Raw genomic sequence first — 56916 nt, 5'->3', positions numbered from 1 at the left:
CTCGCAGCCTGCTGCGGCACCGTGCACGGCGAAGGCGACGAACAGGACCACGACCGTCGTCGGCCGTGCTGCGCCGCCGGTACCGAGCGTCACGAGCGTGATGGCCGCCCAGGCGATCGGGTAGGCGGCTCGTGCGGCGATGATCGTCCGGCCGGCACCGAACCGGGTGCCGAGGCGTGTCGCAGCGGTCGCGCCGACGAGCATCGCGATCCCACTGACGGCGATGACGGCCCCGTACAGCGCTGCGGGGAGCGCGAGCGTGCGGAGGGCGAGGGTCGCGAACACCGTCAGGCCAGCGGCGTTGGCGAGGAACCAGACGTGGGTGGACAGGGCCAGCGGTCTGAGTACTGCGTTGCCGTACGTCCAGCGCAGACCGTCCACGATGTCACTCCGCAGGCTCGTCCTGGCCGGCCGTGCCGGCTGGTGCTCGACGACGCGGACCCGGGCGACGAGGAACGCGTCGACGAAGTAGCTCACCGCGTCGAGCGCGATCGCGACCGGCGCCGTCACGATGCTGACCAGGACCCCGCCGAGCGCTGGGCCCGCCGTCTGCGCCGCCGCATCGCTCTGGTCCACCCGCGCGTTCGCCGCCAGGAGGAGCGGGCGCGGCACGATCCTGGGGAGGAGCGACTGCGTTGCCGCGAACCCCACGACGGACAGGATGCCGAACAGGAACAGCACCGCCGCAGTCGCCCACAGGTTCAGGAGCCCGGTGAACCACAGCACCGGGATCGCACCGAGGCTCACGCCGCGACCGATGCTCGCCCAGATCAGCAGCGGCGTCCGCCGGAAGCGGTCGACGTAGGCGCCGACGACCAGACCGAACACGGCGTACGGGAGGAACTGGGCAGCGTTCACCAGTCCGAGCTCGAACGGACTGGCGTGCAGCACCGTCACCACGAGGACCGGCACGGCGACCGCGCTCACGGCTGACCCGAACGACGAGACGGTCGCGGCCGACCAGTAGGGGAGGAAGCCCGGCACCCGACGCAGCGTGGTCACGTCGTCGCCCATGTCCCAACGCTGGCAGACCGAGACACCGCGAGCAAGGGCGCAGCCGTCAGTGCTCGACCGTGGTCCTAGTGTGGTGCTGTGTCGAAGGTGCTGATCACCGGGATGTCGGGAACCGGGAAGTCGTCCGCGCTGAGCGAGCTCGCGTTGCACGGCTACCGGGTCGTGGACACCGATGATCCCGGGTGGCGCGAGTACCGGACGCTGCCGGATCCACCCGACGAAGCGCACCAGGGCGAGTGGATGTGGGTCGAGGCGAAGATCTCCGGGCTCCTGGACGCGGTGGACGACCGCTCGCTCTTCGTCCAGGGGTGCGTCCGGAACCAGTCCGAGTTCTACGATCGGTTCGATGCGATCGTGCTCCTGAGCGCTCCGCTCGAGGTGATGCTCGATCGGGTCGCGCGCCGTACGACGAACCCCTACGGGAAGACCGCGCTCGAGCGCCGCATGATCGAGGCGGATCTCGTCGAGGTGGAGCCGCTCCTCCGCGCCGGATGCACGCACGAACTCGACGCGGCTCGACCGCTGCACGAGGTGGTGTCCGACCTGATCGCCATCGCGTCGTCCGCGAGCGCGTCCGGCTGACGAACGTCGCCGGTCAGCGCGACGCTGCCTCCACCGTTCCACCCCACCCGTTGAACCCGCCGAACACGACCTTCACCGGGACGGCCTGCGCCCGGTTGGTCACGTACCGGTACACGCCTCCCGGACGGCCGAGCCACAGGGAACCCACCGGCGTCGTGGTCGTCGCCGTCGTCCGGAGCTCGACCACGTACTGCCCGGAGGGGATCTGGAACTGGGCCGTCTGCTCGTCGTCGAGCAGCGTCGAGAACCGGGTCGAGAACGACGCTCCGCTCGTCGCCTCCGTCACCACGACGCTCGCGCCACTGAGCTGCGGCGACGGGGTGCGGGACGCCGTGTTCGCGAAGACGGCCAGGTCGTAGTCGCTGTGCGCGTAGTGCTGCGACAACGTCACCTGCGACGCCAGGAGCGTCCCCCGCTGCTGGTACACCCGCGTCTTCCACACGGCGGGCGACGCCGTGCCGCTGGCGTACGCCTCGATGCGGTACTGACCGGTGCTCAACCCGAGGAACCGGTACCGTCCCGCGCTGTCCGAGGTCGTCCGGAACACCTGCGAGGTGTCCTCGTTCCACGCGTACATCAGCCGTCCCGCAGCGGGACCCGAGGGGCCGACCACCCCACCCTGCACGGTGGCGCCACGGACGAGCGGCACGGTCACCGCGACCGTCGTGCCACCACGGACCGCGATGTCCGAACGGAGTCCGGGTGCGTAGGTGTCCGTTCCGTGCGGCGGGAGTTGCCGTGTGGTCACCGTCACGGTGTCCGGGGCGGGGATGCCGGCGAACGTCGCGGTGCCGTCGTCGTCGGTGGTGGCGGTCCCGACGACGGCGTCGGTGCCGATCGCCGCGAGTTCGACGTCCGCCAGCCGGATCGGGGTGCCGTCCGGCGTCGCGAGCTGCACGGCGATCGTCCCCGACCCGGCCGCGTGCGCCGGCGGCGCCACACCGATCAGCGCGGCCGTTGCCAGCGCCACGATGAGTGTCGTCCCGATGATCTGTCGCATCGCGTTCCCCGATCGCCCGCCAGCCACGTGTTGCGTGGGACTGTACGCGCACGGGAGGCGCGGTGCGGGTCCGACCCGCACCGCGCCCGACGCGACGGCGGCGTCGAGACCCGCACCGCGCCTCCTGGACCGGATCGCGTCACACGGCGCGACCCGGCGGCCGGATCAGGCGCGTCGCCGACGCGCCGCCGTCCAGATGCCGAGTCCCGCGACGAGGACGAGCGCGCTCCCGACGGCGAGCGGCAGCAGCTCCGCGCCGGTGTAGGCGAGCGCGCCGACGTCCGAGCCGGTGTCGCGCCCGTCCGCCGCGTCCGGGGAGCGGTCGGCACCGGGCTGCGCGGCGTCCGTGGACCCCACGACGACACCCGGTGTCGCGCTGCTGTCACCCGGTCGGCCCGAGCCGGACGACTGTCCGCCGTCGGCTTCGCCGGTCACGTCGCCCGGCACGGTGGCGACGGTCACCGGCACGGACACCGACGAGGCCGCCGACGACACCCGCTGCGGCTCACCCGCGGGGAGGGCGCTCGCCGTGGCCTCGTTGGTGATCGCGGGCGTCGCCGCGTCCTCGGTCGTGGCGGTGTAGCGGACCGAGCACGAGGTGGTCTCGGCCGGCCGCAGGTCGGTCGCCGCGCACCGGACGGGTCCGAGCAGGCCCGTGCCCGAGAAGCGGCCCTCGTCGATCGTGAGGCCGGACAGTGCCGCGTCGCCGGTGTTCTCGACGTCGAACGAGTAGACGAGGGTCTGCCCGGCGCCGGTCACCGACGCACGATCGGCGTGCTTCGTCATCGCGAGCGACGGGCGCTGCGCCGCGGAGGTCACCGTGGTGGAGTTCGACGCGGGTGCCGTGTCCAGGTCGGCTCCGGAGACGAGCGCGGTCGCGGTGAGGTCGGCGTCGCGGTCGGACGGGGTCGTCGCGCGCACCACGATCGGCTGGGCCGATGCGCCGGCGGCGAGCACGGCGTCGGCGGTGCCGTTCGGCGTGGTCAGCGCCGCGAACGTCGGCACGGTGCCGCTGGGGGCGAGGGTCGAACCCGCAGGTGCGACCGTGCAGGTGACCGTGGTCCCGGCGACGGTGCACCCGTCGGGCGCGACGATGTCCGTGACGCCGGCCGGGAGTTCGGCCGTCAGCACGTACCCGTGCGAGACGTTCGCGCCGTCGTTGCGCACCGAGAACGTCCACTCGGCGGTCCCCGCCGCGGGCAGGAGCGCCGGGGCGGACGCCTCGGCGACGAGGTCGGTCGTCGGCAGCAGGACCTGCACGGCGACGCCCTGGAAGGTCGACAGCGCGTTGGTCGGACCGCCGTAGTTCACCATCGCCCGGAACGCGTTGTCGAGGTGCAGGGACTGGACGACCCCGTGCACCTGCAGGTACATCGCGCCGCCGATCGGCGGGTCGCAGGCGGACGCGGCGGACTGTGCGGGCCGGGTGATGGTGTCGCCCTCGAGCGTCCAGCCGTTCGGCGAGGTCAGCAGGCTGAGCCGAGCGGCGTCGGTCGGTGCGCCGTCGATCCCGGAGACGGCGACGTCGTACCAGTCGAACGTGCACCGGCCGGCGGTGGAGCTGTTCGCCCCGCCCGACGCCGAGAGTCGGAGCACCGGGTCGACGACCGGGGCCGGGAACGTGATGTCGCTGCCGTACGTCGCACACGTGACCGGCGTGCGGTCCGGAGCGCCGGAGAGGCAGTTCGCAGCCGCACCCACGGCAGCGGCGGTGGGCCGGAGCTGCAGCGAGCCGACCGTCGTCGCGAGCGACCCTGCTCCGGCGACCGACACGGCCTGTGCGGGGTCCTGGTTGACGGCGACGACGTCGCCGAGGCCGGCGAGGTCCCCGGGCAGGGTGGTCGTCGCGCGTTGGCCGTCGACGGTCCAGGTGTCGGCCCGGAGGTGGTCGACCGGGTCGGCGATCGCCGCGGGGGCGATGACGAGGGTGCTCACGACGATGCCGCCGCCGGCGGCGATGGTCGCGGCTCGGCGGAGGCGGGCGCGTGTCCGCGCGGGCGGGTTGGTGTCGGTCAAGGCGGCTCCTGGGGCTGATCCGTGCCAGTCGGGATCGACTGACCGGCAAGATCTTTCCAGTGACCAACTGATATGGCAAGTGTTTGCATACATACGGATGGCAGACGGGAGGCGCGGTGCGGGTCCGACCCGCACCGCGCCTCCTGGACCGCCGGCGTCGCTCAGCCGAGCGCGGCCGTGTCCGGCGACCCCGTCGCGAGCGCGCTGCGCACCGACCCCCACGACGCGAGCCGCTCGCGGATGGCTTCGTCCTGCTCGACCTCGAGCGCCGTGGCGTGGGCCTGCTCGAGGACCTCGTCGATGACGATGCGCCGCCCGGTGCGGGCGGACGCGATCGCCGCGTCCACCATCGTGAGGCTCATCACGTTGCCGTGCACCTCGCCGTCGGGGCGCTCGCCGGAGCGGACCGCACGGACGAAGGACGCGAGGGCACCGGCGATCTCGTTGCCGACGCTCGGGGCCGCGTCCGGTGCACCCGGCGTGCCGTCGAGGTCGCTCCACGGGTCGTGGTCGCCGTCCCACAGCGCCGTGCCCGCGGGTCCGGAGGCGCGCCAGTCGCCGTTCCACGAGGTCTCGGCACCCGGTGCGCACCACGAGCCGTCGTACACGTAGCGGACGTCGTCCTCGAACGTGAAGACCGCGGCGGCCGCGGCGTCGCCCCGGTACCAGGACCACGACGGGTTCCACGACTCGCAGTACACCGACACCGGGTCCCGCTCGAGCACGTAGCGCGCGGAGTCGAACGCGTGGATCGCCATGTCGAGCAGGAGGACGTCGTCCATCTCCTCGCGGAAGCCGCCGAAGTGCGGGGCCTTGGCGAAGCGCGTGCTCAGCCCGCCGACGCCCCCGAGCCCACGGACGTGCTGCCGGAAGGCGACGAGGTGGTCGTTGTACCGCCGGGACTGCGACACCATGAACAGCTTGCCGGTGGCCTCGGCGGCGGCCGCGAGCGACAGTGCCTCGGCGACCGTCTGCGCCGCGGGCTTCTCGCCCAGGACGGGGAGTCCGGCGCGGAGGGCCTCGAGCGTGACGGGGTGGTGCGCGACCGGGACGGTGATGTCGAGGACGGCCTCGGCACCGGTCTCGGTGGCGAGGGCGGTGAGGTCGGTGCCGACGGGGATCGTCGGGTCGCCGGCGACCGCGGCTCCGGCCCGGGCGGCGTCGAGGTCGAGGTCGACGATGCCGACCAGCTCGACGTCCGGGTCGGCCGCGACGGTGGCGAGCCAGGCGCGGCCCATGCCGCCGGCGCCGACCTGCACGACGCGGAGGGTCATACCTGTGCCCCTTCGTGCTCCTCGACCGGTGCGTCGTCGAACGGGCCGCGGTAGTGCTGGCCGTCGAAGTACTCGCCGAGGTCGTACCGGCGCAGCGTCGGGATCTCCCGCTCACGCTCCGGCCGCGCCCACTCGGTGGCGTTCGCGATCACGCGTCGGACGTCCTTGTGGTGGTACACGGGGAAGTCCTGGTCGCCGGGGGAGAAGTAGAAGATCTTCCCGAGGCCCCGGCGGTAGGTCATGCCGCTCCGGAACACCTCGCCGCCGGTGAAGCCCGAGATGAACACGAGCTCGTCGGGGGTCGGGACGTCGAAGTACTCGCCGTACATCTCCTGCTCGGGGATGACGATCGGGTTCGGGACGCCGCGCGTGATGGGGTGCTGCGGGTTCACGGTCCAGACGAGCTCCTGGTCGTGCTCGCTGCGCCACCGGAGCGTGCAGGTCGTGCCCATCAGCTTCCCGAAGATCTTCGACCAGTGGCCGGAGTGCAGCACGACGAGGCCCATGCCGGACAGGACGTGCTTGTGCACGCGGTCGACGACGGCGTCGTCCACGTCCTGGTGCGCGGCGTGGCCCCACCAGGTGAGGACGTCGGTCTGGGCGAGGACCTCGTCGGTGAGGCCGTGCTCGGGCTCCTGCATCGTGGCGGTGCGGACGACGGCGTCCGGGAGGTTCTCGCGGATGCCGTCGGCGATGGCGCCGTGCATGCCGTCGGGGTACCGCTCGGCGACGTGCTGCTCGACCTGCTCGTGGACGTTCTCGCCCCAGACGGTGATGCGCAGCGGGGTGGTGGTCATGGTGTGCCTTTCTGGCTGGGGTTCGTGGTCGTCGCCGGCCGCCCGGCGTGGGCTGCCGTCACTTGACGGCGCCGCCGAGTGCGCCGGCGGAGATGTACCGCTGGGCGACGATGAGCAGCACGGCCGCCGGCAGCGACGCGAGGACCGACGTCGCCATGACGGGCCCCCAGTCGGTGACGTTCGAACCGATGTAGTTGTAGATGCCGAGCGTGATCGGCCGGACCGCGGTCGTCGACGTCAGGGTGAGCGCGATGAGGAAGTCACCCCAGGCGCCGAGGAACGTGAACAGCGCCGCCGTGACGATGGCGTTCCGGCTGATGGGCAGGACGATCGAGATGAACGCCCGGAAGTCGTTCGCCCCGTCGACGAGCGCGGCCTCGACCAGGCTCGGCGGGATCGACTCCATGAACGCACGCATGAGCAGCACGGCGAACGGCACCTGGACGGCGCTGTCGGCCAGGATCAGCCCGATGTAGCTGTTCAGCAGCCCGACGTTGTTGAACAGCGTGTAGAGCGCGTTCGCGATGACGATCGCCGGGATCATCTGCGTGATGAGCAGCACGAGCAGGAACACCCGGGTGCCGCGCATCTTGAACCGAGCCAGCCCGTAGGCGGCCGGGGTCGCGATCGCCAGGGTGAGCACGACGGTGCCGAGGCCGATGATCATGCTCGACAGGAAGTTCTGCCCCTGCTGGGCGAACGCCGTCTCGTACCCGCGGAAGGTGGGGGAGAACGGGAACCAGGTCGCGGTGGCGGCCCCGGACGTGGCCTGCAGGCTCGTGTTCACCATCCAGTAGACGGGGAACACCATGATCGCGAGGAACACGCAGCCGAGGATCGTGAGCGGGATGCCCTTGACGCCGCGCTTCGGTCCGGGGACCCGTGCGCTGCGCTTCGTGGTGATCGCCCTGGTGGCGGTGACGGTCTGGTTCGCGAGTCCGACGCTCATTCGTCGACCGCCTTCCTGGAGATCGCGATGTAGACCATCGCGAAGACGAACGAGACGACGATGAGCACGTTGCTCACGGCGGCTCCGATGCCGAACTGGAAGTTGATGAAGGACTGGTGGTAGGCGTTCGTGGCCAGGGTCTGCGTGGAGTTCGCCGGGCCGCCACCGGTGAGGCCGAGGATGATGTCCACGACCTTCAGCGTGTAGACGACCCCGAGCACGATCACGACGCTCACCACGCTCCGGATGCTCGGCCAGGTGATGTACCAGAACGCCTTGAAGCCGGTGGCGCCGTCGAGCGCGCCGGCCTCGTACAGCTCCGGCGGCACGGACTGCAGCCCGCTGTAGAGGATCGTCGTGTTGAAGGGGATGCCGAGCCAGACGTTCACACCGATGACGGCGATGAGGGCGAGGCTCGGGCTGACCAGCCACGGCACCGGGGCGATGCCGACCACGCCGAGGAGCTGGTTGAGCGCGCCGCTGTCCTGGTCGAGGAGCCACTTCCAGACCGCGCTGGACGCGATCAGCGGGAGCAGCCACGGCAGGAGGAGCAGCCCGCGCAGGAACCCCGACAGCGGGAAGTGCCGCCGGAAGAACAGTGCGAGGGCGAGGCCGATCACGAACTGCAGGATGATCGAGCCGGCGGTGAACAGCGCGGTGTTCACGACGCTCGTCGCGAAGACCGAGCTCTGGAACACCTGGATGTAGTTGCCGAGCCCGACCCACGGGGCCTCGCCCGTGAAGAAGGTCTTGGTCGTGTAGTCCTGGAAGGACATGATGATGTTCTTCACGACCGGGTAGCCGAAGAACACGGCCACGAAGAGTGCGGCCGGGATGACGAAGAGCCATCGGGTGATCCCGATCCGCATGCGTGCGCGGCGCTGGCCGGGTCGTGGTGGTGGGACGGACGCCTGGGTCCGTGGTCGGGTCTGTGTCGTGGCGCTCATGCCGGAACCGCTCCTTCCGAGGGTGGGGAGGGAGCCGGCCGGGTGGCCGGCTCCCTCGTGCACTACTGGCTCTGGGACTGCGCCTGCTTGAGCGCTGCCTCGGGGTCGGCCTTGCCCGTCAGGGCGAGCTGGACGGCGGTGTAGATCTTCGTCGCGGCCTTGGGCCAGTCCGGTCCGAGCTCACCGGTGCGGGCCCGGGCGGTCTTCACGGTCGTGACGAACGAGGCCACCTGCGGGTGGTCGGACGCCCATGCGGCGCCGGCCTCGAGGTTCGTCGGCACGTTGCCGCTCACCTCGGCGAGGGCCTTCTGCGTCTTCTCCGAGTGGAGGCAGCCGACGAACTTGGCGGCGAGCTGCATCTTGTCCTTGTCGCCGGTCTGCGGGACGGTGAACGCCTCGCCGCCGAGCGGTGCGACGGTCTCCGAACCGGTGCGGGTCGGGATCGGCACGCTGTCGAACTCGAGGCCCTTCTTCGCGTTCAGGGCCGGCAGCTGCCACGGGCCGTTGATCATCATCGCGGCCTTGCCGGCGAGGAACTGGCTGTTCACGTCGGCCTGGGCCCAGTTGATCGAGCTCTTCGACATCGAGCCGTCGTTCTGCAGGTCCTCGACGAGCTGCAGGGCCTGCGCGGCCTCGGGCGTCGCGATGTCCTTCTCGTCACCGCCGTTCGACCAGAAGAACGGCAGGAACTGCCAGGTGCCCTCGTAGGTGTTGATGTTGCTCATCGCGAAGCCGTACGTGGACCCGGAGGTGAGCTTCTTCGCGGCGGCCTTCAGCTCGTCCCAGGTCTTGGGCGGCTGCACACCGGCGTCCGCCAGCAGCTTCTTGTTGTAGTAGAGCGCGATGGAGTTCGTGTTCGACTGCAGGCCGTAGAGCTTGCCCTTGTAGGTGCTCGCCGCCTTCACGCCGGGGACGTCGCCCTCGGCGCTGAGGCCGTAGTCGCTGAGGTCGGAGAGTGCCCCGGAGGCCGCGATCTGCTGCACGTCGGGGTTGTCGAGCATGAGCACGTCGGGCAGGGTCCGCGAGGATGCCTGCTGCAGCACCTTCGAGATCAGACCGGCACCGGCGACGTGGTTGATCGTGACCGTCGCGTCGACCTCCTTCGCGCACTGCTTGTACACGGGGTTGTAGGTCGCGTCGTAGTAGTCCTCGATCGTCAGGGCCTTGCTGCCACCGGACGAGGCCGATCCGGAACCGGAGCACCCGGTGAGGACCAGGGGGATCGTGGCGAGCACGGCGACCGCGCCGACGAGGGCGCGGGTCCGGCGCGACGGGGAGGGGAATCTTTGCTTCATTGCAGAGCTCTTCTCTTGACGGATGCAGGGGGCAGGCGCGCAACCACGAATCCGCTGACGTCATCGTCGCTGTGTTCCTTGGGGCGAGAAGCTAACAGAAAAGCGCTTCACCTGTAAAGCGCTTTTTTCGCATCCCGGACGGTAGGCTGAGCGGCATGGCCACGATGCAGCAGGTCGCCGATCGGGCGGGTGTGTCGATCGCCACCGTGTCCTTCGTCGTGAACGGCACGAAGTACGTCACCCCCGCGACGACCGCCCGCGTGCAGGCGGCGATGCGCGAGCTGAAGTTCCGCGGCAACGTCGTCGCACGGGCGCTCGCGAGCCGCCGCACCCGGATCATCGCGCTGCTGTTCCCGACCACCGGCAACCGCTTCAGCCCGACCACCTCGCAGTTCTTCATGAGCGCTGCCGAGCGGGCGTCCGAGCGCGGGTACCACCTCGTGCTCTGGCCGGTCGACCCCGCCGGCGACGACCTCGACGACCTCGTCTCCGGGGGGCTCGTCGACGGTGTGATCCTCATGGAGGTGCGGATGGACGACCCCCGCGTCGCCGTCCTCACCGCGCTCGACGTCCCGTTCACGCTCATCGGCCGCACCCGGGACAGCAGTGGTCTGCCGTTCGTCGACATCGACTTCGAGACCACGATCGAGTCGAGCATCGACCACCTGGAGTCGCTCGGGCACCGGCGGTTCGCGCTCGTGCTCGAGGACCTCGAGGGCACGCCGATGGCCGGCTACGCGCCGCACCTCCGCGCCGAGGCCACCTTCCGGCAGGTGACGGCCGCGCGGGGACTCGGCGGCACCGTGGTCACCGCGGGTCCGGGGAGCGACGGCGGACGTGCCGCGGCGAGCGAGATGCTCGCGCTCGACCCCGGCGTGACCGCCGTGCTCGTGATGAAGGACGACTCCTCCGCCGGGCTGCTCGTCGGCCTGTACGCGGCCGGGCGCCGGGTACCGGAGGACGTCTCGGTGCTCAGCATCGCCTCGTCCGAGGCCAACGCCGACCAGCACTACCCGCGGCTGTCGACGATGGTGGCTCCGGGGCGCGAGCTCGGGACCCGTGCGGCGGACGCGCTCATCGACCAGCTCGACGGGAAGTCCGACGAGCTGCCGCACTTCCTGCTGCCGTGTACCCTCCGCACGGCCGAGTCGACGGCGCCCGCGCCCGCCTGACCGGCGCGGCCCGCCGCCCGGCGGGTGGGGTTTCGCGCTGGGCGACAGTTCACGCGCGGCGGAACCCGTGAACAGTCGCCCAGCGCGAAGGGTCGCGTCGCCGCGCGGACGCGACCACCCGACGGACGGGAGGCGCGGGTCGGCCCCGCACCGCGCCTCCCGTCCGCCGCACCCACCGGGCACCCAGGGTGCGTTGGTTGTGTGGACGTACAGGTTCGCACCAGGGGACGTCGAGGAGGACGGGATGGCGATCGACCGCAGGATGTTCCTGCTCGGGGGAGCGGGGGTGCTGCTGCTCGCCGGCTGCTCCACCCGACCCGAGCGCACCACGGTCCAGGAGTGGCCGACCGACCCTCCCGAAGGTGACGTCACGATCAGCTGGTGGGCGGGGCAGGTGGCCTCGAAGGACGGCGGCGACCTGCGGCGCCGGCTCATCGCCGAGTTCCAGAAGGAGCACCCGAACATCCGGGTGCGCATCGTGAGCGCCCCGAGCGACACCGACACGAACCGCACCAGCCTGACGACCCAGATCGCCGCGGGCAGCAGCACCCCGGACGTCTACCTCGGGGACGTCGCGTGGCCGGGGCAGTTCGCGAAGAACAAGCTCGCGACCCCGGTGAACGAGCTCGTCGGCGCGGACTTCTTCGACCAGTTCCCCGAGGGGCTCCGGCAGGCCGCGAGCGTCGACGGCACGTACTACATGTTCCCGCTCTACATCGACGAGTCGTTCTTCCTGTACCGGAAGGACCTCCTCGCCAAGCACTCCCTGCAGGTCCCGGGGTCGTGGGAGGAAGTCCGCGAGACGGCGGCGAAGCTCGTCGACACCGGCGACGTCAGCTACGGGTTCGCGTTCCAGGGCGACGTGTACGAGGGACTCACCTGCAACGTCACCGAGTTCGTCGCGGACGCCGGCGGCTCGCTGCTCAACGACGACCTGACGAGACCCGAGACCACGAGCTCGGAGACGAAGCGCGCGTTCGAGTTCATGCGGTCCCTGATCGCCGACGGCGCCAGCCCACGCGCCACCCTGACGTACCAGGAGCAGGACACGAACGACGCGTTCTCGGGCGGCCGAGCGGCGTTCCTCCGCAACTGGTCGTACGCGTGGGGCATCGCGAACGGGCCGGACAGCCAGGTCGCCGGCAAGGTCGGACTCGCCGCGCGGCCGACCTTCGACGGGCAGGACGAGCACCACTCGACCATCGGCGGGTGGGGCAACTACATCAACCCGCACACGCAGCAGCCCGCCGCGGCGCTGACGTTCGCGAGCTGGATGTCGAGCGAGACGGCGCAGCAGTTCCTCACCCGCGAGGGCGGGGTCCTGCCGGCCCGCAGCGAGTCGCTCACGAGTCAGGACGCGAAGCGCCAGCAGCGCCCGACGTACGACACCGCCGCGGGCATCACGCTCGTGCCCCGTCCGACGTCGACGGCCTACTACCCGAAGGTCTCGCAGGGCGTCTACCAGAACGGCAACAGCATCCTCGGCGGCCAGGCGTCCGTCGACGGCGGCACGAGCACGATGGCGTCGGCCATCGCGCTGGCCCTGAAGGGTGAGGCACTGTGAGCGCCGGCACCGCGACGCGGTCGTCGACCCGTCCAGGAGGCGCGGGTCGCCTCGACCCGCCGCCCCGCCTCAGCGGGCGGTCGCGTCTCGACCGCATCCGTGCGCGGGGCGCGTGGGGCTTCGCGGCCCCGGCGCTCCTCGTCGTCGCAGCGGTGACGATCTTCCCGGTGGTCTACTCGATCGTCCTGAGCTTCGCGGACGTCGAGGTCGGCTACGAGGGGTTCACGATCCGGTCGTTCGGCCTCGGCAACTACGCGGCCCTGCTGCAGAGCGCGGACTGGTACCGGGCGCTCGGGTTCACCGTGCTGTACACGGTCGTGACGGTGTTCGTCGAGCTCGTGCTCGGCATGCTCGTGGCCCTCGTGCTCGAGCGGCTCGGGGCGACCCGGGGCTGGATGCTGGCGCTGATGCTCATCCCGTGGTCGCTCGTCACGATCGTGAACGCGCAGCTCTGGAAGTACATCTACGACTCGACGTACGGCGTCGCGACCTGGTTCTTCGGGCTCTTCGGCGAGGCCCCGGTGATCCTCGGCGAACCGGTGCCCGCGATCACCGGGCTGATGGTCGCGGACATCTGGAAGACGACGCCGTTCGTGGCGATCATCCTGCTCGCGGGGCTCGTGCAGATCTCCGAGGACCACTACGAGGCGGCCGAGCTCGACGGCGCGAGCACCTGGCAGACGTTCTGGCGGGTGGTGCTCCCGCAGCTCACCCCGACCCTGACGATCGCGGTGCTGTTCCGCATCCTGCAGGCGTTCGGCGTGTTCGACCTGCCCTTCGTGCTGACGAACGGCGGTCCGGGCACCGCCACCCAGTCGCTCGCGATCATGGGTTACAAGGTGCTCTTCCAGGACATCAACATCGGCCCCGGTGCGGCGATCGCGACGTCCACGGCGATCATCGTCGCGGCGGGGTGTCTGCTGTTCCTCCGGGCGTTCCGGAACCAGGCGAAGGGAGGGGATGCCTGATGCCCCGTCAACGCGTCCGCAAGGGCTGGCGGAAGTGGGTCAACACCGTCAACGTCAGTGGTGTCGTCATCGCGGTGCTCACGGCGCTGCCGCTGTACTGGCTCGTGTCGACGTCGCTCAAGCCGGCGTCCGAGATCGGGCAGTCGCCGCCGACCGCCTTCCCGCAGTCGTTCACCCTCGACAACTTCGTGGTGGCGTTCCGCGACAACGCGCTCGGCCAGTACATGGTGAACAGCGTCATCGTGTCGGTGTCGACGACGGTGATCGTGCTCGCGCTGTCGTTCCTCGCCGGGTACGCGCTCGCCGGGCGGTGGATCCGCGGGCGGACGGCGATCATGACCTCGTTGCTCATGCTCTCGGTGTTCCCGGCGATCGCCGTGCTGACCCCGCTGTACCTGCTCGAGCGGAACCTCGGGCTGCTCAACTCCTACCCGGGGCTGATCGTGCCGTACGTGGCGTTCAACCTGCCCTTCGCGATCTGGATCATGCGGAACTACCTCGTCGGGATCCCCTCGACGATCGAGGAGGCCTCCGAGATCGACGGTGCCGGAGCCTGGCGCACGGTGCTCTCCGTGATCCTGCCGATGGCGAAGCCGGGGCTCTTCACGGTCGGGGTGTTCACGTTCACGGCATCGTGGAGCGAGTTCCTGATGGCGCTGACGTTCAACAGCGAGAACTCGTTCCGGACGATCCCGGTCGGGATCGCCCTGTTCGGGACGCAGTTCACCGTGCCGTTCGCCCAGATCTTCGCGGCGAGCGTGGCGGCGACGGTGCCGATCGTCATCCTCGTGCTGGTGTTCCGCCGGTCGATCGTGTCCGGCCTGACGTCGGGCGCGGTGAAGGGCTGAACCGGGCCCGGAACGGGACGGGAGGCGCGTGGCGGACCCGCCACGCGCCTCCGGTCCGATCGCGACCCGTCGTCAGCGGCGACGCGGGTCGCGGGCGGTGTCCGTGAAGAAGTCCTCGTAGAGGCCGGCACCGTCCTGCAGCTCGCCGTACTTCCACCGCTTGCGCATCCGACGGAACGTCTCGATGCGCACCGGGTCGACGCCCTGCTGGGATTCGTACTTGCCCATGGTTCCTCCCCGCTCGTGGTCGTACCCCCGATCGGGGGCATCCGATCGTGACGGTACGGGTGCGTGGCCCGTCCGTCCGGCAAGATAGGTAGGGAAGTTACCTAACTGCGCTTGGTGGACAAACGTTCGAGGTGCGTCCGCCCGCGCCCGTACTCTGCCGTCAAGGGGACGGGGCGCCGAACTCGAGCGCCTCGATGACCCGGTCGATGATCCGGACGTACTTCGCCCGCTCCCGTTCCGTGAAGGAGGACAACAGCTCGTGCAGATGCTCGTTCGTGCTGTCCATCGCCGTCGCGTAGGCACGCTCGGTCTCGGGGGTCAGCTCGATGTAGCGACTCCGGCCGTCGTCCGGATTCGGCACGCGGCACAGGTGCCCGGCACGCTCCAGTCGGTCGACGGTGCCGGTGACGGCCGGGCCGCTCAGGCCGAGGTGCGACGCGAGGTCCTTGACCCGCACCTTGCGTTCGGCGGCCTCGGCGCGAGCGACGAACTGCAGCACGGTCAGGTCCGAGCCGGAGACGTCCAGCCGCTCACGGAGTCGTCCCCGCAGCGCTCCCATCGCGGCTTCGAGCCGGGTGATGGCGGCCGTCAGGTCGATCTCACTCACGCGGTCGCCCCTTCGGTGCGCATCGGTTCCGCGCAACGATACGCCGCGCTCACCGGGACAGCGTATCCAGATAACGAGGGGGACCGCGGGATCTGGACATCCGAGCCGTGGGGGTGCGCATGGCCGACCCACTGACCGACGACTTCGCCGAGGGACAGACCACGACGCCGGCGACGGTCCGGTTCGAGGTGTCCGGCGGCCATCCGGACGACGCCGTGCGGGACCTCGGTGCGGTCTACGGCGGCACGCAGTGGGCCGCGCGGCTGACCGACGCGCCGTTCGACTACCGGTACACGGCGATCGGCGACGCCGAGGTGACCATCCGCCGGTCGCAGCTGCGCGGCGCCCTCTCCGGGGTGGTGCCGGCCGGTGGCGACTACGTCGTGACCTGGATCAGCTCCGGCACCGCCGAGATCGAACGACTGGGTGAGCGGTACGCCCTGCCGCTCGACGCGCCGGCACTCTTCCCGCCGGACCACGACTACGCCTTCCGCACCGCGGACTACGACCAGCGGGTCGTGCACCTCGACCGAGCGTTCGTCCGCCGGGTCGCCGTGACGCGCACCGACGTCGGCGACCACGCGCTGCGCTTCGACGACCGGCACGTGCCGGGGTCCGAGACGGCGCGGCGCTGGCAGGGTGCGTTGACGGCGCTCGCCCGGTCGCTGCGCGTCGGCGGCACGGACTCCGTCGCCTGGCAGACCGCCAAGGTCACCGCCGCCGAGGTCTTCCTCGACATGTTCCCGCCGAAGCTCGACGACCTGCCCGGGGTGCTCGGGCAACCGCGCAACGCCCGTCTCCGTGCGGCGGTCGAGTACGTCCACGACCACGCCGCGGAGCCCGTCACGATCGGCGACCTGTCGGCGGCGTCGGGGTTGAGCGTGCGCTCGGTGCAGGAGTCGTTCCGTCGGGTGTTCGACGTGTCCCCGCTGACGTACCTGCGGCAGGTGCGCCTCGACCGGGTGCGCGCTGAGCTGCTCGACGCCGATCCGCTCGCCGGGGCGGTCGGGGACGTCGCTCGTCGGTGGGGGTTCGCGCACCTCGGGCGGTTCTCGGCGGCGTACGCGGAGCGGTTCGGGGAGTACCCGAAGCAGACACTGCGGCGCTGACGGTCGCGGTGCGGCGCTGACAGTGCGGTCCGCCGCGCGGTGCGGCGCTGACGGTGCGGTCCGCCGCGCCGTGTCAGCGGTCCGCGGGCGCCGGTCCGGTGCTCCGGCGTACGCGCAGGGTCGTCGGCAGCCGGACGTGGTCCGACGTCGGCTCGCCGCGCAGCATCGTGAGGAGCATCTCGACCGCCCGCGAGCCGAGCTCGACCAAGGGCTGCGCGACGGTGGTCAGCGGCGGCGTGGTGGTCGCGGCCTGGGGCACGTCGTCGAACCCGACCACCGACAGGTCCCCGGGCACGTGGAGTCCGAGCTCGGCTGCGGCGCGGAGCACACCCACCGCCGACGAGTCGTTCGCCGCGAACACCGCGGTCGGACGGTCCGGTCCGGCGAGCAGGTCGCGGGCGACCTCGGCCGAACGGTCCGCCTGGTAGCCGCCGTCGCGGACCAGTGACTCGTCCACCGACAGGCCCGCTGCCGCCAGTGCGCGTCGGTAGCCGGCCTCGCGCAGCTGTGCCGACGCCAGGTCCGGACGACCCCGGAGGTGTGCGATCCGGGTGTGCCCGAGCGCGACGAGGTGCTCGACGGCCTGGACGGCCCCGGCCTCGTTGTCGGAGTCGACCGTGGCGTGCCCCTCGGGGCCGGTGTGCGGGTCGATCGCCACGACCGGGATCGACGAACTCGAGAGCGCCGTGCTCGGGGTCACCACGATCGCGCCGTCGATGAGCGTGCCGGACAACCGCGAGAGCGACCGGCGTTCCCACCCCTTCTGCTCGGCACCGGTCACGAGCCCGGCGTACGCGAGCAGTTCGTACCCGGTGCCGGTGGTGGCGCCGGACACCCCGCGCAGGAGCTCGGTCGAGAACGGCTCGAACTCGGTGACGAGGATGCCGATGACGTTCGTCCGCGAGCTGCGGAGGCTGCGTGCGACGAGCGAGGTCTCGTAGCCGAGCTGCTCGACGACCTCCTGCACGCGCAGGATCGTCGCGGGGGCGACGCCGTCGCGTTGGTTGATCACCTTCGACACCGTGGGGATCGACACTCCGGCGGCGCGTGCGACGTCCGCGATGGTGACCCGGCCGGCTCCGGGACGCATGCCGAGAGCCGTGTCCATGTGCACACCGTACCGCTGAGCTGACGCCCGAATTGGTAAAGAAAACGTTATCGATATCGATTGACACGCCTCGATGGCAGCTGGCACGCTCTCCGCAGCGGCAGTCGATGTCGCTGATTGTCAACGACGACACTTCAGGAGATCCACGATGACGAGGAAGATCCGTGCCACGGCAGCCATCGCGCTGATCGGGGCGACAGCACTGGTGGCCGCAGGCTGCTCGGCCGGCAGCGACGCCGCCGGGGGCGACAGCGGCGACGGGAAGGTCTCGATGACCTTCTGGAACAACTCGACGACCGGGCCGGGCAAGGCCTTCTGGCAGGACACGGTCAAGGCCTTCGAGGCGAAGAACCCGAACGTCACCATCAAGATCCAGGCGATCCAGAACGAGGACCTGGACGGCAAGCTCCAGACCGCCCTCAACTCGAACTCCGCCCCGGACGTGTTCTCGCAGCGCGGCGGCGGCAAGATGGCCGCGATGGTCAACGCCGGCCAGCTGCTGGACATCTCCGACTCGATCGGCTCCGGTGCCAAGAGCGGGATCAGCGACGGATCGTTCAAGGCCTTCGAACTGAACGGCAAGACCTGGGCGATGCCGACGAACGTCGACCCCGAGGGCATCTGGTACAGCCAGGACCTCTTCAAGGAGGCCGGTATCGAGGGCACGCCGACCACGATGGACGAGCTGAACGCCGACATCCAGAAGCTCAAGGACAAGGGCATCCAGCCGGTCGCCGTCGGGGCGAAGGACGCCTGGCCGGCGGCGCACTGGTACTACAACTTCGCACTGCGGGCCTGCTCGTCGAACGTGCTCAACAAGACCGCGCAGGACCTGAAGTTCGACAACAAGTGCTGGAAGCAGGCCGGTGAGGACACCAAGGCCTTCTTCGACACGAAGCCCTTCAACGACGGCTTCCTGACCACCTCGGCCCAGCAGGGCGCCGGCAGCTCCGCCGGTCTCGTCGCGAACCACAAGGCCGCGATGGAGCTCATGGGCGCCTGGGACCCGGGCGTGATCTCCTCGCTCACCCCGGACGGCAAGCCGCTGCAGGACCTCGGCTTCTTCCCGTTCCCGGAGGTCTCCGGCGGCAAGGGTGCGCCCGGCTCGATGATGGGTGCCGTGGGCGGGCTCTCCTGCTCGGCGAAGGCCCCGAAGAAGGCCTGCACCGACTTCCTCAACTTCGTCACCACGAAGAGCGTGCAGGAGAACTACTACAAGGCGTTCAACTCGATCCCCGCGAACAAGGACGCGCAGTCGGTCGTGACCGAGCCGTACCTGACCACGGTGCTCAAGGCGTACAACGACGCCCCGTTCGTCTCGAACTACCTCGACACGCTCTACGGCCAGAACGTCGGCAACGCGCTCAACACCAGCGTCGTCAACCTGCTCGCCGGCAAGGGGTCCGTCTCGGACATCGTGTCGACCGTCAACCAGGCCGCGGCGAAGGGCTGAGACACATGACCACCTCCGTCGCACCGCGCTCGAACGAAGCGCCGGCCGGGACGGGGCGTCGCACGGGCGGGGCCGACGGTTCGCCGTCGGCCCCGGCCCGCCGGGTCCGCAAGGGCACCGACGTCCGCACCCGGGTCGAGATCGCCGTCCTCGCCGGTCCGGCGGTGATCATGTTCGTCGGGTTCGTCATCCTGCCCGTCGCACTCGCCGCCTACTACGGCTTCTACAAGTGGCAGGGCTACGGCGCCCCGGTCGACTTCGTCGGCTTGCAGAACTACACGGTGATCTTCACCGACCCCGACTTCCGGGCGGTGCTCTGGCACAACCTGTTCATCGTGATCGGCTCGCTCGTCGTGCAGGGCCCGATCGCGATCGTCCTCGCGCTGCTGCTCAACCAGCGCATCCGCGGCCGCGGGCTCATCCGCGTCCTCATCTTCCTGCCGTACGTCATCTCCGAGGTCATCGTCGGCACCGGGTGGAGCCTCATGCTCCAGTCGAGCGGTGCGCTGAACGACCTGCTGCAGAGCATCGGCCTGGGCGGCCTGCGGAACGACTGGCTGTCGAACCCCGACATCGCGCTCTGGACCCTGCTCGGGATCATCTCGTGGAAGTACATCGGCTTCGCGGTGATCCTCTTCCTCGCCGGCCTGCAGAGCATCCCCGAGGAACTGTTCGAGGCCGCGCAGCTCGACGGCGCGAGCTACTGGCAGATCCAGCGACGCATCACGCTGCCGCTCCTCGGACCGACGCTCCGCATCTGGGCGTTCCTGTCGATCATCGGGTCGCTCCAGCTGTTCGACCTCGTCTACATCATCTGGGGGCAGTACATCGCCTCGACCGCCGGGACCTCGACGATGGCGACCTACATGGTCGGCAACGGCCGCCTGTCCGGCAACTACGGGTACGGCAACGCCGTCGCCGTGGTGATCTTCCTCATCTCGCTGGTCGTCGCCCTCGTCTACCAGCGGTTCGTCCTGCGCCGCGACACCGCCGGCGCCCTGACCGAGAAGAGCGACCGATGACCGCCACCGCCTCCATCGTCGCGCCGAAGCGCCGCCAGCGTGACACCGGACCCGTCCGGCGTGAGCGCAACCTCGGCACGTACTTCATCGCGCTGCTGTTCATCGCCGTGTGCATCGGGCCGGTCGCGTACATCGTGCTCGGCGGGTTCCGCACGAACTCGCAGATCACCGCGAGCCCGGCAGGGCTGCCGAACCCGTGGCAGATCGGCAACTACGTCACCGTCCTGACGAGCGGCGTGTTCTGGCAGCAGCTCGGCAACTCCGTGATCGCGGGCGTCGCCACCACGGTCGGCGTGGTCGTGCTCGGGCTGATGGTGAGCTTCGTGCTCGCCCGGTACCGGTTCCGGGGGAGCGGCGCGCTCTACTCGCTGTTCGCGGCCGGTCTGATGTTCCCGATCACGGTCGCCATCACGCCGCTCTACATCCTCGTGAAGGACCTCGGCCTGACGAACAATCTGGCGGGCGTGATCCTCCCGCAGATCGCGTTCGCCATGCCGACGACGGTCATCATCCTGGTGCCGTTCCTCCGGGCGATCCCGGACGAGCTCGAGGAGGCGGCCGCCATCGACGGCGCGAGCAAGCTCGGGTTCTTCTTCCGGATGGTCGTCCCGCTGTCGCTCCCCGGTGTCGTGACGGTCGGCATCCTCGCGTTCATCGGCAGCTGGAACAGCTACCTCCTGCCGCTGTTCATCCTCAACGACGCGTCGACCTACACGCTGCCGCTCGGGGTCCAGGCGTTCGCGTCCCAGTACTCGGTCGACACCGCCCGGGTGCTCGCGTTCACCTCGCTCTCGATGATCCCGGCGCTCGTGTTCTTCGCGATCTTCCAGAAGCGCATCGTCGGCGGCCTGACCGGGGCGGTGAAGGGGTGACGGCGACGGACGCGACACGGACCGTCGGACGCGAGCCGCGCCTCCAGTCCGACCCGCGCCGCGTCGAGGACGCGACCGGCGCCGACCGCGCGACCGCCATGCTCGCCGCCATGACGCTCGAGGAGAAGACCGCGCAGCTCGTCGGCTACTGGCTCGACCAGAACGGCGTGGTCGCCCCGATGCAGGGGGAGATGGCGGCGCACGACGACGCCGACGGCCGCACCCTGGCCGACGTCACGCGCCACGGCCTCGGCCAGTTCACCCGCGTCTACGGCACCCGCCCCGTCGAGCCGGAGGAGCGCGCGGCGTGGCTGTGGTCGGAGCAGCGACGACTCAAGCGCGAGACGCGACTCGGGATCCCGGCACTCGTGCACGAGGAGTGCCTCACCGGGCTCGCCGCCTGGAAGGCCGCCACGTTCCCGACGCCGCTCGCGTGGGGCGCCGCCTTCGACCCGGAGCTCGTCGAGCAGGTCGGCGAGGCGATCGGCGACTCGATGCGGCAGCTCGGCGTGCACCAGGGCCTCGCCCCGGTGCTCGACGTCGTCCGCGACCCACGGTGGGGGCGGGTGGACGAGTGCATCGGCGAGGACCCGTACCTCGTCGGGACGATCGGTACCGCCTACGTCCGGGGCCTGCAGCGCGCCGGGGTGGACGCGACGCTCAAGCACTTCCTCGGGTACTCCGCGTCGCAGGCGGGGCGGAACCACGCTCCCGTCCACGCCGGGCCGCGCGAGGTCGCGGACGTCTTCCTGCCGCCGTTCGAGATGGCACTGCGCGACGGCGGCGCCCGGAGCGTCATGAACTCGTACGCCGAGGTCGACGGCGTGCCGGTCGCGGCGAACGGTGACCTGCTGACCGACCTGCTCCGTGGCCGGCTCGGGTTCGACGGCACGGTGGTCGCCGACTACTTCTCGGTCGCGTTCCTCGAGGTCATGCACGGCGTCGCCGCCGACCGTGGCGAAGCGGCCGCACTCGCCCTCACCGCGGGCATCGACGTCGAGCTGCCCACCGGGGACGCCTACCTCGGGCCGCTCGTCGACCGTGTCCGCTCCGGTGACGTCGACGAGTCGCTCGTCGACCGTGCGGTGCTCCGCGTGCTCCGGCAGAAGGAGCGGCTCGGGCTGCTCGACCCGGACGCGTTCGAGGACGAGCCGCCGACCGGGATCGACCTCGACACCCCTCGGCACCGGGCGCTCGCGAAGGAGCTCGCGGCGCGGTCGCTCGTGCTGCTGTCGAACGGACCCGAGGCGCCGGTCCTGCCGCTGGCCCCGGGCGCGTCGGTGGCGCTGATCGGTCCGAACGCCGATCGCGCCGAGGCCCTGCAGGGGTGCTACTCCTTCGCCAACCACGTGCTCGCCGCGCACCCGGACCTGCCGCTCGGCTTCGCCATCCCGACCGTGCGCGAGGCGCTGACGGAGTCGCTCGGGGCCGACACCGTCCGGTTCGCCGCGGGCTGCGCCGTGACCGGCGACGACCGCTCCGGGTTCGACGACGCGGTCGCGGTCGCGGAGCGCTCCGACGTCGCGGTGGTCGTCGTCGGCGACCAGGCCGGACTGTTCGGCCGCGGGACCGTCGGCGAGGGGAACGACACCGAGTCCCTCGACCTGCCGGGCGTCCAGCGCGAGCTCGTCGAGGCGGTGGTCGCCACCGGCACGCCGACCGTCGTCGTGCTCCTGACCGGACGGCCGTACGCCATCGGGTGGGCGCTCGACGGCGACGCTCCCCGTCCGGCCGCGGTGGTGCAGGCGTTCTTCCCCGGCGAGGGCGGCGGTCTCGCGATCGCGGACCTCCTCACCGGCGCCGCCGCACCGTCCGGTCGCCTGCCGGTCTCGCTCCCGCGGGCCGCCGGCGCGCAGCCGTACACGTACCTGCACCCGCGCCTCGGCGGGCCGTCCGACGTGACCGCAACCGACTCGACGCCCGTCCGGCCGTTCGGGTTCGGGCTCTCGTACACCTCCTTCGCGTACGAGGAGCTCGTCGTCGACCCGACCGTGTCCAGCGCGGGGGCCTTCGACGCGTGGGTGACCGTCCGGAACACCGGGGAGCGTGCGGGCGAGGACGTGGTGCAGCTGTACGGGCACGACGTGCAGGCGAGCGTCACCCGGCCGGTCGCCCAGCTGCTCGGGTACGCCCGGGTCGCGCTCGGCCCGGGGGAGTCCGTGCGCCTGCGGTTCAGCGTGCCCGTCCAGCGCTTCGCGTTCACCGACCGTGCCCTGCGGAAGGTGGTCGAGCCCGGGGACGTGGAGGTGTGGGTCGCGTCCCACGCCGCGGCGTCCGGACCGACCGGTGGGGTGCGCGCCGACGGGATCGTCGCGGTGGGCGGCGGGACCGGCCCCGCGCCCGTCCCCGGGTCCGCCACGGCGCGCGCGGTCGTCCGCGTCACCGGGCCGGTGCGCGAGGTCGAGCCGTCCGACCGGCGCACGGTCACCTGGGAGCGGGTCTGACCGGACCGACGACGGCACGGACGGGAGGCGCGGTGCGGGCTCGCACCGCGCCTCCCGTCCGTCCCTTGGCCGGGATCCGGGTCAGAGCATCCCGGTGAGCACCCCGCCGTCGGCGCGGACCGCCGCACCGTTCGTGGCGGACGCCCGCGGGCTGGCGAGGTAGGCGACGAGGTCCGCGATCTCGTCGGGCCGGATGAACCGTTCGAGCAGGGTCGTGCGGTTCTGCCCGATCACCGCGGCCTGCACGGCCTCGACCGGAGCGTCCTGCGCGGCCGCGATCGTCTCGATCGTGGCAGCGACCCCGTCGGACCAGGTCGGGCCGCCGAGGACCGTGTTCACGGTGACGCCCGTCCCACGGGTCCGCTTCGCCAGGCCGTTGCCGAGCGCGATCACCGCGGCCTTCGTGACGCCGTAGTGCACCATGTCGACGGGCACGTTCACGCCGGACTCGCTGCTGACGAACACGATCCGGCCCCAGCCGCGCTCGACCATCGGGTCGAGCAGTGCCCGGGACAGTCGGACGCCGCTCATCAGGTTGACGTCGAGGTACCGCTGCCACTCGGCATCGTCGACCGATCCGAAGTCGGCCAGGCCGAACAGTCCGACGTTGTTCACGAGCACGTCGACCTCCGGGAGCTGCTCGAGCAGCGCGTCCACCTGCGCCGGGTCGGCGAAGTCCGCCGGGATCCCGGACACCTCGGCGCCGGGGAGCGCCGCTCGCAACCGGGCGACGGCGGCGTCGACCCCCGTGCGTTCCCGTCCGTTCAGCACGACGCGGGCTCCCTCCGCCGCGAGGGCTGCTGCGACGGCGTACCCGATGCCCTGCGTCGAGCCGCTGACGAACGCCGTCCGGCCCCTGATGTCGAGATCCACGTCGTGCTCCTGTCGTGTCGGTTCACTTGCTTGGGCAAGTCAATGTACGCAGGTTCACTTGCCTGAGCAAGTCACGGTGGTACGCTCTCCCCATGCCGGACGACGTCGCCACCACCGGGCTCAGTGCTGAGGAGCTCGAGGTCTGGGTCGCCCTCGCGACCGTGCTCGAACGACTGCCGACCGCGCTCGACGCGCAGCTGCAGCGTGACGCCGGCCTGACGCACTTCGAGCACGGCGTCCTGTTCGCCCTCGACAGCGAACCCGACCGGACGCTGCGGATGAGCGTGCTCGCCGCCGCCGCGAGCTGCACCCTGTCGCGGCTGTCCCGCGCGGTGACACGGCTGGAGCAGAAGGGGTGGGTCCGGCGCGTGGTCGACCCGACCGACGGGCGGTTCACCCTCGCCGTGCTCACCGACAGTGGGCACGAGCAGGTCGTGGCGTCCACGCCGGCGCACCAGGCGCTCGTCCGGCGTGTGGTCTTCGACGCGCTCACGCCGGCCCAGGTGCGGCAGCTCGGCGTGGTCAGTCGACGCATCGCCGAGGCCGTCGGCGGGACACCGGTGTGGTCCCCGCCGACGCGGTGAGTCAGGGGCGCGGCGGAGCCGTGTAGGACCCGTTCCGCACGTCCTCGACGAGTGACCGCTCGGACGGGTGCCAATCGTAGGTGGCCCGTGCCTTCGTCGCGAGGAGGTGCGTGGACGTCGTCAGCGTCCGGACCGCCGGGCCCATCTGCGCCTCGGCGACCTCGAGCGGGACCGAGACGCTCGGGGTGCCGGTGAGCTCGCCGATCGCCTCCGCGAGTTCCCGGAAGGTGAACGGCACCGAACCGACCGCGTTGACGACGCCGGCGACCGGGTGCTCGATCGCCCGGACGTACAGGTCGGCGAGGTCGTCGACGTGCACGGGGTACCAGGCGTTCGTGCCGTCGCCGATGTACGTCGCGGCGCCGTTCGCGACGGCGGCGTCGATGAGGCCGGTGACGAGCCCGGTCCCGCCGCGGCCGAAGACGAGTCCGGCGCGGACGGCGATCCCGGTGATGCCCGGCGCGCCGAGCACGATGCGTTCGGCCTGCGCCTTGACCGGCTGGGCGCTGACCTCGGGGAGGACCGCGTCCTCGGTGACGTCCGTCGGGTCGAAGCCGTAGACGAGTCCGGTGGAGGTGTAGACGACGGGCTTCGGGGAGGTCCCGGTGGTCCCGGGCGTTCCGTTCGTTCCGTTCGTTCCGGGCGTTCCGGGCGTTCCGTTCGTTCCGGCGGCTTCTGCTGCTCCGGCGGTGACGGCGCGGACGGCCGCGAGCTCGTCCTCGGTCGACTGCGCGGTCGGTGCGTAGTCCGAGGCGGCGTACACCACCGCGTCGGCCGCCGCGGCGGCTGTGCGGAGCACCTCGGTGTCGGTGATCGAGCCGGCGACGGGTACTGCGCCGGCCGCGCGCAGGCGGGCGGCGCTCTGCTCGGAACGGGCGAGCGCGGTGACGGAGTGGCCGGCGGAACGGAGGTGTTCGACGAGGACCGAGCCGAAGTAGCCGGTGCCGCCGATGACGAAGATCTGCATGGACGGCACGCTAGACTCTGACATCAGTGTCAAGGTCAAGCGAGGAGCAGCGACGATGCAGATCGGCGATCTGAGCCGGGCCAGCGGGGCGAGTGCCCGGTCGCTGCGCTACTACGAGCAGCTCGGGTTCATCCGGCCGGAGCGCCGGGCCAACGGCTACCGCGAGTACGACGAGTCCGACGTCGAGACCGTCGGCACGATCAAGATGCTCCTCGACCTCGGGCTGCCGACGGCGCTCATCGAACAGGTCCTGCCGTGCACCCGCGGCCGGAAGGTCGAGGACCAGTGCCCGGGCATCATCGACCAGGTCGTCGCGATCCGGGACGACATGCACGCGCGGGCGCAGCGGCTCCTCGCGACCAGGGACGCCCTGTCGGAGTCGCTCTCGCGCGTCGGACGCTGAACCGCTCCGCAGGCGGATTCCGTAGGCGTGCAGCGACCGTCCCTAGGGTGACGCCATGCATGACGAACCTGACGGGGGACAGCACCCGATCGTGCCGACCGCGCGCGGTGCCGTCCGCCACGGTCGCCAGCGGCGCGCAGCCCGCACCCTCTTCCCGGCGATCGGCGGCGTCCTCGCGATGGCACTCGTGCTCACGGGCGGGTACGCGGCCTGGTCGTACGCGCAGCTCGACAGCGCCGTGACGAAGGTGCACGTCGCGCTCCCGCACCCCTCGGCGTCCGCCGACGTCGACGGGTCGGCCGAGAACATCCTGCTCGTGGGGGACGACCACCGTCCGGCCGATGCCACCCCGCAGGAGCTCGCCGAGCTCGGCACGCAGCTCGACGACGGGGCGACGAACACCGACACCATGATCGTGCTGCACATCCCCGCGGGCGGGGGCAGCGCGACGATGATCTCGTTCCCGCGCGACTCGTGGGTGCCGATCCCCGGCCACGGCACGTTCAAGCTGAACAGCGCGTTCTCGGACGGTGCTGCGAACGGCGGCGGCGACGCCGGTGGCATGCGCCTGCTCATCCAGACCATCGAGAACATCAGCGGCCTGCAGATCGACCACTTCGTGCGCGTCTCGCTGCTCGGCTTCTACCAGCTCGTGAAGGCGCTCGGGCCGATCCAGGTCTGCTTGAACGAACCCGCCCACGACCCGAACTCGAACGTCGACCTCCCCGCAGGGAACTCGACGCTGAACGCCTCGCAGGCGCTCTCGTTCGTCCGGCAGCGCGACGGGCTCCCGCGCGGTGACCTCGACCGCGAGGTCCGCCAGCAGTACTTCCTCTCGCAGGAGGCCCGCAAGGTCCTCTCCGCCGGCACCCTCCTCAACCCGGTGAAGGTGTCGGACCTGCTGCACGGTGTCGGGGACGCCGTGCAGATCGACGACGGCCTGAGCATCCCGAGCCTCGTCAACACGTTCCGCAGCATCGACCTGTCGAGCATCCGGTCGACGACCATCCCCACCGCGGGGACCCCGACCATCGACGGCTACTCGACGGTGGCGGTGGACTTCGGCGCGGTGCCGGCGTTCATCCAGGGCATCGTGGGCGCGCCCGCGGCGTACACGGCGGCGAAGGCGGCGTCCCCGTCGAGCGTGCACGTGTCCGTGCAGAACGGCGGCTCCACGCCGGGCGGCGCGACGGCCGCCTCGGCAGCGCTCACGGCGAAGGGGTTCGTGGTCGGGGCGCCGAGCGACACCACCACCACGGCGGCCACGGTCGTCGAGTACCCGAAGGGCGCCGAGGCCGCGGCGAAGGCCGTCGTCGCGGCGGTCCCCGGAGCCACGGCGGTCCGCTCGACCACGGTGTCGGGGGTGACGCTCGTGCTCGGGACCGACGGGCACACGGTCGGGGCCGCGGGGGCTGCCGGTTCGGGCTCGGGTTCGGCCGGCTCCGGCTCGGGCTCTACCGGCTCCGGCTCGGGTTCGGGTTCGGCCGGGTCCGTTTCCGGCGCGGGCGCTCGCTCCGGGTCGTCCGCGTCCGGCGCCTCCGGTTCGTCCGGCGCCTCCGGGTCGTCCGGTGCCGGGTCGTCCGCACCCGCGGCCACCCCGTCGTCCACCCCGGTCGGCAACGCGTACGGCAAGCAGGGCACCTGCATCAACTGATCGCACCCCCGGCCACCGCGCCGTGTCAGCATGGAGCGTGCTGACCGTCGGGATCCTCGTCGTCGCGGGCGTGGTGGCCGGGGTGATCGGCACCGCCGGCGGGATCACCTCGCTCGTGGCCTACCCGGCGCTGCTCGCCGTCGGGGTTCCACCGCTCGCCGCGAACGTCACGAACTCCGTCGCGCTCATCGGCAGCGGTGCGAGCTCCGCGTTCCGGGCTCGTCACGAGGTGCGCGCCGAACCCGCGGTCCTGCGTCGCTGGATGCCGACGACCGTCGCCGCCTCGCTCGCGGGCGCGGTGCTCCTGGTCGTCACACCGGCGCACCTCTTCGACCGCATCGTCCCGTTCCTCGTGCGCGCCGGGGGACTGCTCCTGCTGCTGCAGCCGCTCATCGACCGTCGTCGTGCACGGGCCGCCGGTGACGCCGCGGGTGGGCGCGGCGCCGCCGCCTCGGCCGGGATCGTCGGGGTCGGCGTCTACAACGGGTACTTCGGCGCCGGGTCCGGTGTGCTCATGATCGCCGTGCTGCTGCTCACCGGGGAGTCGTCCCTGCACCGTGCGAACGCCGTGAAGAACGTGCTGCTCCTCGCCGCGGACCTGTTGCCGGCGGTCGTGTTCGCGGTGTCCGGGCACGTCGTGTGGTCCGCCGCCGTGGCCCTCGGCGCGGGGGCGGTGGTCGGCGGGCTCGTCGGACCGACCGTCGCCCGGCGAGTGCCGCACGGGGTCCTCCGGGTCGCGATCGCGTGCTGTTCGGTCGCGCTCGCCGTGTACCTGTTCGTCACTGTGGCGTCGTCCTGATCCGCGGGGACGGTGGTCCCTGACGCCCCGGGACGACCGTCCGGATCGGTACGGTGGTCGGCATGGCACGATTCACGCCCCCAGCCGCCGACGCCGTCCGCGCACGCCTCCTGCTCGCCGCGCGCGACGAGTTCGCCACGGCGGGGCTCGTCGGCGGCAAGGTCGAGCGGATCGCTGCCGCCGCGTCGAGCAACAAGGCGCAGGTCTTCCACTACTTCGGCAGCAAGGAGGGGTTGTTCGACGCGCTCGTCGAGCAGACCGTCGCCGAGACCTTCGACCTCGTCCCGCTCGACACCGACGACCTGCCCGGGTTCGCCGGCCGGTTGCACGACTCGTGGACCGAGCGGCCCTGGGCCCAGCGGCTGGCGACCTGGCACCGGCTCGAGCGCGCGTCGGCCGCTCCGCTCGAGGCGATCGTCGAACGCCGGACCACGATGGTCGCCGAGGTCGAGCGGGCGCAGCGGGCCGGCGTCCTGCCGCGCAGCTACCGACCCGCCGTGCTGCTCGGCCTCGTGCTGCACCTCGCGGCGTTCTGGAGCGAGGCCTCCGCGGAGTCCGAGGCCCTGACGCGCGCGGTGGTGCCGGCGCGGCGACGGCAGATCGTCGTCGACGCGGTCACGTCACTCGTCGGTAGCTGACGGTCAGGACCCCGCGCCGAACGGCAGGCCGAGGCCGAGGCCGAACGGCACGCCCAACCCGAGGAAGCCGGACGCGGCGACGGCGGCCGGCAGCACGACCGTGACGAGCGTCAGCGTCGCGCCGATGAGCACCGCCGCGAAGGCGAGGCCGTCGCCGCGCTCGCCGGTGCGGCGGACCTCACGGCGGGCGATGAACCCGACGACGACCCCGCCGATCGGCGCGACGAAGGCGAGCGCGATGGCCACGACCGCGATGAGGCTCAGCGGAGCGACCGCGGTCGGAGCACCCGCGGTCGGCGCGGCGTCGGGTCGGGTGGCGGGCACGTGGGCTCCGGGAGCGATGTCGGTCACGGCGACCGAGCCTAGGAGCGCGACGCCCGACGGGGGAGTACCCAGTCCTGGTGGCGTGGAGGCACTCCGGTGTGCCACGCTCGGTCCGTGGACGACGGACTCCTCTACGACCTCTGCAGCCGAGCGCGGCGCGTGCACATGCGAGCCGGCGGGTCGGGGCCGGCGCTCCGCGGGCTGACGGACTTCATCTCCGCCGCAGCCGACCCCCGGGGCACCTACTCCGACGCAGCCCTCGTGGCGCTCGTCGAAGCGGCGCCGGACCCGGTCGGGTTCCGGTGGGGGCTGGAGCGGCTCGAAGCGGTGAGTGCCATCCGGACCGTCCCGCCGTCGGACTACTCCGCCGACGAGGTGGCCGAGTACGAGGACGCCCAGGCCGCCCTGCTGCGCCGGATCGGCCGCGACAGCGGGGAGCCCGCGCCGGGCCCCGTCCAGGTCGTGAAGAACGTCCTGGAGCAGTTCGTCCGCCGCTGGTACTGACCCGCGCGTCGCCCGGCCGCTCAGCCCCGCTCGCGCAGGAACGCCACCTGCCGCTCCCAGTGCGCGAACCCGCCGCCCTCGTGCCCGTTGTACGGGTACACCTCGATCGCCTTGTCCACCGAGCCGAGCGCGTTGTAGGCCGCGAAGGTCGTCCGCGGCGGGACCACGTCGTCCATGAGCGCGACGGAGAACAGCGCCGGCGCGGTGATCCCCGCCGCGAAGTGCACCCCGTCGAAGTACGCGGCCGTGTCCCACACGGTGTCGATCGCGTCGCGGTGCACCGACAGGTACCGCGCGAGCTCGAGGTACGGACCACCCACGGCGACGGCGGTGCCGTTCTCCCAGTCGCTGAGGAACGCGACGTCCGGCAGGAGCGCCGTGATCGGTCCGACGTGCGCCTCGACCAGCGCGGCCGCGGCGATGGTGATCCCGCCGCCCTGGCTCCCGCCGGTCAGCGCGATGCGGTCCGGGTCGACGCCCGGCAGCGAGCGGACGGCGTCGACGAGTCGGACGGCGTCGGTGTACACGCGCCGGTAGTAGTGGTCGGCGGGGGACCCGATGCCGCTCGTCATCCAGCCGCCGATGTGCGGGCCGGAGCCGTGCGGGTCCGGGGTGTCGCCGCCGGATCCCCACCCGCTGCCCTGGCCGCGGGTGTCCATCACGACGTGCACGTACCCGGCGAGGGCCCACGAGACCCGCTCGCCCGGCAGCCCGCGACCGCCGTTGTAGCCGAGGAACTCGACGACGACCGGCAGCGGCCCGGCGGCGTCGACCGGTCGTGAGACCCAGGCCCGGACGGGGTCGCCGGCGAAGCCCGGGAAGGTGAGGTCCTCGATGACGAGTCCGGTCACCGGGGTGTCGGCGGCGGCGAGGACGGGGTCGGTGCCCGACCCGGCGGCCCGTGCGTCGGCGACGGTGTCGGCCCAGAAGGCGTCGAAGTCGTCCGGCCGGCGGACGTCGGGTCGGTAGGCGCGCAGGGCGTCGAGGGGCAGGTCGGTGTACGGCATGTGGTCTCCTCCGGGGACGATGATGCCCCCGACGCCGTGGTGGACGGCGTCGGGGGCGGGAGTGTCCGCGAACGGACGAACGGACGAACGGACGAACGGACGAACGGACGGACGGGCAGCCGCTCAGCGCGCGGCAGCCCGGTACTGCTCGAGCACCTCGGGGTGCGGGTCGCCGGCCACGACCGTGGTCGCCGTCTCCCACGCCGGCAGGCTCCCGGTGAGCACCCACGCCGCCTGCTTCGCCGCGCCGGCCGCCACGTACTCGCCCGGCTCCGGCACGAGGACGTCCCGGCCGAACACCTGCGCAGCGACGACCCGCACGGCCTCGTTGCGCGCGGCACCGCCGATGAGCAACAGCCGCTCGACGGTGACACCGGTGCCCTCGACCGCCGCGAGGCCGTCCGCGAGCGCGCACAGCATCCCCTCGACCGCGGCCCGGGCGAGGTGCGCCCGGTCCGTCGTCCCCGGCGTCATGCCGAGCAGCGAAGCCGTCGCGTCCGGTCGGTTCGGCGTGCGCTCGCCGACGAAGTACGGCACGAGCACGAGCCCGTCGGCACCCGCCGGCGCCTGCAGCGCCAGCTCGCCGAGCGCGTCGTGGTCCACGCCGAGCAGGCCGCCGATCACCTCGAGCACGCGCGCCGCGTTGAGCGTCGTGACGATCGGGAGGCGCGACCCGCTCCCGTCGGCGAAGCCCGCCACGGTCCCGCTCGGGTCGCGCACCTCGGCGTCGGTGACCCCGAAGACCGTGCCGCTCGTGCCGAGGGACACCGCGACGTCACCCGGGCCGAGTCCGAGGCCGAGCGCTGCCCCGGCGTTGTCGCCGAGTCCGGCGCCGACGAGGAGCCCCGAGGGTGCCACGGCGCCGTTCGGCAGCTGGACGTCCGCGGTGAGCGTGCCCATCGCCTCGTCGGGCAGGACGACCCGCGGCACGACGACGGAGTCCGCGGAACCCGTGGCACCGGCGACGCGCATCGGTCGTCCGAGCGCCGACTCGAACAGCTCCGCGTCGTACTCGCGCCGCACCGGGTCCCAGTAGGCCGTGCCACTGGCGTCGGAGCCGTCGGTGGCGAGGGCGTCGAGGTCGGGACCGAGCGGACTCTCGTCGGCCGGACCGTACCCGCGCAGCCGCCACGACAACCAGTCGTGGGGGAGGGCGACGGCCGCGACCCGGCCGGCGTTCTCGGGCTCCGCGTCGCGGAGCCACCGCAGCTTGGTACCGGTGAACGACGCCACCGGCACCAGACCCGTGCGGGCGACCCATGCCTCCTGGCCCAGCTCCGCGACCATCTGTGCGGCCGCGTCGGCACTGCGGACGTCGTTCCACAGCAGCGCGTCGCGGACCACGCGGCCGTCCGCGTCCACCGCGACCATGCCGTGCTGCTGCCCGGCGATCGCAACGGCACCGACGTCGGCGAGCCCGCCGGCGTCCGCGACGGCGGTGCCGAGCGCGTCCCACCAGTGGCGGGGGTCGACGGACGTGCCGTCCGGGTGGGACGCGCGTCCCTCCCGGACGACGGCGCCGGTCGCGGCGTCACGGATCGTGACCTTGCAGGACTGGGTCGACGAGTCGACCCCTGCGACCAGGTCAGCCACGAGCGCCCATGAGGTGCTCGATGGCGAGCTGCTGCAGCTTCACGAAGCCGAAGCCCTTGCCGCCGAAGTACGCGTCGGCGTCGAAGTCCTCGTACGCGGAGCGGTCGGCGAGGAACGCGTCGTACGACTCGCCGTCGTTGAGCGTCGGCGTCGACAGCTCGCCGACCTTCGAGGCCTCGAGCGCTGCCTGCACCTCGGGGTCGGCGCGGAACGCCTGCGCGCGCTCCTTGAGCAGGAGGTACATGCGCATGTTCGCGGCCGCGGAGTCCCAGACGCCCGTGATGTCCTCGGTGCGGCTCGGCTTGTAGTCGAAGTGGCGGGGGCCGTCGTACGCCGGGCCGCCCTGGGGCGCACCGTGCTCGAGCAGGTCGACGAGCGAGAACGCGTTCTGCAGGTCGCCGTGCCCGAAGACGAGGTCCTGGTCGTACTTGATGCCGCGCTGACCGTTGAGGTCGATGTGGAAGAGCTTGCCCTGGTACAGCGCCTGGGCGATGCCGGCCGTGAAGTTCAGCCCGGCCATCTGCTCGTGGCCGACCTCGGGGTTGATGCCGAAGAGTTCCGGGCGCTCGAGCGTCTCGGTGAACGCGATCGCGTGGCCGAGGGTCGGCAGCAGGATGTCGCCGCGGGGCTCGTTCGGCTTCGGCTCGATGGCGAACCGGATGCCGTAGCCCTTGTCGGTGACGTACTGGGCGAGGAGGTTCACGGCCTCGCGGTAGCGCTCGAGCGCGGCCTGCACGTCCTTCGCGCTGTCGTACTCGGCACCCTCGCGGCCGCCCCACATCACGAACGTCGACGCGCCGAGCTCGGCGGCGAGGTCGATGTTGCGCAGGACCTTGCGGAGCGCGAACCGGCGCACCTGGCGGTCGTTCGAGGTGAAGCCGCCGTCCTTGAACACCGGGGCGGAGAAGAGGTTCGTCGTGACCATCGGCACGACGATGCCGGTGGCGTCGAGAGCACCCTTCAGGCGGTCGATCTGCGTCTGGCGCTCGGCGTCGGTCGAGCCGAACGCGAAGAGGTCGTCGTCGTGGAAGGTCAGGCCGTAGGCGCCGAGCTCGTCGAGCTTCTCGACGGCCTCGACCACGTCGAGGGCGGGGCGGGTCGGGCCGCCGAAGGGGTCGGATCCGTTGTAGCCGATGGTCCAGAGACCGAAGGAGAACTTGTCTGCACGGGTGGGCGTCGTTGCCATGGTGGTCACCGTTCGTCGTCGAAACAAAATGTTGCCGCGCCCAACATAAGCGGTAGTGTTGACTCTGGCAAGGACGTGATCGCAAGGGAGCGAGCGGATGGCACAGGACCGACTTCGAGTGGCCATGGTGGGCCACGGCTTCATGGGAGCCGCGCACTCACAGGGGTGGCGCACCGCACCGAGGTTCTTCGACCTCGGGGTCGAACCGGAGATGGCCGTCATCGTCGGCCGTGACCCGGAACGGACCGAGGCGGCGCGGCAGCAGTACGGCTGGCAGGCCGCGTCCACCGACTGGCGCGCCGTGGTCACCGACCCGGACATCGACGTCGTCGACATCTGCTCGCCCGGCTCGTCCCACGTCGAGGTCGCGATCGCGGCGCTCGAGGCCGGCAAGCACGTCCTGTGCGAGAAGCCCCTCGCCAACACCGTCGCCGAGGCCGAGGCGATGACCGCGGCAGCCGCCGCCGCACGGGCGGACGGCGTCCGCGCGATGGTCGGCTTCAGCTACCGCCGGGTGCCCGCCATCGCGTTCGCGAAGCGGCTGGTGGAGGACGGGAGGCTCGGCACCGTCCGACAGGTCCGCGCGCTCTACCTGCAGGACTGGCTCGCCGACGAGGACGGCCCGATGACGTGGCGGCTCGACAAGGCGCTCGCCGGCTCCGGCTCGCTCGGTGACATCGGCGCGCACGCGATCGACCTCGTCGAGCACGTCACGGGCGCACAGCTGTCGACCGTGTCCGGCACCCTCGAGACCTTCGTGACCGAACGTCCGCTGATGGCCGAGGGCGTCGGGCTGTCCGGCACCGCCTCGACCGAACGCGGGCAGGTCACCGTCGACGACGCCGCCTTCTTCCTCGGACGGCTCGCCGGTGGCGCTGCCGACGGGGCGATCGGCACGTTCGAGGCGACGCGCTACGCGACCGGCCGGAAGAACGGCCTCACGCTCGAGATCAGCGGGTCGGCGGGTGCGATCCAGTTCGACCTCGAGTCGATGAACGAGCTGCGCTTCTACGACGCCACGGCACCCGCGGGGGAGCAGGGCTTCCAACGGATCCTGGTCACCGAGCCCGAGCACCCGTACATGGCCGCCTGGTGGCCGACCGGGCACCTCATCGGGTACGAGCACACCTTCAGCCACGAGGTGAAGGACTTCGTCGAGGCGATCGTCGCGGGCACCGACCCGTCGCCGTCGTTCGAGGACGGGCTGCACGTGCAGCGGGTCCTCGACGCGGTCGAGCGGAGCGCCGCCGACGGCAGCGCCTGGACGGTGATCTGAGTGGCTCCGACGAAGCACGCCCTCGTCGTCCGCGGCGGGTGGGACGGGCACATGCCGGTCGAGACCACCGACGCGTTCGTGCCGTTCCTGCGGGACAACGGGTTCGACGTGCAGGTGTCGGACTCGACCGCGGTGTACGCCGACGAGTCGGTCATGGCGGACGTCGACCTGATCGTGCAGGTCGTCACGATGTCCACCATCGCCGACGACGAGTTCGCCGGGCTGCAGCGGGCCGTCCTCGGCGGCGCCGGCCTCGCGGGCTGGCACGGCGGGATCGCGGACGCGTTCCGCAACACCGCCGACTACCTCCACATGATCGGCGGCCAGTTCGCGCACCACGCGGGCAAGCACCCGTCGGAGCGCACCGGCGAGCAGTCCGACAACTACATCCCGTACACGGTGCACATCACCGACCTCGGGCACGAGCACCCGATCACGCAGGGCATCGAGGACTTCGACCTCGTGACCGAGCAGTACTGGGTGCTCTCCGACGAGTACAACGACGTGCTGGCGACGACCACGCAGGAGGCGCGGGACTTCGACGCCTGGAACCGTCCGGTGACCGCGCCGGCGATCTGGACCCGGCAGTGGGGCGAGGGACGCGTGTTCGTCTCGGCACCCGGGCACCGGCTCGAGGTCGTCGAGTCGCAGCCGCTCCGCACGATCATCGAGAGGGGACTCCTGTGGGCAGCCCGGTGAACGGTCCGGCACTGCGGGTCGGTGTCGTCGGTGTCGGCAACATCAGCCAGCAGTACTTCGAGCACTTCCCGGCGCTGCCCGGCCTGGCGCTCACCGCCGTGGCCGACCTCGACGTCGACCGCGCCCGGTCGGTGGGCGACGCCCAGGGCGTCCGGGGCACGAGCGTCGACGAGCTCCTCGCCGCGGACGACGTCGACGTCGTGCTCAACCTGACGATCCCGGCCGCGCACGCCGAGGTCGCCACCCGGGCCCTCGACGCCGGCAAGCACGTCTACGGCGAGAAGCCGCTCGCACTCGCGACGGCCGAGGCCGCACCGGTGCTCGAACTGGCCGCACGCTCGGGCCTGCGGGTCGGCAGCGCGCCGGACACGGTGCTCGGGACGGGGATCCAGACCGCGCGCGCAGCACTCGACGACGGGCTGATCGGCGACCCGGTCGGTGCCGCGGTGTCGTGGAGCGCTCCGGGGCACGAACTCTGGCACCCGGCGCCGGCGTTCTACTACCAGCCCGGCGGCGGCCCGCTGCTCGACATGGGGCCGTACTACCTGACGAGCCTCGTGCAGTTCTTCGGCCCCGTCGCCCGGGTCAGCGGCAGCGCCACCCGGTCGACCCGTGAGCGGACCATCGCGACCGGGCCGTTCGCCGGCGCACCGATCCCCGTCGACGTCGACACCCACGTCGTCGCCGTGCTCGAACACGCCAGCGGAGTCGTCTCCACGGTCACCGTCTCGTTCGAGGTGTGGGCGACCCGGGCGCCGCTGTTCGAGGTGCACGGCACCGCGGGCAGTCTCGCCGTCCCGGACCCGAACCGCTTCTCGGACCCGGTGTCGATCGCGACGGCCGACGACCGCGAGTGGCGCGAGCTGCCCGTGTCGGCCGGGTACGCCGACGCCGGCCGCGGGTACGGACTCGCGGACATGGCGCACGCGATCGCGACCGACCGGCCGCACCGGGCGTCGGGGGACCTCGCGTTCCACGTGCTCGAGGTCATGGAGGCCGTCCAGACCGCCTCGCGGGAGCACACCGTCGTCACGGTGGCGTCCCGCGTCGACCGGCCGGAGACGGTCCCCGCCGGCGCGACCCCGGGATCATGGTGACCAGCACACGCAGCGAGGAAGGACGACGACGATGACGACGACGGACGGAACCGACGAGGCGGGGACGACCCGCGCCTCCAGGCCGGTCACCCTCTTCACCGGCCAGTGGGCCGACCTGCCCTTCGAGGAGGTCGCACGTCTCGCCGGCGAGTGGGGGTACGACGGCCTCGAGATCGCCTGCTGGGGCGACCACCTCGACGTCCGCCGCGCCGCGACGGACCCCGCGTACGTCGCGGACCGCACGGCGATCCTGGAGCGCAACGGCCTGCAGGTCTGGACGATCGCGAACCACCTCACCGGCCAGGCCGTGTGCGACGACCCGATCGACCAGCGGCACGAGGACATCCTCGCGCCGCACGTGTGGGGCGACGGCGACCCCGAGGGCGTCCGGCAGCGTGCCGCCGAGGAACTGCAGTGGACCGCGCGTGCCGCCGCGGCGCTCGGGGTCGACACCGTCACCGGGTTCTCCGGATCCTCGATCTGGAAGACCGTCGCCGGCTTCCCGCCCGTGCCCGCGTCCATGATCGACGCCGGGTACCAGGACTTCCACGATCGGTGGTCGCCGATCCTCGACGTGTTCGAGGAGGTCGGCGTCCGCTTCGCGCTCGAAGTGCACCCCTCCGAGATCGCCTACGACTACTGGACGGCGAAGCGGACGCTCGAGGTGTTCGCCGACCGCCCCGCGTTCGGGTTCAACTTCGACCCGTCGCACTTCGTCTGGCAGGACCTCGACCCCGCCGCGTTCCTGCTCGACTTCGCCGACCGCGTGTACCACGTGCACTGCAAGGAGTCGGTGAAGCAGCTCGACGGGCGCAACGGACGACTGTCGTCGCACCTGCCGTGGGGCGACCCCCGGCGCGGGTGGGACTTCGTCACCGCCGGGCACGGGGACGTGCCGTGGGAGCGGGTGTTCCGCGTGCTGAACCACATCGGGTACGCCGGGCCGACGAGCGTCGAGTGGGAGGACGCCGGCATGGACCGGCTCGTCGGCGGGCCGGAGGCACTGGCGTTCGTCCGGAAGCTGGGCACGATCGCGCCGCCCGAGGCCGCGTTCGACGCGGCGTTCTCGCGGTCGCGGTAGCGCGCCGCCACCACCCGCCCACCGACCACGACGAGGGACCGATGACGAGCACGACCGCCGCGACGCCTGCGCCCGCGCCCGCGCCGGGCAACGCGGCGCGCGTCCTCCGGCTCGTCCACGAGGAGGGGCCGATCACCCGCGCCGAGATCACCCGGCGCACCGGCCTGAACCGCTCGACGACCCTCGCGCTCGTCGGCGAACTCGTCGACCGCGGCCTCCTGCACGAGGACCTCCCCGCCGCCGGGGCACCGGGGACCGGCGTCGGGCGGCCGAGTCCGGTCGTCCGGGCCGCGCCGGACGTCGTGGCCGCCGCCGTCACGGTCGAGGTCGACGCCGTCTCGGTCGCCCTCGTCGGGCTCGACGGCACGGTGCGGAGCCGCCTCGTCGAACCGCAGCACCGTCCGCCCACGCCCGCGGAGGCCGTCGAGACCGTCGCCGGGCTGCTCGACCGGATCCGTCCGGGGTCGGCCGGCACCGCGACGCTCCGGCTCGTCGGGATCGGGGTCGCCGTGCCCGGGACGGTCCGGGTGGAGGACGGGACCGTCCAGTACGCACCGCACCTCGGCTGGCACGACGCGCCCTTCGCCGAGCCCCTCGCCGAACGGACCGGACTGCCGGTGCGGGCCGCGAACGACGCCAACCTCGGCGCCTGGGCGGAACGGCTCGCCGGCAGCGGCCGGGGCGTCGACGACCTCGTGTACCTCAACGGCGGCGCGAGCGGCATCGGCGGCGGGGTCATCACGGCCGGCCGTCCGCTGAGCGGTGCCGACGGGTACGCGGGCGAGCTCGGACACACCTTCGTCGCGGCGAACGGCATCCGGTGCCACTGCGGTGCCGTCGGCTGCCTCGAGACCGAGGCCTCCCGTGACGCCCTGGCGACCGCGGCCGGGACCGCTCCGGACGACCTGGTCGCCCTCGCCGCGGCGCTCGCCGAGGGCCGACCCGAGGTCGAACGGGTCGTGGACCGCCAGGTGACCGCCCTCGCCACGGCCCTCCGCAACGCGATCCACACCGTGAACCCGTCGGTCGTCGTGCTCGGCGGCTTCCTCGGCGTGCTGCTCGACCACGTCGGCGACCGGATCCTCGACGACGTCCGAGCGCAGTCGATGACCGGGACCGCCGACCGGCTCCGCATCGTGCCGGCCGCGCTCGGGTCCGACGTGCTCGAGCACGGGGCCGCCGAGATCGCGTTCGGCGCACTGCTGCGCGACCCGGACCGGATCACCGACGCGGTGTCGGCCACAGCCACAGCCACACCCACCCCCACGACCACCCATCCGTCCGGCCGCGACGACGCGGCCGAGGAAGCGAGAACCGCATGACCTCCACCCAGCGCGTCAGCGTGCTGCTCGGCACCCAGGACCTCACCGTCGAGGACCGCCCCGTCCCCGCGGTCGACCCCGGCGACGTCCTCGTCCGGGTCGCCGCGGTCGGCGTGTGCGGCTCCGACGTGCACTACTACCGGCACGGCCGGATCGGGGACTTCGTCGTCGAGGAGCCCCTCGTGCTCGGCCACGAGCTCTCCGGCACGATCACCGCGGTCGGCGAGGGCGTCGACCCGTCCCGCGTCGGGGAGCGCGTGGCGATCGAGCCGCAGCGACCGTGCCACCGCTGCCCCCAGTGCCTCGCCGGGCGGTACAACCTCTGCCCGCACATGCGCTTCTACGCGACGCCGCCGGTGGACGGGGCGTTCGCCGAGTTCGTCACGATCGAGTCCGAGTTCGCGCACACGCTGCCCGACTCGGTGTCGTTCGAGGCCGGAGCCCTGCTCGAACCCCTCTCCGTCGGCATCGCCGCGGTCCGCAAGGCCGGGATCGTCCCCGGGTCGAGCGTGCTCATCGCCGGGGCCGGTCCGATCGGCATCATCTGCGCGCAGGCCGCGAGGGCGTTCGGCGCCTCGCGGATCGTCATCAGCGACCTCGTCCCGGAGCGCCGCGAGCGTGCGCTCTCCTTCGGCGCGACCGAGACCGTCGACCCCACCGTGGTCTCCGTGGCGTCCGACCTGCCGCCGTTCGACGCCTTCATCGACGCCAGTGGTGCACCGCGGGCCGTCTCCGACGGCATCAAGGCCGTCGGACCGGCCGGGGCCGCCGTCCTCGTCGGGCTCGGCAACTCCGAGATGACGCTGCCGGTCGAGCACATCCAGAACCTCGAGGTCACCGTCACCGGGATCTTCCGGTACACCGGCACGTGGCCGGTCGCGATCGAGCTGGTCGCGTCGGGACAGGTGGACCTGGACTCGCTGGTCACGGGTCGCTTCGGCCTCGGCGACGTCCGCGAGGCCCTCGAGAGCGACACCGACCCCGAGTCGCTCAAGTCGGTCGTCTACCCGGGTGGCGTGCCGTCCGCGACGTGACCGGACGACGGACGGGAGGGACGGGGCGGGCCCGCACCGTCCCTCCCGTCCGTCCTGGAGTCGCCACCAGGGCACGCGACCCGCGTCGGGACGCCCCCACTGGGGCCACCGCCGCGACACCCGGACGCGCTACGGTTCGCGCATGACGGCTTCACCCGCGGCTGCCGTGCCGCAGCGCACCGACCGCCGCGCCCTCGTGTCCTGGGCCCTGTGGGACTGGGGATCCGCGGCGTTCAACGCGGTCGTGACGACCTTCGTCTTCAGCACGTACCTGGCGAGCCGCGCGTTCGTCGACCCGGCGCTCGTCGCCGACACGTCCGCCGCCGGGAAGGCGCTCGTCGAGCGGGAGCTCGCGCACAACGCGGCCGTCGTGTCGACGGCACTGACGATCGCCGGCATCGTGGTCGCGCTCGTCGCCCCGGCGGTCGGACGCCTGGCGGACACGTCCGGGCACCGGCGCCGGTCGGTGCTCATCGCCACGATCGGCATCGCGCTCTCGATCGGCGGCATGGTGTTCGTCGCGCCGAGCCAGCCGTACCTGCTGCTCGGTGCGGCCCTGCTCGGCATCGGGACCGTCGCCTACGAGATCGCGAGCGTCGGCTACAACGCGATGCTCGGACAGGTCGCGTCGGGGGAGCAGACCGGACGCGTCTCGGCGATCGGCTGGGCGGCCGGGTACTTCGGCGGCATCGTGCTGCTCGTCGTCCTGCTCGTGCTCTGCATCCAGGACTTCGGCGGGGGCGACGTCGCGGGGCTCCTGCAGCTCCCCGCGACCGTGGCTTCGGGGCAGTGGGACGTCCGCGTCGCGATCGGCATCGCCGCCGTGTGGCTCGCGGTGAGCTCGATCCCGCTGTTCGTCACCGTCCCCGAGGCCGCGCCGGACCGTTCGCGCGCCGGCACCCTGCTCGGGGCGTACCGGGACCTCGGGCGGGACATCGCGCGGCTCTGGCGCGAGCGCCGGAACGTCCTCGCGTTCCTGCTGGCGAGCGCGGTGTTCCGCGACGGCGTCGGCGCCGTGTTCACCTTCGGCGGGATCGTCGCCGCACAGGTGTTCGGCTTCAGCCCGTCGCAGGTGATCCTCTTCGCCATCGCGGCCAACATCGTCGCGGGCATCGCCACGTTCCTGTCCGGCAGGCTCGACGACCGGTTCGGTTCACGCGCGATCATCACGGTGTCGCTCGTCGGGCTCGCGGTGTGCGGGATCGGCGTGTTCGCGGTGGGGAACGTCACCGCGGGCTTCTGGGTCCTCGGCCTGACGCTGGCGCTGTTCGTCGGGCCGGTCCAGTCGTCCTCGCGGGCGTACCTGGCGCGGTTGGCGACGCCCGGCCGCGAGGGCGAGCTCTTCGGCCTGTACGCCACGACCGGGCGCGCGGCGTCGTTCCTCGCGCCGGCGCTCTTCGGGGTGGCGGTGACGGTCGGCGGATCGACGCGGTACGGGATCCTCGGGGTCGTCGTGGTGCTGGTGGCGGGGCTGGTGCTCATGGCGTTCGTGCGGCGGGAGCCGGTGGACGGGCGCTGAGTCCGAGCGTGTCGGAGACCGTGGTGCTATCGTCTCCGACGTCCACGGGGGAACGACGGGGGGAACACATGGGGGCCGCAGAACTGCGGATCGAGTCGGAGACGCTCGCGGCGGTCGCGACCGCGCTGACCGACGCCCGGACCGCACTCGGTGCGGACACCGCCCGGTTCACGGGCCTCGACACCGGTTGCCTCGGCGTGACCGAGGTGGTCAGCCGCACCGCCGGCCTGTCGCTCGCCCACCAGGGCATGATCGACGCCGTCGACGCGGCCCTCGAGCAAGCCGCGACCTTCCCGCACGACCTCGGTGCGCAGGTCGACGCGCAGGAAGCCGCCCTCGCGAAGCAGGCGGACGGCAAGTGAGCGGCGAGGAGCCGGACGTCGGCGACCCCGCCGGCATCACCGCCCTGGGGAAGCACTGGCACGACCGGGCCGACGCCGTGCAGGACGCCCTGGCGAAGATCGCCTCGGCGTCCGACGTCACCGCATCGCCGACGTGGAAGGGCGACGCGCAGACCCGCTTCGCGGCGCTGCTCGACGAGATGCGGCCGAGCGCGTCCGGCCTCGTGGCGCTCTTCGACGCCGCCGGGGACGCCTTCGACCAGTACGCGAAGGACGTCCAGCGCATCAAGGACGACGCGGACGCGATCCGCCTGCAGCGCGGGACCGTCGCGGCCGAGCTCGCCGGACAGCAGCTCACGCTGCCGACCCTCCGCTCCGCCGCGAAGGCCGACGATGCGACCGAGGCGGACGCCACGAGCCTCGCGAACGCGGAGCGGGCGATCGCCGACGCCGGCGACCGGTCCGCGGCGCTCGACGCCCAGTGGGAGCAGCTCGTGCAGGACCGCACGACGGCCGACCAGGCGCTGCTCCGGGTGATCACCGGCCCCGAGACGCTCGGACGCCTCGGCAGCATCGAGGGACGTGGTGTCGGCGCGTCCGACGAGGACCTCGCGTCGATGCTCGCGGGCCTGTCGCCGACCGAGCTCGGCGCGCTCCTGATGCTCGATCGCAACCTCGCCGACCGCATCGCCGACATGTCGCCCGATGAGGTCGCCGCGCTCTGGAAGACCCTGGGCGGTGGGAAGGACACGACCGGCGCCGAGCACACCCCCGCCCAGGACGCGCTCATCGCATCGCTGCCCGCGGTCGTCGGCAACCTCGCGGGGCTGCCTGCCTGGGCGCGGGACCGGGCGAACCGGATGACGCTCGTGTCGGCCGTGGCCCAGGCCGAGCAGGACCTCGCGGACGCGAAGGACCGGCGCGTGGGGCTCGGGTGGCCGGCGTCGCAGGCGGCGGACCAGTCGATCGAGGCGGCGCAGGCGAACCTCGACGCGTACCGGAACATCGAGAAGACCCTGGCGTCGACGGCGAAGCCCGGTCGCGCGTTGCTCACCCTCGCCACCGACCACCAGCCGCCGCTCGCTGCGGTGGCGGTCGGTGACGTGGACACCGCGGAGAACGTGACGTACATGGTGCCCGGGATGGGCACGACGACCAAGGACACGACCGGGTGGACCACCGCGGCCCAGAACCTCTGGACGGCGCAGGAGGGCAAGAACGCGACCGGCGCCGAGCACGCGGTCGTCGCGTGGATGAACTACGAGGCGCCGCCGGTACCGAGCGGCCTCACCACGATGGGCGTCCTGCACGGCGACGCGGCCCGGGCCGGGGCGGACCGGCTCAGTGCCGACCTCCTCGGCTTCGGGGCGGCGCGTCCCGATTCGCCGACACTCAACGTGGTCGGGCACTCCTACGGGACCACGGTGGCATCGGACGCGCTCCACGATCACGGTGTGCACGTCGATTCCTTCGTCAGCGTCGCCTCGGCAGGCATCGAGCAGGACGTCGGAGGTGCGTCTGGTATCGCGGCCGACCACGTCTACGCCGGCCAGGGGAGCCCCGGTATCCCGTTCACGGACGACCCGCGAGACCAGTGGGCCTGGGTCGGCCGAGCAGGCAGCGGTCGCCAGGACCCGATGGACGCCTCGTTCGGCGCGACGACCTTCGGGACGAACGGTGGGGACCCCGGCGAGGGTGCCGGCGTGACCACACACGACCCGATCGGCTACGGCGGCAGCCAGGGGTACTTCAACCTCGGGACCGAGTCGCTCGACAACGTCGCGCAGGCTACGTTCGTGGGAGGCAAGGACCTCACTCCCGCGGACGACGCCGGGGTGAGCGCCCTGCAGCAGGACTACTTCGACAACCTGATGGGACCGACACTGTGATCGGACGCCCGCGAGGCACGGCAGCCGGGCCCGCACTCGCCCTGACCCTCGCCCTGACACTGGCGCTCGCCGCGTGTTCGGGTCCGCCGACAGGAGGCACCTCCGTGGAGACCACACCGAGCACACCGACCGTCCAGCACCAGCGTGATCTCGCCGCCGCCTACGTCGACGCGACCATGCGGACGTCGGGCGTCACGTGGGACGACTCGCAGGCGAACGAGTACGCCCAGGAGTGCCTCCTCGGTGACGGCACGTCCGGAGCGCTCTACAACCTCGCCCGCATCGGCGCGGGAGTTCCCGACCCCGAGGCTGCGGTGCGGACCGTCGGCCGGTCGTGGGCTGCGGACGGGTTGACCGTCAAGTACTCGGAGTCGTCGCTCAACGACGGCAGCCGGCAGTTCGTCGTCAAGGGGGCGGGTGGTGCCGTCGAGCGCATCCAGTTCGGGGCGGCGACCGTTCGAAGCTCGCTCGCCGCGGTCTCCCGCTGCGGGACGGGTGACGCAGCGGACCTCGGCTGAGGTGCGGGCGTCCGTGCGCGCCCCTGCGGTCGTCGTGGCATCGGAGCTCGGGTGAGCGTGTGGGGGCGGCGTTCGACGCCGATCTCCTCCAGGCGACCGACGGTGATCGGGACGGTGCTGCTCGCCGCGATCCTGCTCGCGGGCTGCGCGGCGGGCACCCCGACCAAGGAGGACACCGTGCAGGCTGCACCGACCGCAGAGCACCAGCGCCGACAGGCGGCAGACTCCGTCGAGGAGACGATGCGCCGTTCGGGGGTCGACTGGGACGCGGACCAGTCCGACGAGTACGCGCAGGACTGCGTGCTCGCGGACGGCTCGGCGGGCGCGCTCTACAACATCGTCCGGACCGGTGCGGGCGTCGACGACCCGGAGGCCGTGACGAAGGCGGTGGGCACGGCCTGGGTGGCGGACGGACTGAAGGTGGAGTACTCGACGGACGAGATGACGTCGGGTGCGAAGCGGTACCTGGTGAACGGCGGCGGCGGCGCCGTCGAGCGCATCCAGTTCGGCGCGGCGACCACGCGCAGTTCGCTCGCCGCGGTCTCACACTGCGGCACGGGTGACGCGGCGGACCTCGGCTGACGCCTCCGTCGGGCGGTGCCAGGAGGCGCGGTGTGGGCCCGCCTGCAGGCTGCGATTCCGCGCACGGTTGCGCCCCTGGCGCGGTTCCGCCGGACTCCGCAGCGAGCGTGCGCCAGGATGGAGCCATGACCGACCAGCGCATCGCCGTCGTCGTCCTCGCCGCCGGGCAGGGCACGCGCATGAAGTCGTCCACCCCGAAGGTCCTGCACCGCCTCGCCGGGCTGCCGCTCATCGCGCACGTGCTCCGGACGGCGTCGTCCCTCGAGCCCGAGCACGTCGCCGTCGTCGTGCGGCACGAACGGGAGCTCGTCGCGGCCGAGGTCACCGAGCGTGCCCCCGACGCCATCGTGGTCGACCAGGACGACGTCCCCGGCACCGGCCGTGCGGTCGAGGTCGCGGTGCAGGCGCTTCCGGCGGACTTCGACGGCGCCGTCGTCGTGCTGTCCGGCGACGTGCCGCTGCTCGACGCGGCGTCGCTCCGAGCACTCGTGGACGCTCACGTCGGCGGCGGCAACGGCGCCACCTTCGTGAGCGCGATCGCACCGGACCCGACGGGCCTCGGCCGCATCGTCCGCGACGCCGACGGGGCGTTCGTCGGGGTCGTCGAGCACAAGGACGCGACCGCCGAGCAGCTCACGATCACCGAGGCCAACGCGGGCATCTACGCCTTCGACGTCACGCACCTCCGTGCGGTCCTGCCGTCGCTCACCACGGCGAACGCGCAGGGCGAGAAGTACATCACCGACGCGCCGGCGCTCATCGGGGCGCGGGGCGCGCGGATCGACGTCGTCACGCTGACCGACCCGTGGCTGGTCGCCGGCATCAACGACCGGGCGCAGCTGTCCGACGCCGCGCGGGTGCTGAACGCGCGCATCGTCCGTCGGCACCAGCTCGCCGGCGTCACGGTGCAGGACCCGGCGACGACGTGGATCGACCTCGACGTCTCGATCGAACCCGACGCCGAGGTCCTCCCGGGCACCCAGCTCATCGGCGCCACCGCGATCGCCTCGGGCGCGGTCGTCGGGCCGGATACCACCCTGCGGGACACCGAGGTCGGCGTCGGCGCCGTGGTGAACCGCGTCGACGCGACCCTCGCGGTGATCGGTGACGGCGCCTCCGTCGGACCGTTCGCCTACCTGCGACCGGGCACGATCCTCGGCGACGGGGGCAAGATCGGCACCTTCGTCGAGACGAAGAACGCGACGATCGGCCGGGGCAGCAAGGTGCCGCACCTGTCGTACATCGGCGACGCCGAGGTGGGCGAGGACTCGAACATCGGCGCGAACACGATCACGGCGAACTACGACGGGGTGCACAAGCACCGGACCGAGGTCGGCTCGAACGTCCGTACAGGGTCGCACAACGTGTTCGTCGCCCCGGTTAGGATTGGTGACGGAGCGTACACCGGCGCGGGTACGACCGTCCGCAAGGACGTCCCTGCCGGGTCGCTGGCGATCAGCTACGCCCCACAGCGCAACACCGACGGATGGGTCGAGGAACACCGACCCGGTTCGCCGGCTGCCGAGGCCGCTCGGCGCGCGAACGGCGAACAGATCTGACGGCTCTCGGGCCGATCAACACGGCCCCGCGGGGTCAGGGAGTGAGCACCGCACTTGTCCGGAATCAAAACGACCGGCCAGAAACGACTCGTCCTCGTCTCAGGGCGAGCACACCCGGCGCTCTCGGCCGAGATCGCCGAGGAACTCGGCGTGGACCTCGTCCCGACCGATGCACGGACCTTCGCGAACGGGGAGCTCTACGCCCGCTTCGACGAGTCGGTCCGCGGCTGTGACGCGTTCGTCATCCAGTCCCACACCGCGCCGATCAACGAGTGGCTCATGGAGCAGCTCATCATGGTCGACGCCCTGAAGCGCGCGTCGGCGAAGCGCATCACCGTCGTCGCGCCGTTCTACCCGTACGCGCGGCAGGACAAGAAGGGCCGTGGTCGCGAGCCGATCTCGGCGCGACTCGTCGCCGACCTCTTCAAGGCCGCTGGTGCGCACCGCATCATGAGCGTCGACCTGCACGCCGCACAGATCCAGGGCTTCTTCGACGGCCCGGTCGACCACCTGTTCGCCATGCCGGTCCTGCTCGAGCGCTTCCAGCAGACCCTCGACCCGTCGACGCTGACGGTCGTCTCGCCGGACATGGGCCGCGTGCGCGTCGCCGACATCTGGTCGGAGAAGCTCGGCGCGCCGCTCGCGATCATCCACAAGCGCCGCGACCCGCTCGTGCCGAACCAGGTGTCCGTGCACGAGATCGTCGGTGACGTCTCGGGTCGCGTGTGCCTGCTCGTCGACGACCTGATCGACACCGGTCGCACCATCGCCAAGGCGGCAGAGGCGCTCAAGGCCGCCGGTGCCACCGGCGTGGTCGTCGCGGCGACGCATGCGGTGTTCTCCGACCCCGCGACGGAGCTGCTCCAGAGCGAGTTCATCGACCGGGTCGTCGTCACCGACACCCTGCCGCTGCCGGAGGACAAGCGCTGGGACCGCCTCGAGGTCCTGCCGATCGCACCGCTCATCGCCCGCGCCATCCACGAGGTCTTCGACGACGGGTCGGTCACCTCGATGTTCGACGGCGCCGCTTGACCGCACCCGTGCGCGACGCGCTCGCGGCCCGGCTCCGGGCCGCGGGCAGCGTCTTCGCCGAGGACGAGGCGGACCTCCTGCTCGAGGCCGGCGACGGTGACGCGGCTCGCCTGCGGGCGCTCGTGCAGCGGCGGCTCGGCGGCGAACCGCTCGAGTACGTGCTCGGCTGGGCGGCGTTCGACGGGCACCGCCTCCGCGTGACGCCGGGCGTCTTCGTGCCCCGGGCCCGCACCACCGTCGTCGTGGAGCAGGCCGCACGCCGGTTGCACCGCTACGACCGTGTCGTGGACCTCTGCTGCGGTGCCGGGGCGATCTCGGTCGCGCTCCTCGGTCGTGTCGGTGCCCTCGACCTCGTCGCGGCGGACATCGACCCGGCGGCGGTCGACGTCGCTGCGGAGAACATCGGCGACCGCGGGATCGTCGTCGCCGGGGACCTCTTCGCGCCCCTGCCCGACCGGTTCCGCGGGCTCGTCGACGTCATCGCCGTGAACGCGCCCTACGTGCCGACGGGGTCCATCCCGATGATGCCGTCGGAGGCCCGTGACCACGAGCACCGGGTGGCCCTCGACGGCGGGGCGGACGGGCTCGACCTGCACCGGCGGATCGCGTCGGGTGCGGGGGAGTGGCTCCGACCCGGGGGTGCGGTCGTCATCGAGGTGTCGGCTGCGCAGGCACCGACGTCGGCGGCCGTCTTCGAGGCTGCGGGCCTCGCGGTGGCCGTCGAGTCCGACGACGAGGTCGACGGGACCTGTGTCGTGGCGACGCGTCCCGCCTGAGACGATCCGCGTCGTCGAGGTGATCCGCGTCGTCGAGGTGACCCGCGTCGTCGAGGTGACCCGCGTCGTCGAGGCGCGCCGCGCCTCCTGTCCGTGACGGCGGACGGTCCGCACCGTCTCAGGCCGCGCGGACCTCGACCGTGTGCCATCCCGACGCGCCGTTCGGAGCCGGGGGCCGCTCGACGCTCGTCTGCACTTCACCGTCGGCGCTCACTGCGCGGACCTGGATGCGGTGCGACCCCTTCGTCGGCGTCCACCGGTAGACCCACTGCCGCCACGTGTCGGCCGAGACGGAGTCCGCGAGGGTCGCCTCTTCCCACGCGCCGTCCCCGACCCGGACCTGCACACCCTTCACCCCGGTGTGCGGCTGCCACGCGACCCCGGCGATCGCCACCGTCGAACCGGCGTCGACCGTCGCGCCCGCGCGCGGGGTGTCGATGCGCGACTCCAGCTTGACCGGACCGCGTTCCGACCAGCCGCGCGGCGTCCAGTAGCCCTGGGCGTCGGCAAACCGCGTGACCTCGAGCTCGGTGACCCACTTCGTCGCGGACACGTAGCCGAAGAGCCCGGGGACCACCATGCGCACCGGGAACCCGTGCTCCGGCGGCAGCGGCTCGCCGTTCATCCCCACGGCGAGCAGTGCGGCCGTGCCGTCGTCCTGCAGGACGTCGAGGGGCGTGCCCGCCGTGAACCCGTCGATGCTGCGCGACAGCACCATGTCGGCACTCGCGTGGGGCACGGCGCGCTCGAGCAGCTTCCGGATCGGGTAGCCGAGCCAGAGCGCGGTGCCGATGAGGTCCCCGCCCACCTCGTTCGAGACGCAGCTCAGCGTCGCGTGGTGTTCCTCGAGTGGGAGGGCGAGCAGGTCGTCCCACGTGAGCTCGACCTCGTGGTCGACGGCTCCGTGGATGCGGAGCTTCCAGTCGGCGGTGTCGACCGACGGCACCCGCAGCGCGGTGTCGATCCGGTAGAAGTCGCTGTTCGGGGTGACGTAGGGCGTGATGCCCTCGACGTCGAGCGACGCCCCGGCCGGGACCGCGGGTGCGGTGGTCGCCGGCGCCGGCAGCCGGACGGCCCGGCGTGCGGCAGCGGTCGCCTGCGCGGCGGCGGTGCCCAGACGGGAGGCGCCGCCCACCACGACCGCGACGGCCGCCGCCGTCACACCCCAAACCAGGAAGGCGCGACGTTCCGCAGAGGCGGGTCTGGGCGCGGCGGAGGGCACGGCGGCTGCCGACTCCCACCGGCGGAGCCTGGCGGTGAGCAGCCGGAGCACGATGACGGCCGCGGCGACCCCGAGCACGGACGGAGCCCCGTCCAGCGTGCCGCTGCCGGAACGGGTGGTGACGGCCAGGAGCGAGAGGACACCGCCCACGGCGAAGACCAGGGCCCCGAACGGCGGGCGGGCGCGTTCGAGGACGCCCGCCCCGGCGCTGACCACGGCGACGATGACCGCCATGAGCACGAACAGCGCGACCTTGTCGCCGGTGCCGAACAGCGTGACCATGAGGTCCTTCGCGCCCGGGGGTGCGAGGTCGATGACCGCCGAACCGACCGCGACGAGGGGGCTGCCGGCACCACCGAGGACGAGGGCACCGAGTTCCGCGGCGGCGAAGAACGCGAGCGCGGCGACGATGCCCGTCGCGGCCGCGAGCAGGCGGGGGCGCGAGACCGCCACGGGGGCGGGCGCGAGGTCAGTGGTCACGGGCCGAGCGTAGGTCGACCGTGCCGCGTGTGTGCTGACAGTCGTGCATGCGGTGGACAGAGTCGGCGGTGTCCGCGCCCGTGGACGGCCCGTACCCCGCACGAGCGGGTCCGCTGGTTCGTCGGGCGTTCACCGGTGCCGGCCAGCCGGTCGCGGGTGGAGCATGCGAGGATCGAGGGGTGCTGAGGCGTCCCGACCGTGTCCCGCGCTTCGGTCGCGCCCGGCGACGGGACCGCCACCCGATGTCGCAGGCACGACGCCTCCTGGTGCTGCGCTGGATCATCGTCGGCGTGTGGGCGGCCCTGCTCACGGCACGCATCATCGTGGTGTCCACCACACCCGACGCGGACCTGACCTTCTTCGGCATCGCCGAGGTCGCCGTGATCGGTGTCGGCCTCCTCGTGATCGCCGGTGCCGTGCTGCGGGGCTGGTCGCTCCGACGGCGGCACGAGGACGAAGCCCTGGCCCTCGCGATCCGCCGGATCGACCCGACGGTGTGGCTCGTCCCGGCGGCACCGACCCCGGAGCTCCGGGCATCGGTGGAGTCCGTCCGGCCGGACGTCGCGCTCGGGCACCGGGTGACGTGGGCCTTCGGTGCGACCGAGGCCTCGCTGTGGGAACTCGAGGAACGTCGTGCGACCCGGCTGCTCGTGATCCGGTGGAGCCGGATGGTGCACGTCGGCCTCGAGGACGTGCACGGCGACGGCCGGTCATGGGCGATCGCCATGCACTACGTCCGGCCCGACGACACGACAGCGGTGGCGACGTTCTTCGTCCGTGCGGCGCCGGGCTCGCGGCGGATGCTGGGCCGGGGCCCACGGCTGGAGCGGCTCGTGGCCGACCTCGCGCGCGAACGCATCGTCGCGTAGCGCGCGGCGCGGAACACCGGAGGGCCCCGCCGATCGGCGAGGCCCTCTCGTGGTGCGGTCGTCGCCGCTGCCTAGTGGGTCGACGGTTCCTGTTCGACCTCACGCCGGTCGTCGTCCGACCAGAGCGTGTGGAAGGTGCCGTCCTTGTCGATGCGCTGGTAGGTGTGCGCGCCGAAGAAGTCCCGCTGCCCCTGGATGAGCGCGGCGGGCAGGCGGTCGGAGGCGAGCGAGTCGAAGTACGACAGCGCGGACGAGAACCCCGGCGCCGGGATCCCCGACGCCGCCGCGATGCCGACGATGCGACGCCACGCAGCCTCGCCCTCCTGCACGGCGTTCGCGAAGTACGGGTCCACCAACAGCGACTCGAGCGAGGGGTTCTTGTCGTACGCCTCGACGATGCGGTTGAGGAACTGCGCGCGGATGATGCAGCCGCCGCGCCAGATCTTCGCGATGTTGCCGAGGTTGATGTCCCAGCCGTACTCCTTCGCCCCGGCGATGATGAGGTCGAAGCCCTGCGCGTACGCGACGACCTTCGACGCGTAGAGCGCCGCGCGGACGTCGTCCTCGAACCCGTCCGGGACCTCGGCGATGGCGGGACGGTCGGGGAAGGCCTTCTGCACCGCAGCGCGCTGGACCGGCTTGGACGACACCGCGCGGGCGAACACCGCTTCGCCGATGCCGGAGACGGGGATGCCGAGACCGACCGCGTTCTGCACGGTCCACACGCCGGTGCCCTTCGACCCGGCCTCGTCGCGGATGACGTCGACGAGGGCCTTGCCCGTGTCGGCGTCCTGCTGCTTGAGGACCTCGACGGTGATCTCGATCAGGTAGGACTCGAGGTCGCCGCCGTTCCACTCGTCGAACACCTTCACCAGGTCCTCGACGGACAGTCCGCCGACGCGGCGGAGCAGGTCGTACGACTCGGCGATGAGCTGCATGTCGGCGTACTCGATGCCGTTGTGGACCATCTTCACGAAGTGGCCGGCACCGTCGGTGCCGATGTGGGTCACGCACGGCTCGCCCTCGGCGACGGCGGCGATCGACTTGAGGATCGGGCCGAGGGTCTCCCAGGCCTCCTTCGAACCGCCGGGCATGATCGACGGGCCCTTCAGGGCGCCCTCTTCACCGCCGGAGATGCCGGTGCCGACGAAGTTGAGACCCTTGTCGCGTAGGTCGTGCTCGCGGCGGATGGTGTCGTGGAAGTTGGCGTTGCCGCCGTCGACGATGATGTCGCCTTCCTCGAACCGTTCCGCGAGCTGCTCGATGACCGCGTCGGTGCCCTTGCCCGCCTGCACCATGATGATGGCCGTGCGCGGCTTGGACAGCGAGGCCACGAAGTCGTCGATCGACTCGGACGCGATGAACCCGGCGTCCGCGTGCTCGTTCAGCAGTTCCTCGGTGCGGGCGTACGTGCGGTTGTAGACCGCGACGGTGTTGCCCTCCCGCGAGGCGAGGTTCCGAGCGAGGTTCGAACCCATCACCGCCAGACCGACCACGCCGATGTTCGCCTGTCCGTTGTTCTCTGCCACGAGGTCTCCTTCGTCCTGACGTTCGGCACCAACCTACGGTCCGCAGCCTGGGACCGCCCGGGTGTTACGGCAACTGGGGACGACTGTTCACCGGCCCAATACGGTGGAGGAATGACCGAGCGCGCTGTCCTCCCGCCCCTGCTCGTGATGGGGGTCTCCGGTTCCGGCAAGTCGACGATCGGGCAGGCCCTCGCCGACGCCCTCGCCGCCGAGGGGCAGCCCACGGTCTTCGTGGACGCGGACGACCTGCACCCCGCCGCGAACAAGGAGAAGATGCGGCAGGGGATCCCGCTCACGGATGAGGACCGCTGGCCCTGGCTGGACGCCTGCGCCGCGCGGATCGCCGAGGTCGAGGACTCCGGCCACCGCTGCGTGATGGCGAACTCGGCGCTCAAGCGTGTCTACCGCAACCGTCTCCGCGCCTCGGCGCCGACCCTCGTGATCGCCTTCCTCGACGGCTCGCACGACCTGATCGCCGACCGCCAGGCGCACCGTCACCACGAGTACATGCCGAGCTCCTTGCTCGACTCGCAGTTCGCGACGCTCGAGCGACCGCAACCGGACGAGGCCGCCGTCACCGTGTCGATCGAGGGCTCGGTCGACGAGACGGTGACGGCGATCCTCTCCGCGCTCTCGGTCACTTCCGGCTGAGCTCGGACAGCCGCGACCGGTACTCCTCGGCGTCGATGTCGCCGCGGGCGAACCGGTCGGCGAGCACCGAGCGGGCGTCCGACCGCGCCCGCCAGCTGCCGCGCCGGAGCACGCCGAACACGAGGAACACGACCAGGAACGCGACGAAGAAGAACGCGGGGAAGACGGGGAACGGGAACCCGCCGCCGTGCCAGTAGGGCGCGGTGGCGGCGATGGTGGTGAGCATGGTGACCTCCTGTGGTCGGTTCGGCGTCGCTGTCACGACCGTCCAAGACTCGGCCCAGGAGGCGCGGCGCGCGTCCGTCCCGCAGCCCCACTTCCGTCTGCTCCCGCAGTCGTAGTGCACGTCCTCCTCCACACCCGACTACTCCCGCGGGAGTAGTCCACAGGTCGTGCGCACGCCCGATGCCGCGGGCGGGAGCCGACCCTAGGCTCGAGCCATGGACACCACCCCGACCCTCGCCGACCGGGCGAGCGACGACACCCGCTGGGTCGGGCGCCGTCGCTTCGCCCGGGTCGGTCGGGTCCTGCCGGTGGCGTTCCTGCAGATCGTCGGGACGCTGCTCGCATCGCGCGTGCTGGTCGGACCCGGTGTCGGGACGGGCTCGGCCGGCCCACCCTGGGCACGGCACGCGTTCACCGGTGCGGTCGACCCGGTGCACCTCGGCCCGCTCGCGATCGGGTTCCTCGTGGCCGGCGTCGTGGTGCTCCCGTGGCGCTGGCGGTGGCCACGGTCGGTGCTGCTCCTGACCCTCGCGACCACGATCGGGTACGCCCTCGTCGTGAGTCCGCGCGGGCCGTTCGTCGCCGCGCTGACGATGGCGCTCGCCAACGCCTGGCTCCGCGGACACCGCTGGTGGGTCGTCGCCTCGGCGGCGCTCGCCGTCGTCGTGCTCCCGACCGCCGATGCCGTCCTCGGCCGCTCGTCCGTGCTCGACCTCAGCGCCGTGCTGCTCTGCATCGCCTGGGCCACCGTGACCATCGCCGTGTCCGAACTCGTCCGGGTTCGGCTCGAACGGGTCGCGGAACGCCGTCGTCAGCGCGCCGAGGCCGACCGGCGCCGTGCCGCCGACGAGCGGGTGCGGATCGCTCGCGAGCTCCACGACTCGGTCGCCCACAGCATGTCCCTCATCAACCTCCAGGCAGGGGTCGCCCTCCACCTCGGCGCCGACCTCCCGGACCAGACGCGGGACTCCCTCGCGAACATCCGCGACTCCAGCCGCGAGGCCCTCGTCGAACTCCGCACGATCCTCGGCGTGCTCCGCTCGGTCGACGGAGCGCCCGACCGCGAGGGGGCGGAGCGCGCCCCGACCGCCGGCCTCGACCGCGTCGCCGACCTGGTGGAACGAGCGCGTGCCGCGGGCGTCGACGTCACCCTGGCCGTCGACGGCGACCGATCGGCGGTGCACGGCATCACGGACCGGAACGCGTTCCGCATCGTGCAAGAGTCGGTGACGAACGTCATGAAGCACGCCCCCGGACACCGGGCCGACGTGACGATCTCGATCGGCCCGGACGTCGTGGACCTGGTCGTCGCCGACCGCCCGTCCCAGCCGCGGGTGGCCGACGTCGGCTCCACCGAGCCGCTCGCCCCGACCGGCAACGGGATCATCGGGATGCGCGAACGTGCGAACGCCGTCGACGGCACCCTGTCCGCCGGACCGACGACCGACGGCGGCTGGCGGGTGGCAGCGCGCCTCCCGGTGGTCGGCACCGACCCCGAGGACGCCCGATGACCACGGCCAGCATCGCCCCGGACCCGATCCGCGTGCTCCTCGTCGACGACCAGGTGCTCGTCCGCGCCGGGCTCCGCGCACTCGTCGACGCCGAACCCGGCATGACCGTCGTCGGCGAGGCGGGTGACGGTGACGCCGCGGTGGACGTCGCACGGCGGGAACGCCCCGACGTCGTCCTCATGGACATCCGGATGCCGGGCACCGACGGGCTCGCGGCGACGCAACGGATCTCGGCCGACCCCGAACTCGGGGGCGTGCACGTGGTCATCCTCACCACGTTCGAGGAAGACGACTACGTGTTCGAGGCGATCCGCGGTGGCGCTGCCGGATTCCTCGTGAAGGACACCGAACCGGCCGAACTCCTCCGGGCGATCCGGACCGTCGTCGCGGGGGAGTCCCTGCTCTCGCCCCGGGCGACCCGTTCCCTGGTCGAGGCGTACGCCACCCACGCGAAGCCGTCGTCCCTCGCGCCGGAGCTGGGCGTCCTGACCGACCGCGAGCGTCAGGTCATGCAGCTCGTCGCCGTCGGCATGACGAACGCCGAGATCGCCCAGCACCTCTTCGTCAGCCCGATGACCACGAAGACCCACGTCTCCCGGGCGATGATCAAGCTCGGTGCCCGCGATCGTGCCCAGCTCGTCGTCTTCGCCTACGAGACCGGCCTCGTGACCCCGGGCTGGCGCCCGTGACCGCCCGCTCCGCTGCCACCGTGACTTCGAAGACCGCGCAGCGAACCCCTCGAACACCTCGGACGCCCGCGCCGAGCCGATCCGGTCGACGTCGAACGGCACTGACCGGACCCGTGGCAACGGACGGCAACGACTGCCGGACCGCCGCACCCCGAGTTGCATGGACCCCATGTCGTTCACCGGATTCGGCGTCGTCGCCGGAGCAGCACTGACCGAGGCCGTCCGTCGCGCGGGCGCCGACCACGTGGAGCCGACGATCGCCGGCAACCTGGCGATCCGGCCGAACGGCGACGGCGGCGGCCACGACCACGGCGGTGGCTGGGTGCTCGACGACGGCTACGCAGGCGACCGCTTCCCGTCCTTCGCGATCCTCGTCCCCGGTGACCTCCCGCTGCTGACCGCCGACCCCGACGCGGTCCGGGACTACTTCGAGGCCGTCCTCCCGATCGTCCACTCCGTCGCCGAGCCGGGCGCGAAGATCGTGTTCGGCTCGGGGACCGCCCGCACGGCACCCGACGGCATGCCCGAGACCGAGGCCCACCGTCGCTTCGCCGAGGTGCTCCGCACGGCCCGGGACACCGCCGCGGCGAACGACCTCCGCATCGTGCTCGAGCCGCTGAGCCGCTCGGAGACGAACGTCCTGCACTCCGTCGCCGAGGCCGTCCGGTTCTTGGACGACACGGCGGTCGACGGGGTGGACGTCGTCGCCGACCTGTTCCACATCCGGAACGAGGGGGAGTCGCTCGACGTCCTCCGGGAGCACGGCGCCCGCATCGGCCACGTGCACGTCAGCGACCGCGACCGTCGCCCGCTCGGTGCCGACGGCGGCGACGACGTCTGGCGTGACTTCCTCGCGGCCGTGCACGACGGCGGCTACCGCGGCTCGGTCTCGCTGGAGTGCAACTGGTCCCCGGACACCGCGACCGCCGAACAGGAGATCGGTCGATCGCTCGAACTCCTCCGACGAACCGGTGCCATGCTCGTGGCATGACGATCGAGGTGCGTCCCGCGACGTCCTTCGACGACGTCCGCACCATGGTCGGTCCGAAGCGTCCGGACGCGAACGTGTGCTGGTGCCTGAGCTACCGGATCCCGGCGAAGGAGAACCAGGCCCTCAGCGGCACGGCCCGTGGAGATCGCGTCCGGGTGCTCCTCGACGAGGACCTGCCGCCCGGGGTCCTGGCGTACGACGGCGACGAGGTCGTCGGGTGGGC

At 72.0% G+C, this 56916-nt stretch carries 56 protein-coding genes (2 of these 56 running past the window's edge); 36 read left to right on the top strand and 20 right to left on the bottom strand.

Translation table 11 applies throughout. From position 1 onward, the window contains the following. On the bottom strand, positions 1–1014 hold the 5' portion of the coding sequence (locus HWD93_RS00530; RefSeq protein WP_261645708.1) for an MFS transporter. Its footprint begins 234 nt before the window's first position; only the first 1014 of its 1248 coding nucleotides appear in the window; its start codon is at positions 1012–1014; the stop codon falls past the left edge of the window. 78 nt (positions 1015–1092) lie between these two features. Between HWD93_RS00530 and HWD93_RS00525 the strand changes: the two genes are divergently transcribed. Next, positions 1093–1596 carry an AAA family ATPase gene (locus tag HWD93_RS00525; RefSeq protein WP_261645707.1) on the top strand — a complete coding sequence of 168 codons (504 nt, stop codon included), beginning with the start codon at positions 1093–1095 and terminating at the stop codon, positions 1594–1596. Positions 1597–1609: 13 nt separating this feature from the next. Here the strand turns inward: HWD93_RS00525 and HWD93_RS00520 are convergent, their stop codons facing one another. From HWD93_RS00520 to HWD93_RS00490, 7 genes are all read right to left on the bottom strand, one after another. Further along, on the bottom strand, positions 1610–2596 hold the full coding sequence (locus HWD93_RS00520) for a carboxypeptidase-like regulatory domain-containing protein (protein ID WP_261645706.1): 987 nt from the start codon (positions 2594–2596) through the stop codon (positions 1610–1612). 165 nt (positions 2597–2761) lie between these two features. After that, positions 2762–4612, bottom strand: a complete 1851-nt coding sequence (locus tag HWD93_RS00515) for a hypothetical protein (RefSeq protein ID WP_261645705.1) — start codon at positions 4610–4612, stop codon at positions 2762–2764. A 161-nt stretch (positions 4613–4773) separates the two neighbouring features. Further along, complete coding sequence (locus HWD93_RS00510; RefSeq protein ID WP_229086956.1) at positions 4774–5886, bottom strand: Gfo/Idh/MocA family protein; 1113 nt, start codon at positions 5884–5886, stop codon at positions 4774–4776. Further along, a complete protein-coding gene (locus HWD93_RS00505; protein ID WP_261645704.1) occupies positions 5883–6683 on the bottom strand; it encodes a ThuA domain-containing protein in 801 nt (266 codons plus the stop codon). Before HWD93_RS00505 ends, HWD93_RS00510 begins: the two co-directional genes overlap by 4 nt. A gap of 58 nt (positions 6684–6741) precedes the next feature. Continuing rightward, positions 6742–7632, bottom strand: coding sequence for a carbohydrate ABC transporter permease (locus HWD93_RS00500; RefSeq protein ID WP_229086959.1), 891 nt, complete (start codon positions 7630–7632; stop codon positions 6742–6744). Further along, on the bottom strand, positions 7629–8579 hold the full coding sequence (locus HWD93_RS00495) for a carbohydrate ABC transporter permease (protein WP_374115124.1): 951 nt from the start codon (positions 8577–8579) through the stop codon (positions 7629–7631). Before HWD93_RS00495 ends, HWD93_RS00500 begins: the two co-directional genes overlap by 4 nt. A 62-nt stretch (positions 8580–8641) precedes the next feature. Then, positions 8642–9874, bottom strand: a complete 1233-nt coding sequence (locus tag HWD93_RS00490; RefSeq protein WP_071303119.1) for a sugar ABC transporter substrate-binding protein — start codon at positions 9872–9874, stop codon at positions 8642–8644. A 155-nt stretch (positions 9875–10029) separates the two neighbouring features. Between HWD93_RS00490 and HWD93_RS00485 the strand changes: the two genes are divergently transcribed. From HWD93_RS00485 to HWD93_RS00470, 4 genes are all read left to right on the top strand, one after another. Next, a complete protein-coding gene (locus tag HWD93_RS00485) occupies positions 10030–11046 on the top strand; it encodes a LacI family DNA-binding transcriptional regulator (RefSeq protein WP_261645703.1) in 1017 nt (338 codons plus the stop codon). Between the two features lie 244 nt (positions 11047–11290). Further along, positions 11291–12610, top strand: a complete 1320-nt coding sequence (locus tag HWD93_RS00480) for an ABC transporter substrate-binding protein (protein WP_261645702.1) — start codon at positions 11291–11293, stop codon at positions 12608–12610. Then, positions 12607–13578, top strand: a complete 972-nt coding sequence (locus HWD93_RS19385; protein ID WP_175473726.1) for a carbohydrate ABC transporter permease — start codon at positions 12607–12609, stop codon at positions 13576–13578. The genes HWD93_RS00480 and HWD93_RS19385 overlap by 4 nt, the downstream gene beginning before the upstream one ends. Beyond that, a complete protein-coding gene (locus HWD93_RS00470; RefSeq protein ID WP_083295042.1) occupies positions 13578–14426 on the top strand; it encodes a carbohydrate ABC transporter permease in 849 nt (282 codons plus the stop codon). Before HWD93_RS19385 ends, HWD93_RS00470 begins: the two co-directional genes overlap by 1 nt. Positions 14427–14498: 72 nt before the next feature. On the opposite strand, the gene HWD93_RS00465 is transcribed toward HWD93_RS00470, so the two are convergent. After that, positions 14499–14654, bottom strand: a complete 156-nt coding sequence (locus HWD93_RS00465) for a hypothetical protein (protein ID WP_156794753.1) — start codon at positions 14652–14654, stop codon at positions 14499–14501. 160 nt (positions 14655–14814) lie between these two features. Continuing rightward, positions 14815–15261, bottom strand: coding sequence for a MarR family transcriptional regulator (locus tag HWD93_RS00460; RefSeq protein WP_261645701.1), 447 nt, complete (start codon positions 15259–15261; stop codon positions 14815–14817). 119 nt (positions 15262–15380) lie between these two features. On the opposite strand from HWD93_RS00460, the gene HWD93_RS00455 reads away from it, so the two are divergent. Continuing rightward, positions 15381–16370, top strand: coding sequence for an AraC family transcriptional regulator (locus tag HWD93_RS00455; RefSeq protein ID WP_261645700.1), 990 nt, complete (start codon positions 15381–15383; stop codon positions 16368–16370). Between the two features lie 73 nt (positions 16371–16443). On the opposite strand, the gene HWD93_RS00450 is transcribed toward HWD93_RS00455, so the two are convergent. Further along, positions 16444–17478, bottom strand: a complete 1035-nt coding sequence (locus tag HWD93_RS00450; RefSeq protein WP_261645699.1) for a LacI family DNA-binding transcriptional regulator — start codon at positions 17476–17478, stop codon at positions 16444–16446. Positions 17479–17626: 148 nt separating this feature from the next. On the opposite strand from HWD93_RS00450, the gene HWD93_RS00445 reads away from it, so the two are divergent. The 4 genes from HWD93_RS00445 to HWD93_RS00430 all read left to right on the top strand — a co-directional run bounded on the left by HWD93_RS00445 (position 17627) and on the right by HWD93_RS00430 (position 23269). Then, the gene (locus HWD93_RS00445) at positions 17627–18931 is read left to right on the top strand and encodes an ABC transporter substrate-binding protein (protein ID WP_070416820.1); all 1305 of its coding nucleotides are present in this window, start codon (positions 17627–17629) and stop codon (positions 18929–18931) included. Positions 18932–18936: 5 nt separating this feature from the next. Beyond that, positions 18937–19953 (top strand): carbohydrate ABC transporter permease, encoded by a 1017-nt coding sequence (locus HWD93_RS00440; RefSeq protein ID WP_071295285.1) that lies wholly within the window; start codon positions 18937–18939, stop codon positions 19951–19953. Further along, positions 19950–20825 (top strand): carbohydrate ABC transporter permease, encoded by an 876-nt coding sequence (locus HWD93_RS00435; protein ID WP_261645698.1) that lies wholly within the window; start codon positions 19950–19952, stop codon positions 20823–20825. Before HWD93_RS00440 ends, HWD93_RS00435 begins: the two co-directional genes overlap by 4 nt. Positions 20826–20923: 98 nt before the next feature. After that, on the top strand, positions 20924–23269 hold the full coding sequence (locus HWD93_RS00430) for a glycoside hydrolase family 3 N-terminal domain-containing protein (protein WP_261645788.1): 2346 nt from the start codon (positions 20924–20926) through the stop codon (positions 23267–23269). A gap of 81 nt (positions 23270–23350) precedes the next feature. On the opposite strand, the gene HWD93_RS00425 is transcribed toward HWD93_RS00430, so the two are convergent. Next, entirely contained in the window at positions 23351–24142 is a 792-nt protein-coding gene (locus tag HWD93_RS00425) for an SDR family NAD(P)-dependent oxidoreductase (RefSeq protein ID WP_070416817.1), read from the bottom strand. A gap of 92 nt (positions 24143–24234) precedes the next feature. Here HWD93_RS00425 and HWD93_RS00420 point away from each other — a divergent pair, with 92 nt between their 5' ends. After that, the gene (locus tag HWD93_RS00420; protein ID WP_261645697.1) at positions 24235–24726 is read left to right on the top strand and encodes a MarR family winged helix-turn-helix transcriptional regulator; all 492 of its coding nucleotides are present in this window, start codon (positions 24235–24237) and stop codon (positions 24724–24726) included. Between the two features lies 1 nt (position 24727). On the opposite strand, the gene HWD93_RS00415 is transcribed toward HWD93_RS00420, so the two are convergent. Beyond that, a complete protein-coding gene (locus HWD93_RS00415; protein ID WP_261645696.1) occupies positions 24728–25693 on the bottom strand; it encodes an NAD-dependent epimerase/dehydratase family protein in 966 nt (321 codons plus the stop codon). A gap of 55 nt (positions 25694–25748) precedes the next feature. Between HWD93_RS00415 and HWD93_RS00410 the strand changes: the two genes are divergently transcribed. The 4 genes from HWD93_RS00410 (at position 25749) to HWD93_RS00395 (ending at position 29187) form a co-directional block, all read left to right on the top strand. Further along, positions 25749–26096, top strand: coding sequence for a MerR family transcriptional regulator (locus HWD93_RS00410; RefSeq protein WP_261645695.1), 348 nt, complete (start codon positions 25749–25751; stop codon positions 26094–26096). Between the two features lie 55 nt (positions 26097–26151). Further along, positions 26152–27750 (top strand): LCP family protein, encoded by a 1599-nt coding sequence (locus HWD93_RS00405; RefSeq protein WP_261645694.1) that lies wholly within the window; start codon positions 26152–26154, stop codon positions 27748–27750. A 37-nt stretch (positions 27751–27787) separates the two neighbouring features. Beyond that, positions 27788–28549, top strand: coding sequence for a sulfite exporter TauE/SafE family protein (locus HWD93_RS00400; RefSeq protein ID WP_261645693.1), 762 nt, complete (start codon positions 27788–27790; stop codon positions 28547–28549). Positions 28550–28611: 62 nt separating this feature from the next. Next, positions 28612–29187 carry a TetR family transcriptional regulator gene (locus HWD93_RS00395; protein WP_261645692.1) on the top strand — a complete coding sequence of 192 codons (576 nt, stop codon included), beginning with the start codon at positions 28612–28614 and terminating at the stop codon, positions 29185–29187. 3 nt (positions 29188–29190) lie between these two features. Here the strand turns inward: HWD93_RS00395 and HWD93_RS00390 are convergent, their stop codons facing one another. Beyond that, positions 29191–29538, bottom strand: a complete 348-nt coding sequence (locus HWD93_RS00390) for a DUF4190 domain-containing protein (RefSeq protein ID WP_261645691.1) — start codon at positions 29536–29538, stop codon at positions 29191–29193. 87 nt (positions 29539–29625) lie between these two features. Here HWD93_RS00390 and HWD93_RS00385 point away from each other — a divergent pair, with 87 nt between their 5' ends. After that, on the top strand, positions 29626–30015 hold the full coding sequence (locus HWD93_RS00385; RefSeq protein WP_175495961.1) for a hypothetical protein: 390 nt from the start codon (positions 29626–29628) through the stop codon (positions 30013–30015). Positions 30016–30035: 20 nt separating this feature from the next. Here HWD93_RS00385 and HWD93_RS00380 read toward each other — a convergent pair whose 3' ends face one another. The 3 genes from HWD93_RS00380 to xylA all read right to left on the bottom strand — a co-directional run bounded on the left by HWD93_RS00380 (position 30036) and on the right by xylA (position 33801). Next, positions 30036–31022 (bottom strand): acetylxylan esterase, encoded by a 987-nt coding sequence (locus tag HWD93_RS00380; protein ID WP_261645690.1) that lies wholly within the window; start codon positions 31020–31022, stop codon positions 30036–30038. Between the two features lie 123 nt (positions 31023–31145). Next, complete coding sequence (locus HWD93_RS00375; RefSeq protein ID WP_261645689.1) at positions 31146–32615, bottom strand: FGGY family carbohydrate kinase; 1470 nt, start codon at positions 32613–32615, stop codon at positions 31146–31148. Next, positions 32608–33801, bottom strand: a complete 1194-nt coding sequence (gene xylA / locus HWD93_RS00370; protein WP_092384350.1) for a xylose isomerase — start codon at positions 33799–33801, stop codon at positions 32608–32610. Before xylA ends, HWD93_RS00375 begins: the two co-directional genes overlap by 8 nt. Positions 33802–33898: 97 nt before the next feature. Between xylA and HWD93_RS00365 the strand changes: the two genes are divergently transcribed. From HWD93_RS00365 to HWD93_RS00300, 14 genes are all read left to right on the top strand, one after another. Further along, entirely contained in the window at positions 33899–35077 is a 1179-nt protein-coding gene (locus tag HWD93_RS00365; RefSeq protein WP_071295275.1) for a Gfo/Idh/MocA family protein, read from the top strand. A gap of 51 nt (positions 35078–35128) precedes the next feature. Then, positions 35129–35776, top strand: coding sequence for a ThuA domain-containing protein (locus tag HWD93_RS00360; protein WP_070419197.1), 648 nt, complete (start codon positions 35129–35131; stop codon positions 35774–35776). Next, positions 35761–36873, top strand: a complete 1113-nt coding sequence (locus tag HWD93_RS00355; protein ID WP_071295274.1) for a Gfo/Idh/MocA family protein — start codon at positions 35761–35763, stop codon at positions 36871–36873. Before HWD93_RS00360 ends, HWD93_RS00355 begins: the two co-directional genes overlap by 16 nt. A gap of 31 nt (positions 36874–36904) precedes the next feature. Further along, the gene (locus HWD93_RS00350) at positions 36905–37954 is read left to right on the top strand and encodes a sugar phosphate isomerase/epimerase (protein ID WP_070416804.1); all 1050 of its coding nucleotides are present in this window, start codon (positions 36905–36907) and stop codon (positions 37952–37954) included. A 41-nt stretch (positions 37955–37995) separates the two neighbouring features. Continuing rightward, entirely contained in the window at positions 37996–39276 is a 1281-nt protein-coding gene (locus tag HWD93_RS00345; protein WP_261645688.1) for an ROK family transcriptional regulator, read from the top strand. Next, positions 39273–40310, top strand: coding sequence for an NAD(P)-dependent alcohol dehydrogenase (locus HWD93_RS00340; protein ID WP_261645687.1), 1038 nt, complete (start codon positions 39273–39275; stop codon positions 40308–40310). Before HWD93_RS00345 ends, HWD93_RS00340 begins: the two co-directional genes overlap by 4 nt. Before the next feature lie 142 nt (positions 40311–40452). Beyond that, the gene (locus HWD93_RS00335; RefSeq protein ID WP_092384340.1) at positions 40453–41829 is read left to right on the top strand and encodes an MFS transporter; all 1377 of its coding nucleotides are present in this window, start codon (positions 40453–40455) and stop codon (positions 41827–41829) included. A gap of 68 nt (positions 41830–41897) precedes the next feature. Then, on the top strand, positions 41898–42191 hold the full coding sequence (locus HWD93_RS00330) for a hypothetical protein (protein ID WP_070416800.1): 294 nt from the start codon (positions 41898–41900) through the stop codon (positions 42189–42191). Next, a complete protein-coding gene (locus HWD93_RS00325; RefSeq protein ID WP_261645686.1) occupies positions 42188–44059 on the top strand; it encodes an alpha/beta hydrolase in 1872 nt (623 codons plus the stop codon). The genes HWD93_RS00330 and HWD93_RS00325 overlap by 4 nt, the downstream gene beginning before the upstream one ends. Before the next feature lie 104 nt (positions 44060–44163). Next, complete coding sequence (locus HWD93_RS00320) at positions 44164–44577, top strand: hypothetical protein (protein WP_261645685.1); 414 nt, start codon at positions 44164–44166, stop codon at positions 44575–44577. A gap of 102 nt (positions 44578–44679) precedes the next feature. Further along, on the top strand, positions 44680–45159 hold the full coding sequence (locus HWD93_RS00315) for a hypothetical protein (RefSeq protein WP_261645684.1): 480 nt from the start codon (positions 44680–44682) through the stop codon (positions 45157–45159). 125 nt (positions 45160–45284) lie between these two features. Continuing rightward, positions 45285–46718 carry a bifunctional UDP-N-acetylglucosamine diphosphorylase/glucosamine-1-phosphate N-acetyltransferase GlmU gene (gene glmU / locus HWD93_RS00310; protein ID WP_261645683.1) on the top strand — a complete coding sequence of 478 codons (1434 nt, stop codon included), beginning with the start codon at positions 45285–45287 and terminating at the stop codon, positions 46716–46718. Positions 46719–46772: 54 nt separating this feature from the next. Beyond that, a complete protein-coding gene (locus HWD93_RS00305) occupies positions 46773–47750 on the top strand; it encodes a ribose-phosphate diphosphokinase (RefSeq protein WP_022907051.1) in 978 nt (325 codons plus the stop codon). Continuing rightward, positions 47747–48526 carry a putative protein N(5)-glutamine methyltransferase gene (locus HWD93_RS00300; protein ID WP_261645682.1) on the top strand — a complete coding sequence of 260 codons (780 nt, stop codon included), beginning with the start codon at positions 47747–47749 and terminating at the stop codon, positions 48524–48526. Before HWD93_RS00305 ends, HWD93_RS00300 begins: the two co-directional genes overlap by 4 nt. A 118-nt stretch (positions 48527–48644) precedes the next feature. On the opposite strand, the gene HWD93_RS00295 is transcribed toward HWD93_RS00300, so the two are convergent. Beyond that, positions 48645–50228, bottom strand: a complete 1584-nt coding sequence (locus HWD93_RS00295; RefSeq protein ID WP_261645681.1) for a molybdopterin-dependent oxidoreductase — start codon at positions 50226–50228, stop codon at positions 48645–48647. Between the two features lie 179 nt (positions 50229–50407). Here HWD93_RS00295 and HWD93_RS00290 point away from each other — a divergent pair, with 179 nt between their 5' ends. After that, entirely contained in the window at positions 50408–51097 is a 690-nt protein-coding gene (locus HWD93_RS00290) for a hypothetical protein (protein ID WP_261645680.1), read from the top strand. A gap of 71 nt (positions 51098–51168) precedes the next feature. Here the strand turns inward: HWD93_RS00290 and gndA are convergent, their stop codons facing one another. Further along, entirely contained in the window at positions 51169–52626 is a 1458-nt protein-coding gene (gene gndA / locus HWD93_RS00285; RefSeq protein ID WP_083414028.1) for an NADP-dependent phosphogluconate dehydrogenase, read from the bottom strand. Positions 52627–52737: 111 nt separating this feature from the next. On the opposite strand from gndA, the gene HWD93_RS00280 reads away from it, so the two are divergent. After that, positions 52738–53277: a gluconokinase gene (locus HWD93_RS00280; protein ID WP_261645679.1), complete on the top strand. Its 540-nt coding sequence runs from the start codon at positions 52738–52740 to the stop codon at positions 53275–53277. On the opposite strand, the gene HWD93_RS00275 is transcribed toward HWD93_RS00280, so the two are convergent. Next, positions 53264–53503 carry a hypothetical protein gene (locus HWD93_RS00275; protein WP_070416791.1) on the bottom strand — a complete coding sequence of 80 codons (240 nt, stop codon included), beginning with the start codon at positions 53501–53503 and terminating at the stop codon, positions 53264–53266. The two genes, HWD93_RS00280 and HWD93_RS00275, sit on opposite strands and share 14 nt — an antisense overlap. 214 nt (positions 53504–53717) lie before the next feature. Between HWD93_RS00275 and HWD93_RS00270 the strand changes: the two genes are divergently transcribed. The 4 genes from HWD93_RS00270 to HWD93_RS00255 form a co-directional block, all read left to right on the top strand. Then, positions 53718–55013, top strand: a complete 1296-nt coding sequence (locus HWD93_RS00270) for a histidine kinase (RefSeq protein WP_261645678.1) — start codon at positions 53718–53720, stop codon at positions 55011–55013. Continuing rightward, positions 55010–55702, top strand: a complete 693-nt coding sequence (locus HWD93_RS00265; RefSeq protein ID WP_261645677.1) for a response regulator transcription factor — start codon at positions 55010–55012, stop codon at positions 55700–55702. Before HWD93_RS00270 ends, HWD93_RS00265 begins: the two co-directional genes overlap by 4 nt. A gap of 169 nt (positions 55703–55871) precedes the next feature. After that, positions 55872–56693 carry a sugar phosphate isomerase/epimerase gene (locus tag HWD93_RS00260; RefSeq protein ID WP_261645676.1) on the top strand — a complete coding sequence of 274 codons (822 nt, stop codon included), beginning with the start codon at positions 55872–55874 and terminating at the stop codon, positions 56691–56693. Continuing rightward, positions 56690–56916: the 5' portion of a GNAT family N-acetyltransferase gene (locus tag HWD93_RS00255; protein WP_261645675.1), read on the top strand. 358 nt of this gene lie beyond the right edge of the window; 227 of the gene's 585 nt are visible here — the first part of the coding sequence; it begins with the start codon at positions 56690–56692; the stop codon falls past the right edge of the window. The genes HWD93_RS00260 and HWD93_RS00255 overlap by 4 nt, the downstream gene beginning before the upstream one ends.

The sequence above is a fragment of the Curtobacterium sp. C2H10 genome, assembly GCF_025407985.1.
Taxonomy (GTDB): Bacteria; Actinomycetota; Actinomycetes; order Actinomycetales; family Microbacteriaceae; genus Curtobacterium.
The sequence above is the reverse complement of the archived record's forward strand: the minus strand, read 5'-3'. Positions and strand labels throughout refer to the sequence as shown.

Bases quoted from the DNA above. Each gene is read 5' to 3' on its own strand.
- HWD93_RS00455 (WP_261645700.1), top strand. From the start codon at position 15,381: ATGGCCGACCCACTGACCGACGACTTCGCCGAGGGACAGACCACGACG.
- HWD93_RS00470 (WP_083295042.1), top strand. From the start codon at position 13,578: ATGCCCCGTCAACGCGTCCGCAAGGGCTGGCGGAAGTGGGTCAACACC.
- HWD93_RS00330 (WP_070416800.1), top strand. From the start codon at position 41,898: ATGGGGGCCGCAGAACTGCGGATCGAGTCGGAGACGCTCGCGGCGGTC.
- HWD93_RS00350 (WP_070416804.1), top strand. From the start codon at position 36,905: ATGACGACGACGGACGGAACCGACGAGGCGGGGACGACCCGCGCCTCC.
- HWD93_RS00395 (WP_261645692.1), top strand. From the start codon at position 28,612: ATGGCACGATTCACGCCCCCAGCCGCCGACGCCGTCCGCGCACGCCTC.
- HWD93_RS00260 (WP_261645676.1), top strand. From the start codon at position 55,872: ATGTCGTTCACCGGATTCGGCGTCGTCGCCGGAGCAGCACTGACCGAG.
- HWD93_RS00495 (WP_374115124.1), bottom strand. From the start codon at position 8,579: ATGAGCGCCACGACACAGACCCGACCACGGACCCAGGCGTCCGTCCCA.
- HWD93_RS00280 (WP_261645679.1), top strand. From the start codon at position 52,738: ATGACCGAGCGCGCTGTCCTCCCGCCCCTGCTCGTGATGGGGGTCTCC.
- HWD93_RS00435 (WP_261645698.1), top strand. From the start codon at position 19,950: ATGACCGCCACCGCCTCCATCGTCGCGCCGAAGCGCCGCCAGCGTGAC.
- glmU (WP_261645683.1), top strand. From the start codon at position 45,285: ATGACCGACCAGCGCATCGCCGTCGTCGTCCTCGCCGCCGGGCAGGGC.
- HWD93_RS00480 (WP_261645702.1), top strand. From the start codon at position 11,291: ATGGCGATCGACCGCAGGATGTTCCTGCTCGGGGGAGCGGGGGTGCTG.
- HWD93_RS00415 (WP_261645696.1), bottom strand. From the start codon at position 25,693: ATGCAGATCTTCGTCATCGGCGGCACCGGCTACTTCGGCTCGGTCCTC.
- HWD93_RS00335 (WP_092384340.1), top strand. From the start codon at position 40,453: ATGACGGCTTCACCCGCGGCTGCCGTGCCGCAGCGCACCGACCGCCGC.
- HWD93_RS00485 (WP_261645703.1), top strand. From the start codon at position 10,030: ATGGCCACGATGCAGCAGGTCGCCGATCGGGCGGGTGTGTCGATCGCC.
- HWD93_RS00490 (WP_071303119.1), bottom strand. From the start codon at position 9,874: ATGAAGCAAAGATTCCCCTCCCCGTCGCGCCGGACCCGCGCCCTCGTC.
- HWD93_RS00365 (WP_071295275.1), top strand. From the start codon at position 33,899: ATGGCACAGGACCGACTTCGAGTGGCCATGGTGGGCCACGGCTTCATG.
- HWD93_RS00410 (WP_261645695.1), top strand. From the start codon at position 25,749: ATGCAGATCGGCGATCTGAGCCGGGCCAGCGGGGCGAGTGCCCGGTCG.
- HWD93_RS00430 (WP_261645788.1), top strand. From the start codon at position 20,924: ATGCTCGCCGCCATGACGCTCGAGGAGAAGACCGCGCAGCTCGTCGGC.
- HWD93_RS00345 (WP_261645688.1), top strand. From the start codon at position 37,996: ATGACGAGCACGACCGCCGCGACGCCTGCGCCCGCGCCCGCGCCGGGC.
- HWD93_RS00360 (WP_070419197.1), top strand. From the start codon at position 35,129: ATGCCGGTCGAGACCACCGACGCGTTCGTGCCGTTCCTGCGGGACAAC.
- HWD93_RS00465 (WP_156794753.1), bottom strand. From the start codon at position 14,654: ATGGGCAAGTACGAATCCCAGCAGGGCGTCGACCCGGTGCGCATCGAG.
- HWD93_RS00440 (WP_071295285.1), top strand. From the start codon at position 18,937: ATGACCACCTCCGTCGCACCGCGCTCGAACGAAGCGCCGGCCGGGACG.
- HWD93_RS00275 (WP_070416791.1), bottom strand. From the start codon at position 53,503: ATGCTCACCACCATCGCCGCCACCGCGCCCTACTGGCACGGCGGCGGG.
- HWD93_RS00265 (WP_261645677.1), top strand. From the start codon at position 55,010: ATGACCACGGCCAGCATCGCCCCGGACCCGATCCGCGTGCTCCTCGTC.
- HWD93_RS00445 (WP_070416820.1), top strand. From the start codon at position 17,627: ATGACGAGGAAGATCCGTGCCACGGCAGCCATCGCGCTGATCGGGGCG.
- HWD93_RS00420 (WP_261645697.1), top strand. From the start codon at position 24,235: ATGCCGGACGACGTCGCCACCACCGGGCTCAGTGCTGAGGAGCTCGAG.
- HWD93_RS00520 (WP_261645706.1), bottom strand. From the start codon at position 2,596: ATGCGACAGATCATCGGGACGACACTCATCGTGGCGCTGGCAACGGCC.
- HWD93_RS00270 (WP_261645678.1), top strand. From the start codon at position 53,718: ATGGACACCACCCCGACCCTCGCCGACCGGGCGAGCGACGACACCCGC.
- HWD93_RS00510 (WP_229086956.1), bottom strand. From the start codon at position 5,886: ATGACCCTCCGCGTCGTGCAGGTCGGCGCCGGCGGCATGGGCCGCGCC.
- HWD93_RS00380 (WP_261645690.1), bottom strand. From the start codon at position 31,022: ATGCCGTACACCGACCTGCCCCTCGACGCCCTGCGCGCCTACCGACCC.
- HWD93_RS00340 (WP_261645687.1), top strand. From the start codon at position 39,273: ATGACCTCCACCCAGCGCGTCAGCGTGCTGCTCGGCACCCAGGACCTC.
- HWD93_RS00500 (WP_229086959.1), bottom strand. From the start codon at position 7,632: ATGAGCGTCGGACTCGCGAACCAGACCGTCACCGCCACCAGGGCGATC.
- HWD93_RS00450 (WP_261645699.1), bottom strand. From the start codon at position 17,478: ATGGACACGGCTCTCGGCATGCGTCCCGGAGCCGGCCGGGTCACCATC.
- HWD93_RS00405 (WP_261645694.1), top strand. From the start codon at position 26,152: ATGCATGACGAACCTGACGGGGGACAGCACCCGATCGTGCCGACCGCG.
- HWD93_RS00505 (WP_261645704.1), bottom strand. From the start codon at position 6,683: ATGACCACCACCCCGCTGCGCATCACCGTCTGGGGCGAGAACGTCCAC.
- xylA (WP_092384350.1), bottom strand. From the start codon at position 33,801: ATGGCAACGACGCCCACCCGTGCAGACAAGTTCTCCTTCGGTCTCTGG.